55 protein-coding genes and 1 pseudogene (2 of these 56 cut by a window edge) are annotated in these 56,300 nt (G+C 69.6%); 26 read left to right on the top strand and 30 right to left on the bottom strand.

Going from position 1 to position 56,300, the window contains the following annotated elements; all coding sequences use genetic code 11:
- Window positions 1-445: the 3' portion of a sensor histidine kinase gene (locus DFR72_RS10825; RefSeq protein ID WP_170176205.1), read on the top strand. The gene continues 671 nt to the left of window position 1, outside the view; the window shows 445 of its 1,116 coding nt (coding positions 672-1,116); its start codon lies beyond the left edge, outside the window; it ends in the stop codon at window positions 443-445.
- Window positions 446-485: 40 nt separating this feature from the next.
- The gene (locus tag DFR72_RS10820) at window positions 486-1,160 is read left to right on the top strand and encodes a response regulator (RefSeq protein ID WP_090062921.1); all 675 of its coding nucleotides are present in this window, start codon (window positions 486-488) and stop codon (window positions 1,158-1,160) included.
- Window positions 1,161-1,222: 62 nt separating this feature from the next.
- On the opposite strand, the gene DFR72_RS10815 is transcribed toward DFR72_RS10820, so the two are convergent.
- Complete coding sequence (locus DFR72_RS10815; RefSeq protein ID WP_245982776.1) at window positions 1,223-1,906, bottom strand: phosphoketolase family protein; 684 nt, start codon at window positions 1,904-1,906, stop codon at window positions 1,223-1,225.
- Between DFR72_RS10815 and DFR72_RS46775 the strand changes: the two genes are divergently transcribed.
- From DFR72_RS46775 to DFR72_RS10780, 10 genes and pseudogenes are all read left to right on the top strand, one after another.
- Window positions 1,895-2,101: a hypothetical protein gene (locus tag DFR72_RS46775; RefSeq protein ID WP_245982772.1), complete on the top strand. Its 207-nt coding sequence runs from the start codon at window positions 1,895-1,897 to the stop codon at window positions 2,099-2,101. The two genes, DFR72_RS10815 and DFR72_RS46775, sit on opposite strands and share 12 nt — an antisense overlap.
- A gap of 278 nt (window positions 2,102-2,379) precedes the next feature.
- Window positions 2,380-2,700 carry a hypothetical protein gene (locus DFR72_RS47845; protein ID WP_425459884.1) on the top strand — a complete coding sequence of 107 codons (321 nt, stop codon included), beginning with the start codon at window positions 2,380-2,382 and terminating at the stop codon, window positions 2,698-2,700.
- Window positions 2,628-2,786: pseudogene (locus DFR72_RS47840) on the top strand (erythromycin esterase family protein); the annotation flags it as partial. The gene DFR72_RS47845 and the pseudogene DFR72_RS47840, both read left to right, overlap by 73 nt.
- Before the next feature lie 80 nt (window positions 2,787-2,866).
- Window positions 2,867-3,127, top strand: a complete 261-nt coding sequence (locus DFR72_RS47835; protein ID WP_369679952.1) for an erythromycin esterase family protein — start codon at window positions 2,867-2,869, stop codon at window positions 3,125-3,127.
- A 216-nt stretch (window positions 3,128-3,343) separates the two neighbouring features.
- The gene (locus tag DFR72_RS10805) at window positions 3,344-4,330 is read left to right on the top strand and encodes a 3-oxoacyl-ACP synthase III family protein (RefSeq protein WP_090062923.1); all 987 of its coding nucleotides are present in this window, start codon (window positions 3,344-3,346) and stop codon (window positions 4,328-4,330) included.
- Complete coding sequence (locus DFR72_RS10800; RefSeq protein ID WP_090062924.1) at window positions 4,327-5,076, top strand: glycosyltransferase family 2 protein; 750 nt, start codon at window positions 4,327-4,329, stop codon at window positions 5,074-5,076. Before DFR72_RS10805 ends, DFR72_RS10800 begins: the two co-directional genes overlap by 4 nt.
- Window positions 5,073-6,209 carry a cytochrome P450 gene (locus tag DFR72_RS10795; RefSeq protein ID WP_090062926.1) on the top strand — a complete coding sequence of 379 codons (1,137 nt, stop codon included), beginning with the start codon at window positions 5,073-5,075 and terminating at the stop codon, window positions 6,207-6,209. Before DFR72_RS10800 ends, DFR72_RS10795 begins: the two co-directional genes overlap by 4 nt.
- Window positions 6,202-7,704: a class I adenylate-forming enzyme family protein gene (locus DFR72_RS10790; protein ID WP_090062927.1), complete on the top strand. Its 1,503-nt coding sequence runs from the start codon at window positions 6,202-6,204 to the stop codon at window positions 7,702-7,704. Before DFR72_RS10795 ends, DFR72_RS10790 begins: the two co-directional genes overlap by 8 nt.
- A complete protein-coding gene (locus DFR72_RS10785) occupies window positions 7,704-8,585 on the top strand; it encodes an NAD-dependent epimerase/dehydratase family protein (protein ID WP_090062929.1) in 882 nt (293 codons plus the stop codon). Before DFR72_RS10790 ends, DFR72_RS10785 begins: the two co-directional genes overlap by 1 nt.
- Before the next feature lie 176 nt (window positions 8,586-8,761).
- Window positions 8,762-9,151: an HPF/RaiA family ribosome-associated protein gene (locus tag DFR72_RS10780; RefSeq protein ID WP_090063587.1), complete on the top strand. Its 390-nt coding sequence runs from the start codon at window positions 8,762-8,764 to the stop codon at window positions 9,149-9,151.
- Window positions 9,152-9,350: 199 nt separating this feature from the next.
- Here the strand turns inward: DFR72_RS10780 and DFR72_RS10775 are convergent, their stop codons facing one another.
- From DFR72_RS10775 to DFR72_RS10765, 3 genes are read right to left on the bottom strand one after another with little or no spacing between them, the layout of a single operon-like run.
- The gene (locus DFR72_RS10775) at window positions 9,351-10,466 is read right to left on the bottom strand and encodes an alkene reductase (RefSeq protein ID WP_090062931.1); all 1,116 of its coding nucleotides are present in this window, start codon (window positions 10,464-10,466) and stop codon (window positions 9,351-9,353) included.
- Window positions 10,467-10,509: 43 nt separating this feature from the next.
- Window positions 10,510-11,112, bottom strand: coding sequence for an NADPH-dependent F420 reductase (locus DFR72_RS10770; RefSeq protein WP_090062933.1), 603 nt, complete (start codon window positions 11,110-11,112; stop codon window positions 10,510-10,512).
- A 20-nt stretch (window positions 11,113-11,132) separates the two neighbouring features.
- Window positions 11,133-12,143: an alcohol dehydrogenase catalytic domain-containing protein gene (locus tag DFR72_RS10765; RefSeq protein WP_090062934.1), complete on the bottom strand. Its 1,011-nt coding sequence runs from the start codon at window positions 12,141-12,143 to the stop codon at window positions 11,133-11,135.
- A gap of 93 nt (window positions 12,144-12,236) precedes the next feature.
- On the opposite strand from DFR72_RS10765, the gene DFR72_RS10760 reads away from it, so the two are divergent.
- On the top strand, window positions 12,237-12,845 hold the full coding sequence (locus DFR72_RS10760) for a TetR/AcrR family transcriptional regulator (RefSeq protein ID WP_090062935.1): 609 nt from the start codon (window positions 12,237-12,239) through the stop codon (window positions 12,843-12,845).
- Window positions 12,846-12,918: 73 nt separating this feature from the next.
- On the opposite strand, the gene DFR72_RS10755 is transcribed toward DFR72_RS10760, so the two are convergent.
- Window positions 12,919-14,028, bottom strand: coding sequence for a Gfo/Idh/MocA family protein (locus DFR72_RS10755; RefSeq protein WP_090062936.1), 1,110 nt, complete (start codon window positions 14,026-14,028; stop codon window positions 12,919-12,921).
- Complete coding sequence (locus DFR72_RS10750; RefSeq protein ID WP_090063588.1) at window positions 13,998-14,708, bottom strand: ThuA domain-containing protein; 711 nt, start codon at window positions 14,706-14,708, stop codon at window positions 13,998-14,000. Before DFR72_RS10750 ends, DFR72_RS10755 begins: the two co-directional genes overlap by 31 nt.
- Before the next feature lie 183 nt (window positions 14,709-14,891).
- Here DFR72_RS10750 and DFR72_RS10745 point away from each other — a divergent pair, with 183 nt between their 5' ends.
- Complete coding sequence (locus DFR72_RS10745; protein WP_090062938.1) at window positions 14,892-15,194, top strand: hypothetical protein; 303 nt, start codon at window positions 14,892-14,894, stop codon at window positions 15,192-15,194.
- Between the two features lie 169 nt (window positions 15,195-15,363).
- Window positions 15,364-15,837, top strand: a complete 474-nt coding sequence (locus tag DFR72_RS10740) for a peptidase inhibitor family I36 protein (RefSeq protein WP_090062940.1) — start codon at window positions 15,364-15,366, stop codon at window positions 15,835-15,837.
- Between the two features lie 98 nt (window positions 15,838-15,935).
- On the opposite strand, the gene DFR72_RS10735 is transcribed toward DFR72_RS10740, so the two are convergent.
- The 3 genes from DFR72_RS10735 to DFR72_RS10725 form a co-directional block, all read right to left on the bottom strand.
- On the bottom strand, window positions 15,936-16,928 hold the full coding sequence (locus DFR72_RS10735; protein ID WP_090062941.1) for an ArsR/SmtB family transcription factor: 993 nt from the start codon (window positions 16,926-16,928) through the stop codon (window positions 15,936-15,938).
- Between the two features lie 133 nt (window positions 16,929-17,061).
- Complete coding sequence (locus DFR72_RS10730; protein ID WP_245982770.1) at window positions 17,062-17,469, bottom strand: PPOX class F420-dependent oxidoreductase; 408 nt, start codon at window positions 17,467-17,469, stop codon at window positions 17,062-17,064.
- Window positions 17,466-18,095: a TetR/AcrR family transcriptional regulator gene (locus DFR72_RS10725; protein ID WP_211335378.1), complete on the bottom strand. Its 630-nt coding sequence runs from the start codon at window positions 18,093-18,095 to the stop codon at window positions 17,466-17,468. Before DFR72_RS10725 ends, DFR72_RS10730 begins: the two co-directional genes overlap by 4 nt.
- Before the next feature lie 104 nt (window positions 18,096-18,199).
- Here DFR72_RS10725 and DFR72_RS10720 point away from each other — a divergent pair, with 104 nt between their 5' ends.
- On the top strand, window positions 18,200-19,375 hold the full coding sequence (locus DFR72_RS10720) for an epoxide hydrolase family protein (RefSeq protein WP_090062943.1): 1,176 nt from the start codon (window positions 18,200-18,202) through the stop codon (window positions 19,373-19,375).
- Here DFR72_RS10720 and DFR72_RS10715 read toward each other — a convergent pair.
- The 4 genes from DFR72_RS10715 to DFR72_RS10700 form a co-directional block, all read right to left on the bottom strand.
- Complete coding sequence (locus DFR72_RS10715) at window positions 19,329-20,642, bottom strand: glycosyltransferase (protein WP_090062944.1); 1,314 nt, start codon at window positions 20,640-20,642, stop codon at window positions 19,329-19,331. The genes DFR72_RS10720 and DFR72_RS10715 overlap by 47 nt on opposite strands.
- A 28-nt stretch (window positions 20,643-20,670) precedes the next feature.
- Complete coding sequence (locus DFR72_RS10710) at window positions 20,671-22,077, bottom strand: cytochrome P450 (RefSeq protein WP_090062946.1); 1,407 nt, start codon at window positions 22,075-22,077, stop codon at window positions 20,671-20,673.
- Window positions 22,074-23,315 carry an aminotransferase class I/II-fold pyridoxal phosphate-dependent enzyme gene (locus DFR72_RS10705; protein WP_090062947.1) on the bottom strand — a complete coding sequence of 414 codons (1,242 nt, stop codon included), beginning with the start codon at window positions 23,313-23,315 and terminating at the stop codon, window positions 22,074-22,076. The genes DFR72_RS10710 and DFR72_RS10705 overlap by 4 nt, the downstream gene beginning before the upstream one ends.
- 285 nt (window positions 23,316-23,600) lie before the next feature.
- Window positions 23,601-24,500 carry a DUF1963 domain-containing protein gene (locus tag DFR72_RS10700; protein ID WP_090062949.1) on the bottom strand — a complete coding sequence of 300 codons (900 nt, stop codon included), beginning with the start codon at window positions 24,498-24,500 and terminating at the stop codon, window positions 23,601-23,603.
- Between the two features lie 219 nt (window positions 24,501-24,719).
- Here DFR72_RS10700 and DFR72_RS10695 point away from each other — a divergent pair, with 219 nt between their 5' ends.
- From DFR72_RS10695 to DFR72_RS10685, 3 genes are all read left to right on the top strand, one after another.
- The gene (locus tag DFR72_RS10695) at window positions 24,720-25,634 is read left to right on the top strand and encodes a helix-turn-helix transcriptional regulator (RefSeq protein ID WP_090062950.1); all 915 of its coding nucleotides are present in this window, start codon (window positions 24,720-24,722) and stop codon (window positions 25,632-25,634) included.
- Window positions 25,631-26,380 (top strand): SDR family oxidoreductase, encoded by a 750-nt coding sequence (locus tag DFR72_RS10690; RefSeq protein ID WP_090062952.1) that lies wholly within the window; start codon window positions 25,631-25,633, stop codon window positions 26,378-26,380. Before DFR72_RS10695 ends, DFR72_RS10690 begins: the two co-directional genes overlap by 4 nt.
- A gap of 96 nt (window positions 26,381-26,476) precedes the next feature.
- Complete coding sequence (locus tag DFR72_RS10685; RefSeq protein WP_143086581.1) at window positions 26,477-27,508, top strand: hypothetical protein; 1,032 nt, start codon at window positions 26,477-26,479, stop codon at window positions 27,506-27,508.
- An 80-nt stretch (window positions 27,509-27,588) separates the two neighbouring features.
- On the opposite strand, the gene DFR72_RS10680 is transcribed toward DFR72_RS10685, so the two are convergent.
- The 4 genes from DFR72_RS10680 to DFR72_RS45440 form a co-directional block, all read right to left on the bottom strand.
- Window positions 27,589-29,340 carry an ABC transporter permease subunit gene (locus DFR72_RS10680; RefSeq protein ID WP_090062955.1) on the bottom strand — a complete coding sequence of 584 codons (1,752 nt, stop codon included), beginning with the start codon at window positions 29,338-29,340 and terminating at the stop codon, window positions 27,589-27,591.
- The gene (locus DFR72_RS10675; protein WP_090062957.1) at window positions 29,340-30,836 is read right to left on the bottom strand and encodes an ABC transporter substrate-binding protein; all 1,497 of its coding nucleotides are present in this window, start codon (window positions 30,834-30,836) and stop codon (window positions 29,340-29,342) included. The genes DFR72_RS10680 and DFR72_RS10675 overlap by 1 nt, the downstream gene beginning before the upstream one ends.
- Window positions 30,837-31,108: 272 nt before the next feature.
- Complete coding sequence (locus tag DFR72_RS10670; protein WP_090062958.1) at window positions 31,109-31,717, bottom strand: hypothetical protein; 609 nt, start codon at window positions 31,715-31,717, stop codon at window positions 31,109-31,111.
- A gap of 55 nt (window positions 31,718-31,772) precedes the next feature.
- Window positions 31,773-32,369 carry a hypothetical protein gene (locus tag DFR72_RS45440; protein ID WP_170176204.1) on the bottom strand — a complete coding sequence of 199 codons (597 nt, stop codon included), beginning with the start codon at window positions 32,367-32,369 and terminating at the stop codon, window positions 31,773-31,775.
- Between the two features lie 162 nt (window positions 32,370-32,531).
- On the opposite strand from DFR72_RS45440, the gene DFR72_RS10660 reads away from it, so the two are divergent.
- The gene (locus tag DFR72_RS10660; RefSeq protein WP_170176203.1) at window positions 32,532-33,461 is read left to right on the top strand and encodes a BTAD domain-containing putative transcriptional regulator; all 930 of its coding nucleotides are present in this window, start codon (window positions 32,532-32,534) and stop codon (window positions 33,459-33,461) included.
- 114 nt (window positions 33,462-33,575) lie between these two features.
- On the opposite strand, the gene DFR72_RS10655 is transcribed toward DFR72_RS10660, so the two are convergent.
- From DFR72_RS10655 to DFR72_RS10645, 3 genes are read right to left on the bottom strand one after another with little or no spacing between them, the layout of a single operon-like run.
- Window positions 33,576-34,226 carry a response regulator gene (locus DFR72_RS10655; RefSeq protein ID WP_090062963.1) on the bottom strand — a complete coding sequence of 217 codons (651 nt, stop codon included), beginning with the start codon at window positions 34,224-34,226 and terminating at the stop codon, window positions 33,576-33,578.
- Window positions 34,223-35,374, bottom strand: coding sequence for a sensor histidine kinase (locus tag DFR72_RS10650; RefSeq protein WP_143086582.1), 1,152 nt, complete (start codon window positions 35,372-35,374; stop codon window positions 34,223-34,225). Before DFR72_RS10650 ends, DFR72_RS10655 begins: the two co-directional genes overlap by 4 nt.
- A 22-nt stretch (window positions 35,375-35,396) precedes the next feature.
- Window positions 35,397-36,743 (bottom strand): alpha/beta fold hydrolase, encoded by a 1,347-nt coding sequence (locus DFR72_RS10645; protein WP_090062966.1) that lies wholly within the window; start codon window positions 36,741-36,743, stop codon window positions 35,397-35,399.
- Between the two features lie 225 nt (window positions 36,744-36,968).
- Between DFR72_RS10645 and DFR72_RS10640 the strand changes: the two genes are divergently transcribed.
- From DFR72_RS10640 to DFR72_RS10630, 3 genes are all read left to right on the top strand, one after another.
- Window positions 36,969-37,301 carry a TFIIB-type zinc ribbon-containing protein gene (locus DFR72_RS10640; protein WP_245982767.1) on the top strand — a complete coding sequence of 111 codons (333 nt, stop codon included), beginning with the start codon at window positions 36,969-36,971 and terminating at the stop codon, window positions 37,299-37,301.
- A 223-nt stretch (window positions 37,302-37,524) separates the two neighbouring features.
- The gene (locus tag DFR72_RS10635) at window positions 37,525-39,060 is read left to right on the top strand and encodes an MFS transporter (protein WP_090062970.1); all 1,536 of its coding nucleotides are present in this window, start codon (window positions 37,525-37,527) and stop codon (window positions 39,058-39,060) included.
- Window positions 39,061-39,102: 42 nt separating this feature from the next.
- On the top strand, window positions 39,103-39,720 hold the full coding sequence (locus DFR72_RS10630; RefSeq protein WP_090062971.1) for a TetR/AcrR family transcriptional regulator: 618 nt from the start codon (window positions 39,103-39,105) through the stop codon (window positions 39,718-39,720).
- A 125-nt stretch (window positions 39,721-39,845) separates the two neighbouring features.
- On the opposite strand, the gene DFR72_RS10625 is transcribed toward DFR72_RS10630, so the two are convergent.
- Together DFR72_RS10625 and DFR72_RS10620 are read right to left on the bottom strand one after the other, a co-directional pair.
- Complete coding sequence (locus DFR72_RS10625; protein ID WP_090062973.1) at window positions 39,846-42,407, bottom strand: ATP-binding protein; 2,562 nt, start codon at window positions 42,405-42,407, stop codon at window positions 39,846-39,848.
- 42 nt (window positions 42,408-42,449) lie between these two features.
- Entirely contained in the window at window positions 42,450-42,722 is a 273-nt protein-coding gene (locus DFR72_RS10620) for a hypothetical protein (RefSeq protein WP_090062974.1), read from the bottom strand.
- A gap of 757 nt (window positions 42,723-43,479) precedes the next feature.
- Here DFR72_RS10620 and DFR72_RS10615 point away from each other — a divergent pair.
- From DFR72_RS10615 to DFR72_RS10605, 3 genes are all read left to right on the top strand, one after another.
- Entirely contained in the window at window positions 43,480-46,383 is a 2,904-nt protein-coding gene (locus DFR72_RS10615; RefSeq protein WP_245982764.1) for an AfsR/SARP family transcriptional regulator, read from the top strand.
- Between the two features lie 143 nt (window positions 46,384-46,526).
- Window positions 46,527-47,939 (top strand): class I adenylate-forming enzyme family protein, encoded by a 1,413-nt coding sequence (locus DFR72_RS10610; protein WP_090062977.1) that lies wholly within the window; start codon window positions 46,527-46,529, stop codon window positions 47,937-47,939.
- Window positions 47,940-48,072: 133 nt separating this feature from the next.
- Window positions 48,073-48,765, top strand: coding sequence for a carboxymuconolactone decarboxylase family protein (locus DFR72_RS10605; RefSeq protein WP_245982762.1), 693 nt, complete (start codon window positions 48,073-48,075; stop codon window positions 48,763-48,765).
- Between the two features lie 157 nt (window positions 48,766-48,922).
- Here DFR72_RS10605 and DFR72_RS10600 read toward each other — a convergent pair whose 3' ends face one another.
- From DFR72_RS10600 to DFR72_RS10565, 8 genes are all read right to left on the bottom strand, one after another.
- Complete coding sequence (locus DFR72_RS10600) at window positions 48,923-49,189, bottom strand: DUF5988 family protein (RefSeq protein WP_090062981.1); 267 nt, start codon at window positions 49,187-49,189, stop codon at window positions 48,923-48,925.
- A gap of 74 nt (window positions 49,190-49,263) precedes the next feature.
- Entirely contained in the window at window positions 49,264-50,007 is a 744-nt protein-coding gene (locus DFR72_RS10595) for a thioesterase II family protein (RefSeq protein ID WP_090062983.1), read from the bottom strand.
- On the bottom strand, window positions 50,004-51,065 hold the full coding sequence (locus tag DFR72_RS10590) for an HAD-IIIC family phosphatase (RefSeq protein WP_170176202.1): 1,062 nt from the start codon (window positions 51,063-51,065) through the stop codon (window positions 50,004-50,006). The genes DFR72_RS10595 and DFR72_RS10590 overlap by 4 nt, the downstream gene beginning before the upstream one ends.
- Window positions 51,062-52,201: an acyl-CoA dehydrogenase family protein gene (locus DFR72_RS10585; RefSeq protein WP_090062985.1), complete on the bottom strand. Its 1,140-nt coding sequence runs from the start codon at window positions 52,199-52,201 to the stop codon at window positions 51,062-51,064. Before DFR72_RS10585 ends, DFR72_RS10590 begins: the two co-directional genes overlap by 4 nt.
- Before the next feature lie 11 nt (window positions 52,202-52,212).
- On the bottom strand, window positions 52,213-52,464 hold the full coding sequence (locus tag DFR72_RS10580) for an acyl carrier protein (protein WP_090062986.1): 252 nt from the start codon (window positions 52,462-52,464) through the stop codon (window positions 52,213-52,215).
- A 43-nt stretch (window positions 52,465-52,507) separates the two neighbouring features.
- Window positions 52,508-53,359: a 3-hydroxyacyl-CoA dehydrogenase family protein gene (locus tag DFR72_RS10575; RefSeq protein ID WP_090062988.1), complete on the bottom strand. Its 852-nt coding sequence runs from the start codon at window positions 53,357-53,359 to the stop codon at window positions 52,508-52,510.
- 105 nt (window positions 53,360-53,464) lie between these two features.
- Window positions 53,465-56,227 carry a type I polyketide synthase gene (locus DFR72_RS10570; RefSeq protein ID WP_090063591.1) on the bottom strand — a complete coding sequence of 921 codons (2,763 nt, stop codon included), beginning with the start codon at window positions 56,225-56,227 and terminating at the stop codon, window positions 53,465-53,467.
- 7 nt (window positions 56,228-56,234) lie between these two features.
- Window positions 56,235-56,300, bottom strand: the final stretch of a protein-coding gene (locus tag DFR72_RS10565; protein ID WP_090062990.1) for a type I polyketide synthase. 8,700 nt of this gene lie beyond the right edge of the window; only the last 66 of its 8,766 coding nucleotides appear in the window; the start codon falls outside the window, past its right edge; the stop codon is at window positions 56,235-56,237.

The raw sequence follows: 56,300 nt of genomic DNA, 5'->3' as shown, positions 1-56,300 counted from the left end.
GCTCGACGTGCTGCGGGTGGAGAACGAGAACGAGTTCCCGGACGTACAACTCGCGAGCCCAGGCCTCGACGATCTCCCAGGTTTGGTGGACCGCACGCGCGACGCCGGCCTCACCGTCGGACTCGTGGTGAGGGGAACACCGCGCGCCTTGCCTCCTGGGCAGGACCTCTGCGCCTATCGCGTCGCGCAGGAGTCCCTGACCAACGTCCTCAAGCACGCGGGTCCCGCAGCCGTGGAGGTAGTGCTCGACTACCGCGCACACGAACTGGTGTTGACCATCACCGATGACGGCGCGCCAAGACCTTCCAGCGCCAAGGCGAAATCGCATGGCATCCAAGGGATGCGTGAGCGCGCCGAACTCTACGGTGGCATCCTGGACGCCCGACACCACTCTCCCCGAGGGTTCCAGGTCGTGTTGCGCCTGCCGATTCCGGACGAGGCTTGATTTCCGAACTCAGACCGAATCCACGTGCTGGAGAGATGTGATGGCAATCCGCGTTCTGGTGGTCGACGACCAGTACCTCGTTCGCCACGCTCTCATGGCGTTGCTCAACGCCGCACCCGGCATCGAACCCGTCGGCGAGGCACCAGACGGTGAACGAGCCGTGGCGTTGGTCGCCGAGCTGGGACCCGACGTCGTTCTCATGGACATCAAGATGCCGGTCATGGACGGGCTCAGCGCCACCCGGCGCATCCTCGCGATGCGTCCGGAAACCCAGGTTGTCGTGTTGACGACCTTCGACATCCCCGAGTACGTCTACACGGCGCTGACCGATGGAGCCGCCGGGTTCATCATGAAGGACACACCTCCCGATCGGATCATCGCGGCGGTGCGCACGGTCGCGATAGGAGAGATGCTCATCTCGCCGGCCATCACCCTGCGGCTGATCCAGACCTACGCACAACGTCACCGTGTCGAGCTCCAGGCGAACACCCGGCTGCCCGAACTCACGCCACGGGAAACCGAGATCCTGCGACTGCTCGGAACCGGATCGACCAACGAGGAGATCGCGAACCGGCTCGCCATCAGCGAAGCAACGGTCAAGACACACGTGAAGCACACGATGCGGAAGCTGAACCTGACCACCCGTGCTCAGGCTGTCGTCGCGGCCTACGAGAGCGGACTGGTCGTTCCGGGCTCCGGGGCACACGGCGGCTGAGGTGATCGCCAGCATCCGCATCAAGTCCAGCGGGTGCTGCGTAGTCCTGTGTGGAGGATGCGTCACGACGGGTCCGAAGTGGACTTCCTGGCTGAGGTGCTCAGTGAGGACGTCGCGAACGCAAGACCGACCCTGTGCGTGCCGAGAATTACGTCCATGCAGGTCACCCCGCCGAGACGGTCCTGCGACCAGCCCGCGCCGCTGAAGTACGCGGTCAGCTTTTCATCGCTCATGCAGCCGCAGATGGTGGGTGAGGAGATCTTGTAGCCGTTAGGTGCAGCACCGGCAGCACAGCGCCGTCCGCGCGGGTCGAGGTACTTGTTCGCGTGCCACGAGCCCGCGGTGGGTCCCGTCCCCGCCTCGCCGTCACCGACCAAGCAGGCGACCAACAGGTCCGGCTTGTCCAGGGCCGCGCCGAACGCGGTGGCCAGCGCGTAGCCCAGCTCGCCGCCCTCGTGGATCACGCCGGGCACCTCGGGTGAGAGGTGGCTGGGGAAGCCGCCGGGCCAGGAGAACCGGCGCACCAGTTCGACCAGACCCGCTTCGTCCAGGCCCAACGCCGGGTCCAGTTCGGCGTGCGTGCCCTCCAGCCACAGGTTCGCGTACACGGCCGGCGCACCGTGGACGGGACCGGTGACGAGCAACGTGCGCTGCCCGGTCCTCCGCGCGTAGTCGCAGGCTCGGCGACAGCGGTGGACGGCCTTGGTCTGGCCGAACCGCCGATGGAGGTCCCGATGAACGGTCACCGGCCTGACGAGGAGGCACCCGACGCGCAACCGGTGACCGACCGCTTCGATGACGAGGTCGCGGCACTCTGCGCGCCGTTGATCGATCCCGACGACTTCGACCAGCTACTGGACCGCATCGGTGACGCTCGAGTGGTCATGAACAGCGAGGCCAGCCACGACACCTCGAGTTCTACCGGTGGCGCGCCGCCCTGACCCCGCGGTTGATCACCGAGAAGGCCTTCTCGTTCGTCGCTGTGGAGGGTGACTGGCCGGACTGCAACCGGGTCGACCGCGCAGTGCGCTGCTCCCCCGATGCGCCGAAGATCCACGTGCGGCGCTGCTCGCGTACGACCGGTGGCCGACGTGGATGTGGGCCAACGAGGAGGTCGTCGACTTCACCCGCTGGCTGCGCCGCCACAACTGCGCGGTGGACGAGCGGGGGCTTTCACGGGCTGGACGTGTATTCGCTGTGGGAGTCGCTGCGCGAGATCATGGTCCACCTCCGCGAGCACGACCCCACCGACGTCCCCGCCTACCACTGCTTCGAGCCCTACTGCGAGAGCGCCCGGAACTACGCGATGGCCACCCGTCTCGTCCCGGCCGACTGCGAGAACGAAGTGGTCGATCTGCTGGTGCGGCTGCGTGAACGAGCCGCTGCACCGGCTGCTGCACTACGGCATCGGTTCCAATGCGGTGGTGTGGGCGCACAACACCCACGTCGGGGACGCCCGCCACAACCATGGCGGTGTCCTGCAGGATCAACATCGGCCAGCTCGCCCGCGAACGCCACGGCGACGACCAGGTGGCGCTGATCGGCTTCGCCAGCCACCACGGCACTGTCGTCGCGGCAAGCTCGTGGGGCGCGCCAGTGCGCGAGATGTCCGTCCCGGAAGCACGGCCCGGTTCGCTCGAACACGCGCTGCACGCGAGTGCCCCTGAACGGGCTCTGACGGTGTTTCCCGCGGCGACCGCCCCGACCTGCTCACCACCGATCTCCCCCACCGCGCCATCGGCGTCGTGTACGACCCCGAGCACGATCACGTGCGCAACTACGTGCCCACCAGGCTCGGCGGACGCTACGACGCCTTCCTGTGGCTGGACGAGACCCGCGCCCTGCATCCGCTGCACACCCAGCAGACCGACACGTTGGAACCAGAGACTTTCCCCACCGGTAGCCGAGCACGGACTCGGCTGTGTCAGCGCCACCACGGTTGCCGCACACCGAGCAACCGGTTGTAGAACCACGCCAGGCACAGCGCATAGGGGGCACCCATGCTGTCGGCACACCGCATGGTTTGCCCCGGCGTCACCGAGTCGGGACGCGAAGCCAGCGCTCAAGCGGATTGACCACAACCCGTCCCGCACCTCCGCCATCACACCTGCCTCGTCATCCGAGTAGTTCTACCGACGTCGCTCCGAGCTACCGCATATAACGTGCACACAGGAGGTGCGGGAGTGAGTACACGGTTGGCCGGTGTGGCCGTGCATCTGCCCGAGACGCGGCTGAGCACAGACGAGGTGGAGCGGCGTTTGGGACCGTTCACCCCGCCGCCTGGGCTCATAGGCCGGTTGACCGGTATTCGGTCACGGCACGTGATGCGCGATGACGAGCAGGCATCTGACCTGGCGGTGGCGGCAGCACGCAAGCTGTTGGCGGACACCGGATCCGAGCCGGCGGACATCGACCTGCTGCTGTTCGCTTCCGCCAGTCAGGACATGGTGGAGCCGGCGACCGCCCACATCGTCGCGGCGAAGCTCGAGCTGCGCTGCCCCGTGATGGACGTCAAGAACGCGTGCAACAGCGTGCTCAACGCGATCGAGGTCGCCGACGCCTTGATCGCGTCGGGTCGTTACCGCACCGTTCTGGTCGCAAGCGGTGAGTCACCGTCGCGGGCTGTGCGCTGGGACGTGGCGAACGCAGCGCAGTTCCGACGTGCCTTCCCCGGGTACACGCTGTCCGACGCGGGCGCGGCCGTGCTGCTCACCGCCGGTGATGCCGGCGTGCTGGGCAGTGCGTTCACCGCGGATTCGACGTGGTGGGACGTCGGCACACTTCCCGGCGGCGGATCTCGGCATCCGCGCGATCCGGAGTTCACCTACTTCGACATGGACGGTCCGCGGCTCAAGGACGCGTTCCTGCACCTGGGCCGCGACGTCCTCGACGACGCCCTCCGCGGGCTCGATCTGACGTGGGACGACTTCGCGGTGGCATGCGTGCACCAGGTGTCGTTGCCCTACCTGGAGATCTTCGCCGAGCGCGCGGGCGTGCCGCGCGACAAGCTGGTGGTGACGCTGCCCGAGCACGGCAACGTGGCATCCGCGAGCCTGCCCCTGCAACTCGTCACCGCGCAGCGCATGGGCCGTTGCGGTCCCGGCGATCTCGTCGCGCTGGTGGGCCTGGCCGGTGGAGTGAGCCTCGGTCTCGTGGTGGTGCGGCTGTGAGCCTGTGGGTGGTCGTGCCGGCTTACAACGAGGAACGCTCCATCGTCGCGACGCTGAGATCTCTTGCGGCGCAGGAAGACCAGGACTTCACGCTGGTCGTGGTGGACAACGGCTCGACCGATTCCACGGTGGACCTGGTGCAGCGGTTCCACAGGGAGAATCCGTTGCTGCGGCTGGAAGTCGTGCACGAGCCGCAGAAGGGCACCGGCGCGGCGGCGGACACCGGGATGCGCCACGCCGTTGCCCAAGGGGCGCGATGGCTGGCACGCACGGATGCCGACTGCCTGCCGGCACCGGACTGGACGGTTCGGATCAAGGCCGCGCTGGGCAGCGGACTTCGACTGGTGTCAGGACAGCTCCTGCCGCGCGAGGACGAAGGGGTTCGGGCTGTCACGCGGTGGGTGCTCATCGTCGCCGTCGAGGTCGCTTCGGCGTTCGGCAAGGTGAGGTCAGGCAACCGGGATCCCCGCTACCTGGGGCCGTACGTGATGACGCCCGGCTGCAACATGGCGATCACGGCCGAGTTGTACGTGCTCGCCGGTGGATTCCCGCGGTCGAAGATCGAAGACCTGCACGAGGACCGCGCCCTCGTCAACGCGGTTCGCCTGCACACCAAGGCGTACGGGCGGCGGCGGGACGTCGTCGTCCACGGCTCGTCGCGGCGGGCGCGGGCGTGGGGGTTGCGCAGAACGCTCGCCTGGTACGCCGACCACCGCTATCGACCAGACGTCGTGGACATCCGATGAACTGGGAGTCGAGGCTCCACCTGGCCGCGCACCCGGTCGCCTACCCCTTGGTCCGCGCGGTCGGCCGCATCGGACCGGTGGTCCGCGTACCGCGGGTGGGGGTCGTGGTCAGCGACGCTGCTCTCGCGAAGGAAGTGCTCAACGACCCGGCGCATTTCACCAAGACCGGCCCTGGGTCACCTGCGGACCTGTGGACGCCTGTGGTGGGCCCGACCGTGTTGCTGAACATGGAAGGCGCGGCGCACGGCGACCTTCGGCGCAAGCTGTCCGGGTTGTTCACCCCGCGCAGCGTGTCCGATCTGTGCGGGGCGGTCCTCGACGCACCGGTGGAAGAGTTGCGGAATGCTCTGAGAGCCGGCCGTCCGGTCGACCTGGTGGCCGTCGTGCGGCGGCTGGTGGGCGCGGTGATCTGCGAACTGGTCGGACTGGAAGTCTCCGAGGCGGTGGCGGCACACGTGGCAGGAACCGCGATCACGTCGACGATCCGGCTGGGCCGCCGGTCGCTGACGCCGGCGCAGGTGCTGCGGTGCCGGCAGTCGCTGGGTGTGCTCACCCGGCCGGCAGCGCGGGCGTGGGCCGACGGCGACCCGGCGACCGTGCCAGGCCGGATGCGGCAGCTCGGACTGACCGAGGAGGAGGCACTCGGCGCGGTAGCGGCGTTCGTGCTCACGGGGACCGAGACATTGGTGTCGTACGTCCCGCGGCTGGTGGCGTTGCTGCACGACTTCGGCTGGCTGGACCGGCTGGCCGCTGACAGGAACCGGGTCGACGACGCGATCGCCGAGGCGCTGCGGGTGACCGTGCCTTCGCCGGTGATGCTGCGCAGCGTGGCCGCGGACTCCCGGATCGGCCGGGTGCGGGTGCGGTCCGGCGACCGAGTGGTGATCGCGACGATCTCGGCGGCCAACGCGTTGGGCCCCTTCGATCCAGAGCGCCGGCACCCGCCGCAGATCAGGCAGCTGTGGTTCGGCGCGGGACCGCACTTCTGCCTGGGCATGCCACTGGCTCAAGCCGAGATCCGTGCTGTGCTCGGCGCCGTGCTCGACGCGGCCCCTTTGTCCGTTGTGGACCGAAGCGCCGCCCGGCGGGTGCTGATCCCCTGTTACTCGAGACTGGTGGTGCGCCGTGGCTGACGACCTTGTGATCGGTGTGTTGCAGGCGGCCAGGCGCCACAGCCGGAGCCCCGCGCTGACCGACGGACGTGGGAGGACGACGACCTACGCCGAGCTGGCCGGCCGAGTACTCGGCACAGCGCACCGGTTGCGCTCGAGGGGCTTCTCGCCTGGAAGCCGGATGCTGTTCTCGGTGCGACCAGGGCCCGACGCGATCGTCCTGGCTCTCGGAACGGTCGCGGCCGGCGGCACGGTGGTGTTCGTCGACCCCGGCGGCGGGCAGGAGCTCTTCACGAGGCGCACTGAACTGGCAGGACCGGGGTGGGTGGCGGCCGAGTCCCTGCTGTACGCGGCGAGCGCACCCGGCCCGGTGCGCGCCTTGGCTCGTCGCAGGGGCGTGCTCCTACCGGACTACACCTCCTTACCGGTGCGGTACATCAGGTCCGGGCCATGGCTGCCCGGTGTGCCACTGCGCGCGGTGTCCACCCGGACGCTCGCGAAACCAGTTGCCGACGCTCCACTGCCCGACCCCCGACCAGACCAGGACGCCGTGGTCGTGTTCACCTCGGGCACCACGGCAGAGCCGAAAGCCGTTGTGCACACCAGGGGTTCACTCGCGGCCGCGCTGAACGTGCTGGCGACGCGATGCGAACTGGGTCCGGACGCCCGAGTGCACACCGACCAGATGATGCTGGGACTACCCGCGCTCATCGCGGGTGGACACTGGTCCATGCCGCCTTACGGGTTCGCGCCTGCCGCCGAGCCCGCCGCGCTCGCGGCCGGCCTGGAGGGCGCCACCCACACCTTCCTGGTGCCTTCCGACCTGGCCGCGATCCTCGACAGCGGAGTTGCGTTGCCACGGTCGCTGCGCCAGGTGTTGCTGGGTTCCGCACCGGTCCTGCCACCTCTGCTGCGACGTGCCCGAGCCGCGCTGCCAGGGGTCGAACTGCTCGCCGTGTACGGCATGACCGAGATCCTGCCAGTGGCGATCGCGACCGCCGAGGAGAAGCTCGCGCACGACGGCGACCTCCTCGGCCGGCCGCTTCCGGGCGTGCGAGCGCGCGTCGCCGAGGACGGGGAGCTCATGGTGTCCGGACCCAACCTGTGCCGCGGTTATCTGGGATCGCCACCGATGGCAGAGCACGCCACCGGTGACCTGGCTCGTCTGGAGGGCGACTTGATCGTGCTCACCGGCCGGAAGAAGGACATGATCCTCCGCAAGGGGACCAACGTGTACCCCGGCTTGTACGAACCGGCCATCACCCGCCTGCCGGGAGTCGCGGCCGCCGTCATGATCGGCGTGCCGGACGAGATCGGCGACGAGCGGATCGTGCTGGCACTCGTGCCCGCCCCTGACGCCGGCCCCGGACTGGCCGCGCGGGTCCAGGCCTCGCTGCCAGACCTGATCGACGTCTACGCGCTGCCCGACGAGGTCGTGGTCCTGCCGGAACTGCCGCTGTCGGGCCGCACCAGGAAGATCGACCGATCCGCCCTCCGCGCGAGCCTGGCTCGCTGATGCGGCTCGCGGTGACGGGGGCGACCGGCTTCGTGGGTGGGGCGGTGTGCCGTGCCGCCGAAGCACGGGGTTGGCAGGTGCACGGCTACGGGTCACGTTCCTGGGACATCACGGCGGGGCCGCTGATCGATCCGCCAGTCGTCGACGCCGTGGTGCATTGCGCCGCTGCCGTGACCGACTGGGGTTCTCCCGCGGAGATCCGGCGGGTGAACGTCTCCGGTACGCGAAGCGTCCTGGAGACCTTCCCCGATGCACGGTTCGTGCACATGTCGTCGGCGAGCGTGTACGACCCGTTCAAGCCGACCATCTCGGCGATCGAGTCCACCGCCCCGGTGAGTCGCTACCTCACCGCTTATGGTGCGACGAAGGCCGAGGCGGAGGGACTGGTGCTGGCACGCCCGAACAGCGTCGTCCTCCGCCCCCACGCCGTCTACGGCCCAGGCGACCCGACTCTGCTTCCACGGGTCCTGAGCGCGATCCGCGGCCGGACCTTGTTCCTCGCGGGCGACGGGCAGGCGCTGCAGTCGCTCACGTCGATCGACAACCTCGCACAAGCCAGCCTGCTGGCCTGCACCGGCCACCCCGGCGTCTACAACGTGGCGGACTCTTCGCCGGTCGTGCTGGAAAGCGCAGTCCGGGACCTGATGCGGGAACGTGGCCTGGACGTCCGGATCCGCTACCTCCCCCTGGGACTCGCCTGGTCTCTGGCAGCGGTGGTCGAGCCTGCCTGGCGGCTGGCGGGTCGAGCCAAGCCTCCCCGCCTGACGAGGTACGCCATCAGCCACCTGGCCAGCGAGCGCACTCTTGACATCACAGCCGCCCGAACGCGCCTCGGTTACAAGCCCGCACCGACGTCTTTCGCCGGCGCGGCAGCGTGGTGAGCAGAAGACGTCCGGCAACGCTCCCACGCAACGCCGGCAACTCGATGTCCTTGGCCGCAGAGGACCGGCCGAGCAGAACCAGCGCATGTGCGGAGTTCTGGCACGCCGCCGCGTTTGAACCGACCGCTCCCGTGGTACCGACCAGAATCATTTCCATCCCGTTCCGGAGGGTGCTCATGCAGGTCCAGGTCAACACCGACCACAACATCCACGGTGGCGAACGACTCGCCACCTTTGTGACCACCGACCTGGAGACCAGCCTGTCCCGGTTCAGCGGATGGTTGACCCGCGTGGAAGTGCACCTCAGTGAGGACGGGGGCAGCAAGCCTGAAGACAAGAAGTGCGTCATCGAAGCGCGGCCGGGAGGCAAACAGCCGGTCGCTGTGACCCACCACGCGACCACCGTGGACGACGCGTACGCCGGGGCGGCGCACAAGTTGGGAAGGGTGCTGGATTCCCGGTACTCCCGCGCTCACGACCACAAGGGCAGTGACAGCATCCGTCACATGCCCCCTCCGGAAGACCCGGAGCTGGTCGGCGTGATCGAGGACGAGCCTCGGGGCTGATCAAAGCGACATGGCGCTGTAGGCCTCCTCGCCAAATCCTGGTTGGGTTCGCCCGGCCGAAGCCGCTCGTGCGGAACCGATGTCCGCGCGAGTGGCTCGCCTTCGAATGCGAACAGCTGGGCCGGTGATGAGCCGGATCTGCCCCCACAACGTGTCCGGCTCCCATCTCAGCCCACCAAGGTGTCCTTTGTCCCCGCGCTCAGGAGCGGTCGGCGGGGGTGAAGGCGGGGTAGTCCGTGTAGCCCTCGGCGTGACCGCCGTAGTGGGTGGCGCGGTCGCTCTCGGCCAGCGGGTGGCCATGGGCGAACCGTTCGACCAGGTCGGGGTTGGCGATGAACGGGGCACCGAAGGAGACGGCGTCGGCGATCTCGTGGTCCAGGACCTCGTTGGCCAGGGTCTGGGTGAAGCCGAGGTTGGCGATGATGTCGCCCCGGTAGTGGGAGCGGAAGCGGGCGAACTGGCGGATGCGTTCCTCTGTCGTGCCGGGTGAGCCCACGAGGTGGAGGTAGGCGAGGTCGTTGTCGTTGAGCCTGGTGAGCAGCCGGTCGTAGTCGGCGAGTGTGTCCTCGTCCCCGGTGAACGCGGTTCCGCTGGTCCAGTGTGGAGAGAGCTTCACGCCGATGCGGTCGCTGCCCCACACGTCGCTCACGGCGTCCAGGACGTCCAGCAGGAACCGTGCTCGCTTCTCGCTGCTGCCGCCGTAGGCGTCGGTGCGCTGGTTGAGGCGGGGGTTGAGGAACTGGGGAATCAGGTGCTGGCCCTGGGCGTGGATCTCCAGGCCGTCGAACCCGGCGCGGCGGGCGTTCTCGGCGGCCTGGCGGTAGTCGCTGACGGTGGCGGCGATCTCGGCGGCGGTGAACGCTCGCGGGGTGACGGTGTCCTTCGGTCCGGCCGGGGTGAAGGACTGCTCTCCGGGGTTGATCGCGGACGGGCCCGCGGGCAGGCGGCCGCCGAGGTGGTCGGGGTGGGACATCGCGCCGAGGTGACCGAGCTGGGAGATGATCCGCCCGCCCGCTCGGTGAACGGCGTCGGTCACCTTCTTCCAGCCCGTGGTCTGTTCCTCGGTGTAGATGCCGGGGACGTCGATGAAGCCGATCGCGTCGGTGTTGACCCAGGTGCCCTCGGTGATGATCACGCCGGCACCCGCGCGCTGCGCGTAGTAGGTGGCGTGCAGGTCGGTGGGGGCCAGGCCGGCGTTGCGGGCTCGGGCTCTGGTCATCGGGGCCATGATCACGCGGTTGGGCAGGTCGAGCGCGCCGAGGCGGACCGGCCTCAGCAGGGGCTGGGCGGTGGAGGTGCGCAGCTGGCTGGTCATCAGGATCTTCCTTGTCGGGAACGACGGTGGGCGTGGGCCCTGTTCAGTCCTGCTTGAGGACGTGGAGGCCCGAGAGCGGGCCGCCGAGCTGCATGAGGCGTCCGCCCTCGCGCAGCGGGCCGAGGTCGACGGGAGCGAACCCGAAACTCGTGGTCAGCTCGATGACGGTGGTCTTGGCATCGGCGTCGTCACCGGCCAGGAACAGCACCTGGCGTCCGGCGTCATGACGCGGATCGGCGGCGATGTACTGGCCGTGGAGGCTGTTGAACGCCTTCACCACGCGGGCACCCGGCAGCAGTGAGGCGACGTGCTCGCTGCCGGTCAGCGGGCCGAGGTCGGCTATCTCGGCCCGCGGGGGCGGGGAGAGGAACTGGTTGGTGGTGTCGATGACGATGCGGCCGCCGAACGGCGGCAGGCCGGCCACCGCGTCCGGCACCCGGGGCCAGCCCACCGCGAGCACGACGAGCTCCGCCGAGGCCGCTTCCTCGCGCGTACCGGCGGTGACGTGTGGCCCTAGTCGTTCCGCGACGGCGGTCAGCGAGGCGGGGCCGCGGCTGTTGCTCAGCACGACCTGGTGGCCCTGGCCCGCCGCGTGCCGGGCGATGGCCTGGGCGACGTTCCCGGCGCCGATGGATCCGATCTTCATGGTGATGTCCTTCGTCGGGTTCAGGAGGCGGGACCGGTGAGCAGGACGGTGCCGCTCTTGCCGGGGCGGCGGACGTGGTCGACGGCCTCTGCGAAGTCGGCCAGGTCGTAGCGGCCGGCGACCTCGAACAGTTCCGGGGCGGTCTCGGCCAGGTCGATGGCGAAGGCGACGTCCTCGGCACGCTCCGCGGGGGTGCGGGTCAGCAGCCATCGGCCCACCGACACGCCTCGCACCGTCAGTTCTCGCGGGGCCGGCGCCAGCGACTCCAGCACGGTGCCCCCGGAACCGAGGGCGCCGTAGGAGATCAACGTGCCGCCGTCGGCCAGCAGCGCGGTCAGGTCGCCGGTGAGTGATCCACCCACCGCGTAGAGGACGACCTGCGCCCCGCTGCCGCCGACCGCGTCCCGCACCTGGGTGCGCCAGTCCGCGTCGCTGGTCGAGATCGCCGGCAGTGCTGGAAAGCGTTGCCGCAACTCCCGCGCCCCCGCGGCGCTGCGGACCAGGTTGACCAGCGGGAAGCCGTGCCGCAGCGCCGCGGCGCTGACGAGCTTGCCGATCGACGAACCGGCGGCCGTCTGGACGACCGGTCCCGGCTGTCCTTTCCCAGCGTCCTCGACCGCCCGCAGCAACGTCAGCAGCGTGATCGGGTTGACCAGCAGCACTGCCGCTGTCTCCGCACTGACCGCATGGGGCACGGGCACGACCAGTTCGGCAGGCACCGTGACGAGCTCGCTCCAGGCGCCCGGTACCGGGAAGAACGCCACGCGCTGACCGGACACCAGTCCCGGCACGCCCTCACCGAGCGCCTCGACGACTCCCGTCCCCTCCAGACCGGGTACCTGCGGCGTGGCGAACCGCTGCTGCGGCAGACCCGGAAAGCCCTCCACGCCGGCCAGGTCACCCGGGTGGACCGGCCGGGCCAGCACCCGCACCAGCACCTGCCCGGCGGTGGGTGCCGCCGGTGCCGGCCGCTCCTGCAGGCGCAGCACCTGTGCGGCGGGTCCCTGCTGTTCGTAGGTGATGGTGCGCATGGGCCCTCCCTCAGCAATGATGACGCTCATCATCGTAAGCCCCTGTTATGATGAGGTCCATCATTGAAACAGTCAAGAGCTGGGGAGCCGGCCATGCCGCGGATCACCAAGGAAGACAAAGTCCGCAACCGGCAGAACATCGTCGAGGCCGCAGGCCGGATGTTCCGCTCACAGGGCATCGACGCGGTCGGCATCGCGGAGCTCATGAAGGAAGCGGGCCTGACCCACGGCGGCTTCTACAACCACTTCGCGTCCAAGAACGACCTGGCCGTGGAGGTGTGCGGTACCTCGTTCGCCGCGTCACACGGGGCACTGGCACAGGAGATCGAGGACGGTCATGACGAGGCCGGCTCCCCGCTGGAGCGGGTCGTCGCCCGATATCTCTCCGCCGCCCACCGGGATGCCGAGGACGGCGGCTGTCCCTCCAGCGCCCTGGTCACCGATGCCGGGCGGCAGAGCGAAGCGGTGCAGCGCGCGTACGCCGAGGGCCTCGAGGGCTACTTCGCCGGCTTCACCGCCGAGTTCCTGCGCGAAGCCGAGGCGAAGGGGCAGACGCCCGACCCGGACCAGGCCCGCCGCAGGGCCATCCGCCTTCTCGGCGAACTGGTCGGGACGATGGTGCTCGCCCGCGCGGTGCGCCACGTCCAGCCATCGTTGTCCGACGAGATCCTGCGAGCCGGCCGCGACCACGCCCTCGACTGAAGTGACGTGACAGCGCCATCGCCGCCGACGTTCTCCCCCGGAACGCAGCGGACGCCCATCGACGACAGCTTCGTCAACGGCTGAGGGACCACTCGTCCACGGCTGTGAGCGGCACCGGCAGTGGCCGCTCCACCGTGGTCGTCAGCTCGATCCGCCGCCCCTCGTCCGCCGCTCGGAGCAGGGCGGTCATCGTCTCGAGCACGTGCAGCGCGAGGCCACCGCCGGCTCGCGGGGCCCGCCGCTGCCCGCCCGCGGTGACGAGGTCGATGAGGCCGATTCCCCGCCCTGCGCCCGCGTAGCCCGCGCTGGGCGGAAGGGTTCGCCATCCGGTGCCGCCGAGCGGGAAGAGACGGGTCTCGCCGTCGAAGTGGTTCGGGTCCGGAACCGCGAGCGTGCCGATTTCACCGTGCACCTCGATCGGCGCGGCGGTGGTGGCCACCCCGTCGAAACTGGTCGTGATGGTGGAAAGCGCACCGTTGGCGTGTTCGAACACGCCGGAGACGTGGCTGTCGACCTCGACCGGGATCCGGTGGCCCATCCGCGCGCCGGAACCGATGACGCGCTCGGCGCGCAGGCGGCTGGCTGCGCCCAGCACCGTGCGCACCGGGCCGAGCAGGTGGATCAGCGCGGTGATGTAGTACGGCCCCATGTCCAGCAGTGGACCGCCGCCCGCGGTGTAGTAGAAGTCGGGGTTGGGGTGCCAGCGTTCGTGCCCCGGCGTGACCATCACGGCCGATGCGGAGAGCGGGCGTCCGATGAGCCCGTTGTCGATCGCCGCCCGCGCGGTCTGCGTGCCCGTCCCGAGAACGGTGTCCGGCGCGCACCCGACGAGGACACCGGACGCGGCGGCCCGGTCGATGATCGCCCGGCCGTCCGGCAACGTGACGGCGAGCGGTTTCTCGCCGTAGACGTTCTTGCCCGCGTCGATCGCGCGGAACGCGATCTCGGCATGGGCCGCGGGAACGGTCAGGTTGAGCACCGTGTCGACGTCCGCACCGCCGAGCAGGCGCTCGACGCTGACCGCCTCGGTGCCCGGGAGCTCTGCGGCGACAGCGGCCGAGCGGGTGGGGTCGAGGTCGGCGACCGCGGTGACGCGCACCCCGGGGTGGCTGCCGAGCGTGTCCAGATATGCGCGGGAGATGAACCCGAGACCTACGATGCCGACGCGGTGCGGGTCGCCCACAACATCCCCCTCGTGATGACGGCGCGGACGCTGGGATGCTCCAGCACGTCCAGGCTGTGCCCCGGCGTCGTCACCACGATCCTCCCGGCACCCCACCGGCGGGTCCAGATCGCCGGGCAGGTGACCGGCCGGTGCCACGGGTGCCACGGCTGGGTCGGGTGGGTCGTGGTGGCCAGCACGTCGACCAGATCGTCGTGCAGCACCCAGTACTGCTCGGTGACAAGCTCGAAGTCCTCGATGCCCGCGGTGATCGGATGCTCCCGGCCGAGCGCGGTGATGTTCACCGTGTGCGGCAGGTAGTTGTCCTCCTGCTCGCCCTGGCGCTCGCACGGCTCCTTGCCGGGGTGCGTGACGAACTGGCCGCCCACCAAGTGCAGGTAGTCCGACGACGCGCGGAACGAGTCCGCGATGCCACCGTGCCAGCCGGTGAAACCGGTGCCGGCCTCGACCGCCGCGCGCAGCCCCGCCAGCTGCTCGGTGGTGATCTGCGACATCGACACGCACTGCACGACCAGGTCGGTGCGCGCCATCTCGGCGGCGTCGGCGTACACCTCGGTCGACTCCTCGACCCGCACGGCATAACCGCCGTCTTCCAGGAACGGGATGAACAACTCGGTGGCCTTCACCGGCTGGTGGCCTTCCCACCCGCCGCGGACCACCAGAACCTTCGGCTGCGCCACACCCACCCCCTGGGAACCGCTCACCGCACGTCCGGTCTCGGAACAGCTCGATCGGCACTCCGGACTGCACATTGCCGCGCACGCCACCGCTGGTCAAGATCGGACCCGCGCTCACCGCACAGCTCATCGCCGTGGCACTCCTCTGACTACGCCCAACAGCCCAACCGGTGCAATCCTGATGTGATGGCTGAACCGGAGCACACGTCAGACGGGCATTTCGTGGTGATCGACGGACGGCGGTGGCGGGCCACTGATCCCGAGATCCCGCCCGAGCCGGCGGCACGGCTGCGCAGCCTGTTGATGGCAGCTCGCCGGGACATCAGCGCCGCCCGCCGCGCTGAAGACGCCGAGGCGGAGCGTGACGCTCGCGCACGAGTCCACCTCGCGAAGATCGCCCTGGGCGAGCGCGGCACCCCGTGGTGGGAACAGACCGCGAGCCAACGCCGACAGCGTTGGCAGGACGGCCTGGACCAGCGCGACGCCTGAGTGCGTGAGTTCCGCAGGACCATGACGCCCTCGAGTTACGAGAAGTCTCCATGTCGGCGCAGTTAGTCCCTGTGGAGTGGAAGGGCTTCGACCACGTTCGAAGGACCCTCCCCGCGCGTGGCGGTCTCGGCATACTCCGCCGTCCCGCACATCGATCTCAGGGGGCAAGATGAGAAAGACATTGTGTGTGCTGCTGGTTGTTCTCGGAGCCATGGCAGGCCTGGCGAGCACCGCCACCGCCGGCACCGGCCCTGCCGACACCGCCACGGCGCGGTCCGCCACGACGGGCTGGGTGCAGACGCCCGATTCCGGTGTCACGCCGCAGGCTCTGACCTGTTCCTCGGGCAATCTCTGCGTCTGGCCCGTCACCGATGGCAGCCGCAACCGCTGCAGTTGGCTGAACAGGGACAACGACTGGTGGAACACGCCCGTCGTGTGCAGCTGGTCGTCCAGTCAGACGGTGAAGGCCATCTACAACAGGGGCACCAGCTCCAGTTTCAGCGGTGTCTGCCTGTACGCCAACGCGAACTACAGCCACGCGCTGTACTACGTACCCCAGGGCCAGCAGTTCGTGCCCGGCCCTCAGTACGTCGTCAGGTCACACCGCTGGGTGAGTTCCAACAACGAGTGCTGGAACTCCTAGCCGATGTCGTGGAGGGCTGCTCCGCCGCACCGACAGAGTGCGCTCAACGGCGGGGTGGCCCTCCGGCAGGTCGAGGAGGCGAACGCTGACCGCCGCGCTCAGGGACCGGCGGCGAGCACCCTCAGCCCCAGAGGCGTGATCAGATGGCGGGCGAAGTTCTCCTCGCGCTCCGTGGCGATGAGACCGGCCTCGCGCAGGACGCCGGTGTGGTGGCTCACCGTGGCCGGGGCGACGCCCACCAGCTTCGCGAGCCTGGTGGTGGTGCTCCCGCCGACCACCGCCCGCAGGATCGACGCCCTGGTGGAGCCCAGCAACGCAGTCAGGTGGTCGCCGCCGGCTCGCCCGGCCGCCAGGAGCCGTGACTCGGTGCGAATGGGGAACGCCAGCGCGGGTGGCAGCTGGGGATCCGCCAGGGCCACCGGGTGGTACAGGACGAAGTAGCACGGGATCAGCACCAGGCCCCTGCCGTTCAGGTGCAGGTCCCGGTCGACGGGGTAGTCGACGAACAGCACGGGCGGGTCCCACCGCGTGCCGGGCCCCAGCGCGGCCAGCAACCCCTCCGGGCCGTCGTGCAGGTACCGCTGGATCCAGGGCGCCACGTCGGAGCACAGCCCTTCCTCGATCGTCGGCAGGTGCGGCGCGATCACGGACCTGAAGTACACGCGCAAGGCGTCACGCAACTGCTGAAGGGCTGGGGATCTCCCCCTGGCGAGGTCGTCCAGCCAGCTCGCCTCCGGCCCCGACGCGGGGCGAATCAGATCGATCTCCGCGCGCAGGCGGTCCGGCTCCGTCGACAGGACCGCGTCAACGCACTGGTCGATGCCGCACAGCTCTTCCGGTGGGGTGAGCAGATCCGGGAAGTAGGCCGCGTGCGGCGCCACCGTCACCACGGTGTGCAGCGCCGTTCGCAGCCCCGGATCGTGTGCGGCGAGTTCGCGCACACTGCGGCGCCACGCACCGAACGACAGGTCGCCGTCCCTGTGCTGCAGGACCTGCGCGCTGCTGACGATCTCCCACATCAGGTCGGGTTTCAGCCTCAACCGCGTGCGCCCGAAGTCCCGATCGGTGAAGTGGATGCGCAACTGCGGCATGTCCGCCCCCCGGAGCTGCCGTGACCTCCACCTGAGAAGTCATCGGCACCCCGGCGGAGATACAGCTCCGGCTCGAAGTCACACCGGCTGCGGTGAAGTCCGTCCTGCACGCACGCCAGGCCCGCGCTGCCGGTCAGGGCGTGTGCACCCGGTCGACCTCGATGGTGAGCAGGACCCGCTGCTGCGGACCGCCGCCGAAACCGGGGTAGGGCCGGCCGATGTACTTCTGGGACAGCTCGTCGATGTGCTCACGGGCGCCCTCGGTCGTCATGGCCACGACGCTGCCGCGCAGAGCCCAGTACCGCGAAGGCGCCGCCGGGTCGGCGATGCCGATGGCGATGCGGGGATCGCGCTGGAGGTTGCGGGTCTTCTGGTGGGTGTCCACGGTGTTGATGAGCACGTGTTCACCGTCGGTGCCCGCCCAGGTCTGGGAGATCTGCGGCGACCCGTCGGGCATGAGCGTGGTCACGAAGCAGATGGACTTGGCGTTGAGGACCGCGATCAGGTCGTCGGGCAGCGCTGTCATGTTCTCGGCCTTCACGTCTGGTCGTTGTAGAAGCGGTCGATGACCGCCTCGTCCGGCTGGTCGCCGGACAGGTCGGCGTGCCGCACTCCCGCCAGCGCGATCCGCAGAGCGCGCCGCCACAGCCCTGGGGTGTGAGCGCGGGAGGCGTCCATGACGCTGCCCACCATCACGTGCACCGCGGCGAAGTCGGCGGGGGTCGCCCCTGCCGGCAGCTGACCCGCGCGGACGGCCCGGTCGACGAGGTCGGCCACCAGTGGGGTCATCCGCTCGTGCGCGCGCTGCACCAGGGCGGTGGCCTGGTTGCGGCTGCGCAGCAGCTCCCCCAGCCCCCGGCTCTGCGCCTCGATCTCCAGTTGCCGCTCGAGGAACCAGGTGAGCCCCGCCCAGGCGTCGTCGTGGCGCGAAGCCTGCTCCGCCAAGTCGATCACCGTGTCGATGTGCTCGCTGAACAGGGCGTCCAGCAGGTCCTGCCGTTGCGGGAACCGCCGGTAGATCGTGCCCATCCCGGTGCCGGCGGCCCGCGCGATGTCCTCGTACGAGACGTCCAGCCCTTGCGAGGCCATGAGGTCGTAGGCCGTGCGCAACAACAACTGGCGATTGCGCTCGGCGTCACGACGCAGAGGAGGAGGCGCTTCGGTCACAGGCCGAGAGTAGACAAGTGGAAGAGAAATTCCAAGTTGAAGATTTCTTCCACTTATGGGCTACGCTCGCACCGTTCCCCTTCCGACGACCCCAGGAGCCACGAGTGACATCCCCTTCCGCCGACGACGTGGTCGAGCCGTTCACGATCGCCGTCCCCGACGCCGAACTGCTGGACCTGCGCAGCCGCCTGGCCGCCACCCGGTGGCCGGACCGCGAGACGGTTCCGGACGGGAGCCAGGGTCCGCAGCTGGACCGCGTCCGCGCTCTCTGCGACCACTGGGCCACCGGCTACGACTGGCGGCGCACCGAGAAGGTCATCAACGACCTCGGCTCGTCCCGCACCGTCATCGACGGGATCGACGTCCACTTCCTGCACGTCCGGTCGGCCGAGCCGGACGCCGTCCCGCTGCTGCTGTGCCACGGCTGGCCCGGCTCGGTCCTGGAGTTCCGGCACCTGGTCGGCCCGCTGACCGATCCGGTGGCACACGGCGGCGACGCCCGCGACGCGTTCCACGTGGTGATCCCCTCCATGCCGGGCTTCGGGTTCTCCGGCAAGCCCACGACGACCGGCTGGAACACCTCCCGCGTCGCCGACGCGTGGATCACCCTCATGCGGCGCCTGGGCCACGACACCTGGTTCGCCCAGGGCGGTGACTGGGGTTCGGCCGTCGTCGAGCAGATCGCCCGCAAGGCACCCGAGCGGTGCCTGGGCGTGCACTTCAACCTGCCACTGGTGTTCCCCACCGAGCAGGAGCTGAGCGCCGCGACCGCGGAGGAGCAACGGATGATCGCGCGCGCTCAGCGCTACCAGGACGAACTCAGCGCGTACGCGCGGGAACAGGCCACCCGGCCGCAGACGATCGGCTACTCGCTCGCGGACTCCCCCGCCGGACTCGCCGCCTGGATCTACACGCTCTTCCAGGACGTCACCGACAGCGGCGGCAACCCCGAAGAGGTCATCGACCGCGACGAGATCCTCGACGACGTCATGCTCTACTGGCTCCCCAACGCCGCGGCGTCCTCCGCCCGCCTGTACTGGGAGGAAAGCCGGGCCGGCACCGCGCCGGGGACCGCGGGGCGACCGAATCCCGTCCCCGCCGGGTTCAGCGTCTTCCCCGGCGAGGCCGTGCAGGCATCCCGGCGCTGGGTCGAGCGGCGCTACGAGACGGTGGTGCACTACGACCAGCTCGAGCGAGGAGGCCACTTCGCCGCCCTGGAGCAGCCCGACGTCCTCACCGGCCAGATCCGGACGACCTTCCGAGGGCTTCGGGTGTCGTGACCTCAGGCTGGATGCCCAGCTCCGCGGCCCAGCGCTCGACGACGTCCGCGGCAGTCGTCCGCACGGTGTTCGCCGAGACCCGTGCGCCGAGTTCCTTCGCCTGGGCAGTACGTTCCAGCGCCGCGTCCAGGGCGGCGCCGAGCCGGTCCGCCGTGATCTTGTGGAACGGCAGGCGCACGCCGGCACCCAGCTTCTCGATGCGCCACGCCCAGTAGGCCTGGTCGGCGAGCACTCCGGCGATGACGGACGGCAGTCCTGCGCGCAGGACGGACGCGGTCGTGCCAGACCCGCCGTGATGGACGGCGGCCCGGCACCTCGGCAGCACCGCGTCGAAGTCGACGTTGTTCGCGAGGTGCAGGTGGTCCGGCAGCTCGGCGCCGTCGGCACCGAAATCGCTCCATCCGGCGCAGATCAGCCCCCGTACGCCCCGCTCTCGCGTCAACCGGGCGATGTCGTGCAACATGGCCGAAGGGTCGGCCACCGGCGTTGAGCCGAAGCCGAAGAAGATCGGTGCGCTGCCGGCGTCCAGCCAGGCGTCCAGGCCGGGCGGCACGTCTTCGCCGAGGCGGGCCCGCAGGTCGGCGGAGAGTGCCTGCCACCCGACGATCTCGTGCCGCTCGTGCCATTCCTCCGGCCTCGACGCGACGTCCCCGCTGTACATCGCCACCGACGGGATCAGCTCCACGCGCGGGCGGCGCTTGAACCTCGCGATGCCGAGCACGTCGCACATCTCGTCGACGTTCGGTTTGTTCTCCTGCCAGAAGCCGATGTCCAGCAGGCGCCAGCTGGCCAGGTTCAGCCAGCGCAGTCGCAGGTCGCGGACAGGTGAGAGGAAGCTCGCGTGGTTTCCCGCATCGAGGACCGGATAGAGGGAGGACGTGCGGTGCGGGACACCGAGCGCCTTCGCGAGGCACTCGCCGCGGTATGCGGTCATGATCGTCGAGATCACCAGGTCGGCGCCTTCGGCCGCGGTGATGCACGCGTCGATGATCGACCGGTTCGCCTCGCGTTCCTCCAAGCCCAACGCCTTGAGGAACGTGAGGACCTTCCCGCGTGCCATGTTGTTCCGCGCTGTGTCGGAGCCCAGGAACGCGCTCATGTCCGGCTTCATCGGGACGACGTCGATGCCGGCACGTGCGGCCCACGCCGCGAGGTTCTCGTTCACCGTCATCACCACCGAGTGCCCCCGGCGCCGCAGTTCGTCGCCGAGCGCCACCATCGGCTGGATGTCTCCTCGCGAACCGTGCGCGAGTATCGCCACTCTCATCGAAACCTCCTTCGCAGTGCCGGACGCGTCAGGTGCTGCGGTCGAGGTGGACGGGGAGACCGTCGACCGGGAACGGGGCGTTCGACCAGTCCCACCGCATCCGGTAGCCCTCCGGCAGCCGCCACCGGTGGCGCAGCAACAACTCGTGCAGGATCGTCTTGACCTCCAGGAAGCCCAGCACCATCCCGATGCATTTGTGCGCACCACCGCCGAAGGGCAGCCACGCGAACCGGTGTGCCCGGTCCTCCCTGCGCGGTTCGGCGAACCGGTCCGGGTCGAACGCGTCGGGGTCGCGCCAGTACGCCGGGTCGTAGTGGTTGGCGGCGGGCATGACGACCGTGGTCGTGCCGGCCGGCAGGTGGTAGCCCGTGAGGTCGACGTCGCGGATCGTCCTGCGCACGTAGGTGGGCAGGGGCGCGACCAGGCGCAGCGACTCCTTCACCACCAGGTCGAGCGTGGTCAGCCGGTCGAGCCCGTCGATGTCCGGTGCGGGCCCCAGGGCGACGGACTCGGCACGGGCCCGTTCCTGCCACTCCGGCCGGCGGGCCAGGTGGTACATCGCCGCCGTCACCGTGGTGGCCGAGGTGTCGAGCGCGGCCAGCATCAGGAAGATCATGTGGTCGACGACCTCGGTGTCGGTGAACCGCTGGCCGTCCTCGTCGCGTGCGGAGGCAAGCACCGAGAACAGATCGCTGCCGTCGCTGTGCCGTTTGGCGGGCAGGCCGGCCGTGAAGTGTTCCTCGAGCATCCTCCTGCCGCGCAGTCCCGCCTGCCACTTCCCACCCGGCACGGGAAACCGTGCCAGTGCGGTGGTGCCGTCGACCGCGGCCTTGAACGCCCGCAGCACCGGCTCGTTCGTGCCGGGGGCGCTCGCCATGAACACCTGCGACCCGATGTCCATGGTGAGCCGGGCCATCAACGGGTGGACGGCGAACCGGGCCGGCAGGTCGGCGAGTCCCGCGCGGGCGACCTGGCCGGCGACCTCCGCGTAGGCGGCGAGCCGGGGCCGGGTGAAGGCCTGCTGCATGATCCGCCGGTGCTGCAGGTGTTCGTCGTCGAGCAACAGCAGGCCACGCCGGAAGAACGGGTCGAAGAACAGGTTCCACCCGGACTGCGAGAACGCCTTGTCCTTGTTGGTGAGCACGGCCTGGGTGGCGTCGGCGCCCCCTACCATCGCCATCTTGATGCCGAACGCCTTCATCCACGACACCGGTCCGTACCGCGTCACCCTGGCGCGTTCGAACTGCGGGCCGTACCGCATCCACTCGAGCCCGTGGCCGACCACGGGAAGGCCGGGGTCACCGGGAACGGCCCGCAGCCCCGAGCCCGGCGGCGGTGCGGCCAGGTGCTCGGGCTGCGCGGTTCCGCCGCGCAGCACCCGCGACTCCAGCCAGCGCGGCACCGGCACCGTGCTGATCGACAAGCGGCGCGTCAAGAGATCACCCGCAACGCACGACCCACCTTCTCGAACGCCTCCAGCGTGCGTTCCAGGTGCTCGGGTGCGTGGGCGCTGTTGAAACTGGTGCGGATGAGGCTGCGTCCGTCGGGCACGGCCGGAGGGACGGCCGGCGTGGCGAAGACCTTCTCGTCCCACAACCCGCGCCAGAACTGGAAAGCGGTGCTCTCGTCCCCGACGAGCACGGGGATGATCGGGCTGTTGGAGCCGAGCAGGTCGAAGCCCAGACCCAGGAGGTTCTGGCGCATGAAGTCGACCTTGGACCACATCTGCTCGCGGTGCTCGGGCTCGGAACGGATGATGCGCAACGCCGCGAGACTGGCGGCGATGTTCGGAGCGGGCAGAGCGGTGCTGAAGATGAGCAGCCGCGCGGTGTGCTTGACGTAGTCGATGACGTCGGCCGTGCCGGCCAGGAACCCGCCGACCGACGCGAACGCCTTCGAGAACGTGCCCGCCACGACGTCGACGTCGTCAGTCAGGTCGAAGTGGACGTGCGACCCTTCGCCGCGCGGCCCGAGCACGCCGGTCGCGTGCGCGTCGTCGCACACCACCCGCGCGCCGTACCGCTGGGCGACCTCCACGACCTCGGGGATCGCGCCGATGTGGCCGGACATCGAGAAGACGCCTTCGGTGTAGACGACGCGTCCGCCCGGCAGGCCTTCGTCCTCTTTGAGGAGCCGCTCGAGATCAGCGGCGTCGTTGTGCTCGAAGCGTCGCGGGCGGTTCGCCTTCAGCCGCGAACCGTCGATCAGACTCGCGTGGTTCTCGCGGTCGAAGTACAGGACGTTGCGCTGTCCGCCCAGCGTCGAAACGGCCGAGGCGGTCGAAAGGAAGCCGGCGCTGAACACCAGTGCGGACTCCTTTCCGAGGAAGTCCGCCAGTTCGGCCTCAAGGGTCTCGTGGAGCTCGAGAGTGCCGGTCAGGAACCGCGATCCCGAACAGGACATGCCGAAGTCGTCCACGGCGGCACGCGCGGCCTGACGCACCCGTTCGTCCTGGGTCAGACCCAGGTAGTCGTTGGAACCGGTGAGGACGTACTGCTCGCCGTCCACGACCACGGTGCCGCCGCTGTGCCGGGCCATGGCCTTGAAGAACGGGTACATGCCCATGGCACGTGCCTGGGCTGCGCGGCGCGGGGCCCGCAGACCGGCGAAAGCGTCCACAACGGGTTCACGAACGAGGCTCGAGGTGCCTCCGATGATGCCAGTTTCGCCCATGGCCGAACACTCCTGGTTCGTTGCTCCGCTGGAAGTCCCGCACGGCTAACGAAACCGAAGCTATTACACGAAACGCCACCTTCCTCCCATTGCCCAGTAATCACACAGCTTGCAAGCGCCTCTTATCGGCCGCATGGGCCGGAATAGTCAAGGGGTCTATTTCAGGCGGTCGCGGGACTGCTTGGTCCATTGCCTGAAGTGCTGACCGATGGGGACTCGGCCGGCCACCAGACCGGGCCCCGGAGGCACTTCGCGTGGCTCCTGGACCCGGCCGGCCGTCCGGTCCTACTCGGTGAACATCGTGTAGGAGCGCATCTGGTCGAAGCGCTTCTCAGCCAGGTCTTCGGCGCGGAGCAGGAAGCACCCGTAGTAGACGTCGCTCTGCGTGGGGAACTGGGCGAGCGGCAGCCATTCCCGCACCAGCCGGTGCTGTTCTTCGCGCTGCAGGCGTCGCCGCTCATCGGCCGACAGGTCCGTGCCCGCTGCCCGCCGGTTCTGGACGCTGTCGAAGGACATCTGCGAGTGCGGGTCGTCCGAACTGCCGACGTTGCGGCAGTACCCGCCGATCTGGAGCGTGCTGCGGTAGCGGTCGCCCTCCTCCGGCCAGAGCTCGCCGACGACCCCGCACAGCTGGTCGATGTGCTTCAGCTCGTCGACCAGCTGTTTGACGTCTTCCGCCGCGAACTGGCTGTCGCGGTCCTCGATCCAGTCCGACAGCTCCGGCCGCACCCGCGCCGTGATCCGTTGTTCGGGGATGAGGAACGGGATTTCCTCGCAGAAGAACGTCCTGGAGTCGTGGTCGGGCGGCGGTGCCGCCACCTCCGTCTCCGTGCCCGCGGGAACGTACAGGACCCGTGAGTTGGCGGGAGAGGGATGTTCGTCCATGTCCTCCTCGTGGTGCAGGAAGAACAACAGCGATCCGTCGGCCGGCAGACCGAGCCCTTCGGCCCGTGGCAAGGCCGCGCAGTCGACGGAACCGATGAACGGCAGCGGGTACCCGCCACCCGGCCATTCCTCGCCCACCGGTAAGCGGGGAAGACCACCCATCTGTCCGACGGGTTCCTCCCCGTCCTCGCCCGGCCACGCCCACACCGCGAACCGGAGGTGCTCGGCGAACCTGCCGACCTCGTCCTCGGGAATGCCTCGATCGATTGCCGCGCTGCGGAACTGTTCGTAGCGATCCATGGCGCAACATGATCGCAGAAGGGTGAAAGCGCTTCCACAGCCCCGGTCCAGATGAGACGGACCACCAGCCCGACGAGGCCGGGCACGAAGAGTCCATTGTGGATCTGCCGGCCTTGTCTCAGGATCCGACCCCACCTCAAGCCTGGCGCGATCCTTCAAGACACGAGCGCGCGACCTGGCTTAGCGTTCTCCCGTGGCAATCGGAACTGAAGGAGAACGGTGGACGAGTTCGCGAGCGCGGTCCTGGTCGCCGCGGTGCGGCACGCACTCACCGCGGAAGGAATCGCGGTCCCGGCTCTCGCACCGGCCGGCGCGCTCGTGCCGCTCGCCGCGAAGCGCCGGCTGCTGACGGAGGTCACGCGGACGCACGGCCTGCTCCCGCTGCTGCGCGTCGGGCAGTACCTCCCACAGCTACCGCCCGATCCGGCCATCTCGGCCCTCACGGCCGCCGGCACGCCCTCCGACCTGTTCGACCGGTGGAGCCGGCTCGAGCGCTTCGTCCACTCCCGTCATCGCGTGGTCGTCCGTGCGGCGGGTGCTGATCAGCTCGTCGCCGAGCACGTCGGACGGTCCGGAACCCGGCCGGAGCCAGCCGAGGACGTGCTCGTGCTCGGGGTGCTGGCGGCGCTGATGACGGCGATCGGCACCCGCGGGGTCGTCGTCACGCTCGAACCGCACCACCAGGTGGTCTACGACGACGGCGTTCTCACGCCTCCTGAGGCCGGTCGCGGCACCGCGCTCTGGCGTTTCGCCTGGTCCGGACGTTCACCAGAGGCGCCTGCGCAGGTCGCCGGCACCGATGTGGCCTCGCGCGCACGCCACGTCCTCACGGGCGATCTCGCCCGCGGCTGGACGTTGCGCGAACTGGCGGCACGGTTCGGCATGTCGGCACGCACCCTCCAGCGCACCCTGCAGCCCGCCGGCGGGTTCACCGCTCTGCTCGCCACCGCCCGTGCCGACGCCGCCGCAGACCTGCTCATGAACACCACGCACCCACTCGGCATCGTCGGCTTCGCCTGCGGCTACGCCGACCAGCCCCACCTCACCCGCGAGTTCAAACGCCGCACCGCCATGACACCCGCCGCCTACCGGTCCGCGTTCACCCGCCAGCCGGCGAAGGAGACAAGAGCATGAACCTCACCGGAACCACGGCTCTCGTCACGGGCGCGACACGCGGCATCGGCCGCGAGCTCACCCGCCAACTGGTCGCGGGCGGCGCGCGGGTGGTGGCGGTCGGGCGCGACCGCGACCACCTCACGTCACTGGCTGCCGAACACGGCGACCTCGTCCACGCCTGGCCCGTCGACCTGGCCGACCCGGCGGCGGTCGACACCTTCGTCCGCGACGTCGCCGAACGGCATCCCGACATCTCCGTGGTGATCAACAACGCCGGCGTGCAGACGCTCACCGACTTCTTCGCCGACGACCCCACGGCGCTGCGGCCGGTTCTCCGCCGCGAGATCGCCGTCAACCTCGACGCCGTCGTCGCGCTCGCCACCGGGCTGCTCCCCCACCTGCGCCGGCACCCTTCCGCGGCGATCGTCACGATCACGAGCGGCCTCGCGCTGGCACCGAAACGCTCGGCGCCGGTCTACTGCGCCACGAAAGCAGCGGTGCGCACCTTCAGCCGTGCGCTGCGCTACCAGTGCCAGGACTCCGCACCCCACGTCCGGGTGATCGACGCGGTGATGCCGCTGGTCGACACCGACATGACCCTCGGGCGCGGCAGCGGCAAGATCAGTGCCGCTGACGCCGCCGCAGCGGTGATCGCCGGCATCCGCCGCGACTCCGACGAGATCCACATCGGCAAGGTCCGCCTGCTTCGAACGCTCATGCGGCTCTCACCCCGGCTCGCCTACCGCGTCCTGCGCAACAGCTGACGACACGTGACGCGGCTGGAAGGTGAACGGCAGAAGGCACGGTAACAACGCACTGGCCTGCCGCGATGGCCTGGAATGAAGCGTGTGTTCGAAGTCGTGGGAAGAGTGTTCCTGCTCGCGCCTGGCGCCGCGCTCGCTGTGCTCTTCCTCATGGAGGACACCGTCGCCGCGGTCAGCGGCCCGGCTCTGCTGGCCGACGTGGCATGCGCGTTGCTGGCGGTCCTGAGCTGTGCCGGGTTCGTGCTCGGCTCGATCTGGACGCGCGTCACCCCCTACGCCGCGGCCGCTTCGCTGTCGCTCGCGTCCGCGGTGGGGCTGCAGGCGTTCTCGTCATTGGACCTGGAGCTGCCGGTGGTCGCTATCGCGGGCGCCGCTCTCGTGTTCGGCGGCATTCTGCTCTGGAGGAGCTTCCCGCAGTGGCGGCTCGTCATCCCGAAGGCGAGCAAGGGCACCGCCGCGGTCGCGGTGCTCGCCGTCGGTCCCGTCTTCGCGTTCTGGCAGAGCACGTCCTACCTGCCGTCGCAGAACGCGGTCAGCGTGACCTCCCAGCTCAACGCCGCCCTCGTGACCGCCGTCGACAACTCCAGGCACTGGCGCGTCACCGTCACGATGAAGAACTCCTCCCAGGTCCGCGCGGAGATCCTCCAGACCGCGCTCTACCTCTGCGAGAGCGACAGCGAACTCCCCGAACCCGAAGCACGCGACTGCCCGAGGGTCGTTCCGATCGGTCGTGGCTGGGTGGATCCCGGTGCGCAGTTCGAGCACTCCCGCTCGGTGCCGTACACGAAACCCCTGCTGCGCCTGCACTTCCGCGCTCACTACGCCCGCGGCGACCGGCTGCGCACCCCGCTCGCCGAACGTCGTGTCGCCACCGAGGCAGAACGCGGCGACTGTCACCGCGCCTGGGTCACGGACGTCAAGGAACAGTCGCGTTTGCGCGCGCTGGTGCTGCAGCCTCGGTACGTCCTCGACCGGGAGACCCAGGAAGGCGGTCTGAACCACACCATCGTGTCCCGCAAGAACCTCGTGTGCGGGGCGGCGCGCGACGACGACGTCTACGAGTACTACACCGTCACCGAACAGAACGAGCGGTGGGCAGGCTGGGCGACGGCTCCGGAGAAACCCTGACCGGACGGCATTCCCCCATCATCTTCGACATCGCCGGCCTGGGCGGGGCTCCGGGCGTGACGAGCCGACGGGCTCTCGGTTCAGACCGGCTGTCTGCGCTGGGAACGAAGTAAGTGCTTCCAGGAAGCCAGAGCGGACAACGACATCGCGAGGACGGCGACGAGCAGCAGCATCACCGCAGGGCTCAGCGCCGCCAAGGGCGCCCGTTCGACGTAGGGCAGCGACTCCGCGAGCACCAGGCCCCACTCCGGGGCGGGCGGCTGGGCTCCGAGGCCGAGGAACCCCAGTGAGGCCAACGCCAGTGCGATGCCGGGCAGCCGGAGGACGGCGTTGCGGGCGACGGGACCGGCGACGGCCGGGAGCACGTGGCGGAGCTCGATGCGGGACGGTGACGCGCCGAGCGCGCGGTGGGCGTTCACGTAGGTGGCCGCACGCGTTTGTTCCACCAGTGCGGCGGCGTGCGCGGCGAGGGCGGGCCACGAGACCAGGGCGACGGCCAGCGAGGCGCCGAACGTGCCGGGGCCCAGCACCGCGGCGACGAGGATGCCGGCGATCACGGGCGGCACCGCGTTCGCCGCCTCCGCGGTGCCGCGGGCGATGTTCGGCAGGAAGCCGACGGCCAGGGCGACCACGTACGAACAGGCGCAGACCGCGGCGGCGACGCCGATCGTCGACGGTGCGCCGTGCGCGATCCGTGCCAGGACGTCACGACCGAGGCCGTCCGTGCCCAGCGGATGTGCCCAGGTCGGCGACGCCAGCCGGGCCGCGGCGTTGATCCGCAGAGGGTCCCGCAGCAGACCCCATCCGATCACCGACGCCATCAGCGCGGTGGCCCCCAGCGCAATGGCGACGTGCAGTCTGTTCGGCACCCACCGCGAATGCGGGGGCAACGACAGCGCGGCGTCCCGCAGCGCGGGACCCAGCATCCGCCGGCGGATTGCGGCGACGACCGAGCCGGTCAGCAGGCCGAGCAGCAGAAGCGCGAGCACGCATCCCTGCAGCATCGGCACGTCCTGCGCTCGGGCCGCTCCCAACGCCGCGCGTCCGATGCCGGGTACCGCGAAGACCGCTTCCACCGCCACGGCGCCACCGGTCAGGCCGACCACCGCCAAGCCCGCTTGAGGCAGCAACGGCGGCAGGGCACGGCGGAGGGCTCCTCGGACGAGAACCGAGCGGGTACAGCCCCACGACCTCCAGACCGCCACCCACGGTTCCTGGAAGACCGCCGGAAGCGCGTCGTTGAGCAGCGTGCCCAGCACGGCGCCCCCGGGAATGCCGAGTGCGAGCGCAGGCAGCACGAGGTGGAGCGGACCGTCCCAGCCGTACGGTGGGAACCAGCCCAGCCACACCGACAGTGACACCAGCAGCACCGCGGCGAGCAGGAACTCCGGCAGCGCGGCCAGTGCGGCGCCCGCACCTCCGGTCGTGGCGGTCGCGTCGCCACGAGCGCCTCGCACCAGGGTCGGCAGGCACAGGGCCGAGGCCACCACGAGGACGACGACCAGTGCCGCGCTCATCAGCGTCACGGAGACTCCGAGACCGGACAGGACGCTCGGCAGCACCTCGGCGCCGTTGATCCACGACCGGCCCAGGTCGCCTCGCAGCAGTCCGGACACCCAGCGCGTGAGCACGGTGACAGGACCGGCGTCGAGGCCGAGCTGCCGGCGGACCGCGTCCAGGGCCTCCCGGGTCGGCTCCTGCTCGGCCGACAACGCCCGCAGGACCGACAACGCCGGATCACGCCCGGACAGCCAGGGCAGGAGGCCGACCACGGCGGTGATCAGCGCGAGCGCGGCGAACCGGGAAGCCAGGACGCGCAACGACTCCGTCATCACTTCACGTGCGTGGCGGAGGTGATGAGCGCGCGTTCGCGCGGGTCCTTCACCGAGTCGGCGACCGACGTGGCGTCGCCCTGGATCACCCGCTCGTGCAGCATCGGGATGGCGGCGTCGGTCCGCAGCACGGCCGCCTCGGCCTCGAGGATCGCCGCACGACGCTGGTCGCCGGCTTCGGCGGCCTCGGCCCTGCGCACGGCCTGGTCGACGTTCTCGTCGCACAGCCGCGCGATGTTGAACGAGCCGCCGCAGGTGAAGTCCGACTTCAGGTAGGCGACGGGGTCACCGGAGTCGAGCACGGTCGCCCTGGACAGGATGAACGCGTCGAACTCGCCGGCCAGCATGTCCTGCTCGATGTGGGCGTACTCGCGCACGACCTGGTCCACCTTGAAGCCGGCGTCCTGGAGTTGCTGCTGCACAAGGGAAGCGACCTCGGGCAGCTCGGCACGGTCGGTGAAGGTCGCCAACGTGATCGTGGCGCCGTTCGCCCGGCCGGCGGCGACGGCGCCGGTCAGCTCCTTCCTGGCCTCGACCGTCCACGGCAGCGCCGGGCCGAGCAGTCCCTTGGCGACGTCGGCGCGGTTCTCGTAGACGGTGCTGACGACCTGGCCGCGGTTGATCGTCTCCCGGACCGCGGCGCGCAGCGCGTGATCGGCGAACGGCCCGGACTTGGTGTTGAGGTACAGCGTGTTGGTGCGAGGCATCGGCACCTCGCTGATGGTCTGCGCGTCGAGCAGCGCGGCCTGGGACACCGGAACCGCTTCGGCGATGTGCGCCTCGCCGCTGCGGATCGCCGCCGCGCGCGCGGTGCCGTCCGGCACGAACGACACGTCGATGCCCGCGGCCTTCGCCTTGTCACCCCAGTAGCCGTCGTAACGGTCGAGGGTGGCGCTGGTGGTGCCGTTGACCTGCACGAGCCGGAACGGCCCGCTGCCGGTGCCCACCGGGGTGGCCTTGCCGTCCGCCGCGTACGCGCTCTCCGCCAGGATGGACAGTTGAGGTGACGACAAACGCTGCGGCAGCAAGGGATCGGGCGTGCCGGTGGTGACGACCAGTTTCTCACCCTGCACGGCCGCGGTCAGCGCGACGCCGTCGAGGATGCGCGGCTTCGGCACCGCCTTCGACGACCTGGTGAGGGTGTTCGCGGCGACCGCGGCCGTCAGCACGCTGCCGTCGTGAAAGCTCACCCCCGGCCGGACGGTGAACTCCCAGGCGGTGTCCGAGGTGCGCCGCCACTCGGTGGCGAGCCCTGGGCGGGCGTCGCCGTTGCCGTCCAGCGTCACCAGCGTCTCCGCGGTGGACCAGCGGGACAGCTTGAACGCGTCGTCGCTGAACGGCGACAGGCCGGAACGCGGCGGCTGCATCATGGCCAGCTTGATCCGGCTCTCTCCGGACGACCCGGCTGTCTGCCCGGCCCCGGCGGCGAAGCACCCGGCGAGGAGGACCGAGACGGCGGACAGTCCGACGGCGGCCAGCGGCGCGCGGAGGTGCATGTGAGCTTCCTGTCGTCATGAGAGCGTTGACACGGCGACGTTAGCTCATGACAATCATTTGCATCTAGCGCACGAGTTGCACGTCACGTGACGGCGCCTGCTGCCGATCAGGTCGGTGGCGACGAGTTCGGTCACACCGTCGTCCCACAACGACGTCAGGCGGAGTTCTCCGCAACAATGAGAAAGACGGCTCGCCGGTGATCTACGGCTCAAGGCCACCGCCACCGGCGGGGCGGTGGCGGTGGCGACGGGGAACCGTGCCATGCAGTGGATCAGACGCAGTTGAGCAGGTCGCTGGTGTTGCCCTGGATGTCAACGTCCCAGATGTAGCCGGCGGTGTAGGCCCACTGCACGCCGTTCTGACCGGCGACCTGAATGCTCAGCACCATCCGGTTGCCGACGTTGTCGGTGGTCCTGCACATCCCGATCACCTGCCGATCGAACCACGCGGTGCCGATCCTGGGTGTGCTCAAGCCGGGGCCTGAGTACATGGCGGCGTCACGCCGCGGGTAGAACCTGTCGTTGAAGTCGCAGGACAGCAGGAGGGTCATGTCGCCGCTGAAGTCGGCCTGCCAGATGTAGCCGGCGGTGTTGGACCACTGCACGCCGTTGCGCCCGGATTTGTTGATGGCCAGCGCCATCACGGCGCCGTTGCTGTCGCGCGCCGTGCAGAGGGCGGCCACCTCGTTGCCCACCCACGCCGTCCCGGATCGGGGAGTGCTGAGGCCGGGAGCCGAGTACAGGCCGGTGTCCCGGATCGGGAACACGGTCCTGCCGATCCCCAGCACACCCGGCTCGGGTGCCGCCGCGGCCTGCGCCGGGACGCCGGTGAGTGCCGCCGCCAGTGCGGTCACCGCGGTCGCGGTCTTCCAGATCCTCATGCGGCCCCCAAGGCTTCGTGGTCGGACGTCGTGATGTCGTCGCGGGTCAACTGGTTCAGCAGTCGGACACCGCGTTGGTCGACCCCACGATGTCGATGTCCGCGACGTAGCCCGTCGTGTTGGCCCACTGGACGCCCGTGCGGCCGGACTCGCCGACGCTCAGCACCATGCGCCGGCCGTTGCTGTCGAGCGTCTTGCAGACCGCGAACAACCGCCCCTGTGCCCAGACCGTGCCGGTCCGCGGCGTGCTCAGACCGGGAGCGGAGTACAGGCCGGTGTCGATCCTCGCCTGGAACGGGGCGAACGCCGTGCAGGTGAGCAGGCTCGTCGGAACCCCGGAGAGGTCGTACGGCCAGAGGAAGCCGGCGGTGTTGGCCCATTGCACACCGTTGCGTCCCGGGCGGTTGGCGCCGAGGACCATCAACTGGCCGTTGCTGTCCTGCTGACGGCAGTACGCGGTCGTGTCGTCTCCGGCCCAGGCCGTGCCGACGCGAGGTGTGCTGAGGCCGGGGGCCGCGTACAGGGTGGTGTCCCGCACCACGGTCACCCGCGTTCCCAGTGCCCCGAACTCGCTCGCCGATGCCGGCAGTCCGGTTCCGGCGATGACGGCCGCGGCCATCACGAGCGCCGCTGTGATCTTCCAGGTCTTCAAGCGAACTCCTTCTGTGGTCGGTTCCGCGGACTGACGCTACCCACGGGAGGTTGGCCGGAACGTTGGCGCGAGGTTGGTCGTCCGTACCGCGCGGAACAGTTGCTTCGGGGCGTTCCTGGGGCAGGATGGGCAATCGGAGTTGCCGGTCTGGGGGGATCGAAGGTGACGGAGTACGACGCTGCGGCACTCAGGGCCGCGCTGCGCGAGCAGCGGAAGAACAGTGGACTGACCCAGAGCGAGCTGGCGCGGCTCAGCGGGGTGTCAGTGCGGACCATTCGCCACATCGAACTGGGCCACGTCGTGCAGCCCCGGCACGAGTCAGTGCGCCGGCTGTTCGCCGTGCTGGGTCCACCCGCGACGAGAACGCTCGCCATCGACTTGCTGGGCCCGCTGGTCGTGCGCAGGGGCGGCGTTCTGCTGATCAGATCACCGCAGCAACGCGCTCTGGTCGGCCTGCTCGCGTTGCAGCCCACAGGGATCGTGTCCCACGCGGAGATCGTGGACGTTCTGTGGGGACACGCGCCGCCCGTGACCCACCGAGAGCTGTTGTACGCGATCGTGTCGCGGCTGCGGCGGCACCTGGGAGACACCGCGATCGAGACACTGAGCTCCGGCTACCGGCTGAACGTCGATCTGGACCAGGTCGACGTGTGCAGGTTCGCCGAGCAGTCCGCCAGGGCCCGCAACGGCGGTGACCTCCGAGCCTTCGTCGACGCGCTCGGCCTGTGGCGCGGCCCGGTGCTCGCGGACCTGCCCGAGGCGTTGCGCCAGCACTCGCGAGCGCTTTCTCTGCAACAGCAGCGAATTGCGACCACCGTGGCGTTCGCGGACCGGGCATTCGCCGACTGCGGGGCCGGTGTCCTGCCGTGGCTCGCCGACCTGGCCGAAAGCGAGCCTTGGCACGAGGAACTGCACGCGCGGCTGATCCTCGTCCTGGCGAGCAACGGCAGGCAGGCCGACGCGATCTTCGCCTACCAGCGGATCCGCGACCGGCTCGACCGCGATCTGGGGCTGCTCCCCGGACCTGCGCTGAAACGCGCACACGAGTCGGTGCTGCGGCAGGAGGCTCCGCTGCTGCGGCCGAAGCGCTGATCGAGGCCGACCCCCACGGCACGGCGTCGCGCTCGCGGTGATCTGCTCGCAGGTCCGGCCGGGCTTCGGCTGCACCACTCACATCGGGCACCGTGGAGGTGGTGGGACCGCCTATCAGGTGGTGCTCACGATGGCGTGCTCGTAGGCGTAGATCACCAGGTGCACGCGGGTGCGCAGGCCGAGTTTGGCGAGCGCACGCGCCACGTGGGTCTTGACCGTGCCCTCACCGACGGTCAGGGCACGGGCGATCTCGGCGTTGCTGAGCCCGCGCGCCACGTGCTTCAGCACCTCCAGTTCGCGTGGGGTGAGCAGGGTCAGCCCGGTCGGTGCGGGCCGGGGCGCGGTCTGCGCGAATCGTCGGATGGCACGGCGGGTGACCTGCGGGTCGATCAGGCCCTGCCCCTTCGACGCCGCGCGCACCGCCTCGACGAGCAGCGCCGGTTCGCTGTCCTTGAGCACGAAGCCCGCCGCGCCCGCCTGAAGCGCGCCGAACAGGTACTCGTCGACGTCGAACGTGGTCAGCGCGACCACGGCGGGCGCGGGGGTGACCGACTCGGTGATCCGGCGGATGGCCGCCACCCCGTCCATCCGCGGCATCCGCAGGTCGAGCACCACCACGTCCAGGCACAGCGACCGGGCCTTGTCGACGGCTTCGGCGCCGTCCACGGCCTCGTCGACCACTTCGATGTCCGGTTCGGCGTCGAGGACCAGGCGCAGTGCCCACCGCGCGGGCTCCTGGTCGTCGGCGATCAGCGTGCGGATCACCGCTCCTCCCCCAGCGGAAGCCGGGCTTCGACGAGCCAGCCGCTGGGCCGGTTCGGCTCGATCCGCAGGGTTCCGCCCAGCAGCCGGGTCCGTTCCCGGATGCCGCGCAGGCCGGAGCCGTCGGCCGTCGGTCCGGGCGTGGTGGAACCGTTGTCCGTCACGGTGATCACGACGGCGTCCGGCGTGTGCTGGAGGTGCAGGTCCACCCTGGTCGCGTCGGAGTGGCGCAGGGCGTTGGTGAGCGCCTCCTGCGCCAGTCGATAACCGGCGTGCTCGACCAGTGGCGGCAGGCCGTCCGGCGGCGGGCCGTCCCTGGTGAGGGTCACGGTGCGGTCCGGGCCGGTCACGTGGTTCACGAGGGCGTCCAGGTCGGTCAGCGTGGTGCCGTGCGTGGGCAGTGCGGCCAGGACGTCGCGGACCTCGGTGAGCGCGGTGGCCGAGATCTCGGCGATCGAGGCCAGCGCCCGGTCTGCGGTGGGCGGCAGGGAGCGGGCGACGTGCCGGACGGCGTTGGCCTGCATCCGGATCACGGTGAGGTGGTGGCCGACCGCGTCGTGCACCTCGCGGGCGATGCGGGCGTGCTCCTCGGCGATCACGCTGCGGGTCTCCTCCCGGTAGAGGCGTTCAGCGTGGTCGGCGCGGTCGCGGTGCCCGCGCAGGGCGTGACCGGCGGCGACCGGCGCGACGCCGAGGAGGAGCAGGTCCGTCCAGGACGCTGCCGTCGGTGAGCGCACTCCGGCCACGGACAGGACGAGGAACCACCCCACGGCCAGAACGAACACCGCAGGCCGGAGACGGTGGTACGCGGCGGAACCGAACGCGGCCATGGCGACCAGGCGCCCGGACCAGTCCGGCACGGCGATGACGATCACGATCACGGCGCATGCGAAGGCCGTGACCAAGGGAAAACGACGGCGCAGCAGCAAAGGGACCGCCACCGAGACCGATGCGGCGAGCATGACGGCCGGACTCGTGGAGCGGTGTTCGACCAGTCCGAGCACCGACACGACGACCACGGCAGCACCGGCGAGCAACGCGTCGCCTCCGATGGTGTCGCGAAGCCGCTCCGGGAACGCCCGCGTGCGCCTCGGGAACGAGCACGGTCCCGCCGGGCGGCCGGTGGAACCGGACACCCGGCGGTCAGCCATCACCCAGTTGTACACGGCCAGCTCAGACGGGCGTGCCGCACCGCGCGTCCGGCGCGGGCAGCTCCCCGGCCAGCAAGTAGCGGTGCACGTGATCGCGGACGCAGGCGTTGCCGTTGAGGTAAAGCCCGTGGTTGCCCTCCACGGGCAGGTACGCGCCTCCGAGCTGAGCGGCGACCCGGCGGCCGTGCTCGGCGGGGGTCAACGGATCGTGCTCGCCGTTCGCCACCAGCACGTTCGGCATCGCGGACAGCGTGGCCGGCGGGTTGAGCCCTTCCCCGGGCACACCCGAGCAGTGCCCGGAAACCCGCCACGGTGCGGCGGCCCAGCCCAGGCGGGGCGCGGCCGTCCGCAACCGGTCCTCCACCTGCTCCACGGCCCGGAAATCGCGCGGGAACGGGAAGTCGGCGCAGAACGCCGTCCGCGCGAGACCGAGGTCGGACGGACCGGGTCGCGGGGTGATCGCCGTCGTGTCGCCGGCCTGCAGCTGCGCGAGTCCGGTGGTCAACGCGGGCCAGCCCCTGTCGTTGCCGATCCGCGCCGCGGCCCACCGGAGGACCGCGGACACCTCCAGGCCGGGCGTGGACAGGACGCGGTCCCACACGGCGATCACGTCCCTGCCGTGCAGTGCGCAACCGGCGTCGGCCGCGCACCACCGCGCCATCCGGTGGAGGTTGCCCTCCGCCGCGACGGCACCGGCCCGAGCCCACTCAGCCGGATCGCGCCGGGTGTGGTCCAGCACGCTGTCCAGGTACATCCGCCCGACCCGATGGCCGAACAGCTCCGCGTACATCTGCCCGTACACCGTGCCGTAGGAGTTGCCGAAGTAGTTGAGCCGGCGCTCGCCCAGCGCACGCCGGACGGCGTCCATGTCGTGCGCGACCTGACGAGCGTTGAGACGCCCCCGGTACGCGCTCATCGCCTCGGCGCAGTCCGACGCGAACCGGCCGTTGGCGGCGGCGTACTCGCTGTGGGCGGACTCGGTCACCGGTGAGGGCAGCGGAACAGGATTCGCGCTCGGACAGGCGACGCCCATGCCACGCGGGTCGAACACCACGACGTCGAACCGCGCCGCGAGGTCGGCGAACTGGTCGCGGTAGCCCGGAAACGCGAAGTTGGCGATGGCCGCCCCCGGGCCACCGGGGTTGAGCAGGAGGACACCGGCCTTCTGCTCCCGAGCCGGGATCTTCAGCAGCGGCAAGGTGATCCGGGTGCCGCCGGCCGGACGGGTCCAGTCGGCGGGAACCAGGACTTCGCCGCACCGCAGCCCGTCATGGCACTCCCGCCACGTCACGCCCTCGGCAGCGGTGGCAGGCGCTGCGCCTCCTGCGAGCACACCGACCGCGGCCACGAGTGTCATCAGCGCTTTCATGCACCGATTCGACCAGCCCGAGCAGGCCGGCGCGTCTGCCTTTCGACAGACATTCCGCTGACCGAGACGCCCGGACCCGGACTCACTGCGCAAGAGCCGGCTCGTCATGTGCGACGGATGGGCGCGCGATTACCGGACAGTTACCACCACGGGCGGACGAATGGGGTCCCCGTGGGTGAGTCGTCCTATCCTCGCCCCATGATCTGCCCGAAATGTCAACACGCCATGCACACCTTCGACCGGGACGGCATTCACCTCGAGCAGTGCGAGAACTGCCGGGGCATCTACCTCGACAACGGTGAGTTGGAGCAGATCCTGCTGTCCTACCGCGCCCACCTGCAGTCTGCCGAGTTCCGTCAGGCTTCCTCTTCCGCGGCGGCCCCGCCGCCCTACCAGCCTGCACCGATGTCGGCACCGCACCACCAGGCGCCGCCGTCCCACAAGAAGAAGGACGACTTCTGGGGCGACGACGACGACTTCTTCGGCGAGAGCAGGGACTCTCGCGGAAAGAAGAAGAAAAAGGACAAGTGGGGATTCCTCGACGACATCTTCGGCTGAGTTCCGTCCTGTGGGGTTCTGATGTCCGACGGGTTCTAGACCGGGATGAACGCGTTCTGCTTGCACTTCAAGAAAGACCAGCGAATCCTCGGCGCGACCGCGTGCCTTGGACCTAGACAACTCCGGAGTTGCAGATGTGCCGAGCCGAGCGACGCAAAGGATCGCACGGGCACCACGTGTGTGTTCGAACTTCTTGCCGCCATCGTGTCGCGACAGTCGTCGCATGAACAGCCGGGCGGCGGGCTACGCGACGATCTTCGTGTCGTGCCTCGCGCAGCTGATCGTCACGGTGGACATGACCGTGCTGTACCTGGCGGTGCCCGAGCTGACCGTTCAGCTCGGCGCTTCCAGCGTGTCGATGCTGTGGATCGTCGACATCTACGGGTTCACGATGGCAGGCCTTCTGGTCACCATGGGCAACCTGGGCGACCGGGTGGGGCGGCGGAGGATGCTGGTGTGCGGTGTCATCGCGTTCGCGGTGGCCTCCGTGCTGACGGCGTATGCGCCGACCGCCGAACTGCTGATCGCCGCGCGGGCTTTGCTGGGCGTGGCAGGAGCGGCGATCTTGCCCGCGACGACGTCCTTGTTGCGTGTCGTCTTCACGACGCAACGGGCTCGCACGGCCGCGGTGGGTGCCAGCGCGGGCGTTTCCGCGGCGGGTTTCGCGGTCGGACCCATCCTCGGCGGGGTTCTGCTGAACCAGTTCTGGTGGGGTTCGGTGTTCCTGGTGAACGTCCCGATCGCCCTGTTGATCCTCGCCGCGGCCAAGTTCATACCGGAGTCCCGCGCGCCGCAACGACTGCCGCTGGACCTCGCCAGCGTGCTGCTGTCCGTGGTCGGCGTGGTCGCGGTGGTCTACACGGTCAAGTCCGTCTTCCACATGGGTCTGTGGCACCCGGACGTGCTGGGCGCGCTGGTCCTGGGGATCATCGCGTTGGGACTGTTCGCGCGGCGCCAGCTGCGGCTGCCCGTTCCGCTGATCGACCTGCGGCTGTTCCGCAGCCGGGAGTTCACCGCGTCCGTGGGATCGAACCTGATCGCGGTGTTCACCTTGTCCGCGTTCGGTTTCATCATCAGCCAGTACTTCCAGCTGGTCCTCGAATGGACGCCGCTGAAGGCGGGATTCGCCTACGTGCCGGGAGCGCTGGCAGCCGTGGTGGCGGGCGGCCTGCTCGCCGCGACCGCGATCAACAGACTCGGCCGCGGGAACGCGGTGGCACTGGGGCTGGTCCTCATCGCGATCGGTTTCGGCATGCTCGGCACCGTCCAGGTGCATTCGCCGTACGGCTTGGTCGTCGTCGCGCAGATCGCGGTCGGTGCGGGCGCGGGGCTCACCCTGACGGTCACCGGTGACACGATCCTCGGCACTGTCCCCCGGGATCGCGCCGGCGCCGCCGCCGCGATCTCGGTGACCGCGTACGAGCTGGGCGGTTCGCTCGGAATCGCCATCGTGGGCAGCGTTCTCTCCGGGATCTACCGAGCGCAGCTCGCCGTACCCCAGGGTGTTCCGCGGGAGGTCGCCGAGCGGGTCCACGAGTCGTTCAGCGCGGCCGTCGCCACCGGTCTGCCGGAGCCGGCCGCCACCGCCGTCCAGACGGCCGCCAACGAGGCGTACCTCAGCGGCATCCGGACGAGCATGATCTTCAGCGCCGCCATCACGGTCCTCCTCGCCCTCGTCGTTTCGAGGTACCTGCGCGGAGTCCCCAAGGTCATCGAGCAGGAGCCGGTGCGCGAACCGGACTCCGCACTCGGCACCTGAGCAGTTCTTCGAGAATCGACAGCAACGGCCACGAAGGAAACCATGCCGAAGGTAGTGATCCCAGGAGAGCGGCGGAAGGCCGTCGGCGACGCCGTGGTTCGGATCATGATCCGAACGGGCGTCGAAGGCGCCTCCCTGCGCAACCTCGCGGGTGAGACCGGACTCTCCGTCGGAGCCATCCGGCACTACTTCGAGAGCCACGAAGAGCTGGTGGCCTTCAGCATGCGCGAGCTCGGCCGGCGCATCAGGCAGCGAGTGGCCACCCGCCTCGGCCGGCTGCCCGCCGACGGTCTCAGCAGCACCGCTCTGGTCGCGGAGCTGCTGGCCGAGCTCCTTCCACTCGACCGGGCGCGCAGGGAGGACATGGGCGCCTGGCTGGCCTTCGCCGGTGCCGCGCGGACGCAGCCTGCGCTCCACGCGGTCGCGGATGAGCACCATGAGCTCACCTGCTGCTTGATCACCAGGATCCTCGAGCAGGCCATCGGCCAGGGCGCAGTGCCCGCGGGGGCGGATCTCGGCATCGAGTGCCTCCGGTTGAGCGCACTGCTCGACGGACTCACCATGCAGGCGGTCCTGCACCCGCAGCGCACGACGCCGGACCTCCTGACGGACGTTCTGCGGCGGAACGTGCAGTCGCTGGCTGAGCGGACCAGCGCTTGAACCAGCCGGCCCCCGCGAACAAAAAGCCGTTGACCACCTGCTCCAGGTGGTCAACGGCGAGGACAGAGCTGAACGCCGGGTCGCGCTGGGGTGGGACGCGGCCCGGCGTTCAGCGTTTCGGCGGGTCATCCAGCCCGGCGACCGGTGAGGTCGAGCCCCAGCCGGTCGAACCACGCCCGCGCCCGTTCGTGCTTCGACGCCCGCTCGGCACGGGGGATCTGCTCGGTGACGACGTCGCGCACGAGCAGGTGCCGGAACCCGTACTCGATCTCGCCGGTCTCGCTGTTGCGGCCCTGACGGCGCAAGAAATCCCGCTGTTCCAGCAACTCCAGCGCCTTGGCGACCTCGAAGGCGTCGCGCTGACCCGTCGCGGCCACCGAGCTGGGTGAGACGAGATCACCGGTGAGTGCGGCGTCCTGCAGAACCGCCTTCACCTCGATCGGCAGCGAGTCGAGCTGGGTGGTCAGCACCCCGCGCACCGAGGACGGCACCGGCAGCGAGATCTCGTTCTGCAGCAAAGGCGTGCACAGGTCCGCGACCATGCCGGCGTACTCGGTGGCGAACAGCGGGTTGCCGCTGGCGCACGACACGAGCACCTGCCACAGTTCGGACGGCAACTCCCGTGCCTGCAGCAGCGAGTCCAGCAGTCGACGAGTTCCGTTGTGGGACAACGGCTCCAGGCTGATCGTGGTGGCGTTGCGCTTGCCGCCGAACCACGAAGGCCGACGCTGCAGCAGCTCCGGTCGCGCGGTCGCGATCACCAGCAACGGCACGGAACCGGCGTTCTCACTCAGCTCCTCCACGAAGTCGAGCACCACGTCGTTCGCCCAGTGCACGTCCTCCAGCAGCACGATCAGCGGTTCGGATTCCGCGACCTCCTCCAGGAACCGCCGCCACGCCGGGAAGTCCGGCCGCACCTCGGTGCCGGGATCATCCAGCCAGGCCAGGCTCGCGTGCAGCCGGTCGGCGAGTTCACCGGCACCGACCAGCCTCACGAGGTCGGCGTGCAGGGTCGGGAAGGAGGAGAACCCGCTCACGACGTCGGCCAACGGCCCGTAGCCGTGGTCGTCGCCGAAAGCCGTCGCGGTGCCGCGGAAAGCTGTCGTGCTCGACGTGGCGAGCTCGTTGACGAGCCGCGTCTTGCCCATGCCCGCCTCGCCGAGCACGGTCACGAAGTGCGGGCGGCGACGCGTGCGGACCTCGTCGAGAAGCCCTTGCAGCACCAGCAACTCGCGCTCGCGTTCCACGAACGGCACGGCGGCCTGCGGGCGGCGGGTCGCACCACGCGGTGACACGCACGAGATCGCCTGCCAGCCTCCCGCCGGGGCGCTGTCGTCCTCCCAGATCACGGAATCGGCGGCGTCACGGGTCGAGTCGCACGCACGCACCGCACCCAGTGGTGCCATCGCCATCAGTTGACGGCACTGGTCGAGCAGGACACCGCTGGCGGTGGGCACGCCCGACGAAGGCAGGCGCACGAGAGCGTTGCCGGTCGCCACCCCGATCTGCACCTCGGCGACGGCGTGCAGCCGGTCGCGGATGGCGACGGAGGCACGCACGGCGCGATCCGCGTCGTCCTCGGCGGTCCTGGGCGCACCGAACAGGGCCAGGAACACGGATCCGACGCTGCCGCCGACGACACCACCCAGCCGGGACACTTCGGCGGAGACGACGGAGGCGACTTCCTGGTGCACCGCGTCGACGTCCTCCGGGTCACCGTCACCGGCCGCGAGACCGAGCTGGGCGGACACCATCACGACGCTCACGAGCTTCCGCTCCGCGGTCGCCAGGTCCGGCGCGTCCACGACGACCGCCGGAGCGACGGGCTCCACGGCGGTGGGCCGCGTGATCGCGACCGGCGCACGCACCGGAGCGGGGTCCTGACCGACGGCGAGCAGGTGCCTGCGTTGCACCGACGACGGAAGATCCAGCGTGGGCATGTGGTCGAGGATCGCGCGCTCGAGCTCCTGCAGCTCGCGACCTGGTTCGAGTCCGAGCTCCGCCACCAGCGCCGCCCGCGTGCGGCGGTAGACGCTCAGCGCGTCCACCTGCCGGCCGCACCGGTACAGCGCGAGCATCAGCTGGCCTCCCAGCCGTTCGCGGTACGGCTCCAGCTCGATCAGCGACTCGAGCTCTCCGATGATCTCGCCGTGCCTGCCGCAGGCGAGCTCCGCCTCGAAGCAGTCCTCCTGCACCGCCAGCTTCCAGTCCTTGATGGCGGTCAGCTCCGGCCAGTTGATCCCGGTCTCGGCGAGGTCCGCGAGCACCGGTCCGCGCCACAGGCCCAGTGCGCCGCGGAGCACCTTCGCGGCCGCGGGCCAGTTGCCCGCGGCGAGCTCACCCCTCCCCTGTTCGGCCAGCTGCTGGAAGCGCGACAGGTCGAGGGAGTTCTGGTCCACGCGCAGCAGGTACCCCGGCGCGTGGGTCAGCAGCATCGGCGCTCCGTCGGGGCCACCGCCGTGCGACGCGAGAACGCCCCGCAGCCCCGAGACGGCGTTCTGGAGCATCTTGCGCGCCGTGGGCGGGACGTCCCGCGGCCACAACGCGTGCAGCAACTTGCTCGTCGCCACCACCCGGTTGGCCTGCAACAGCAGGAATCCCAGAGCCGCACGCTGTTTGACGCCGCCCAGAGGCACGGGTAAGTCGCCGTCGAGAACTTCCAGTGAGCCCAGCAGGTGGAATCGCATGGTTCTGGCCTCCATCATGGTTGTCCGGACGCGGAGGACAGGTCAGCCCCAGGGGGTGTCGCCGCACCCCGAAGCGTCTCCGTCGAACGAGTGGCCAGAAGCCGGGATGGACCGTCCCCACGGGGTGTCGGTGGATGTGACCGATCCCCAGGGCGTGTCTCCGTCGGAGGCGATGTGAGTCCACCGGGCGGCGCACCCGGCGCCATCACCCCGCCGGGCGTCGTCGGCCTGCGCGCTGCCGGCGAGGAAGGTCATCGCCAGTACCGCCGGGACGGCGGAGAGAACCAGGGCGACTGCGGTCGCTTTGCGGAACATGTCGGTCTCCTATTAGCTGATCGGGTCTCGGCCCGAGTTGTGGTGCAGCACCTCCTGGCGGCGCTTGAGAACGAAGTTAGAAGTGCCGCCCATCGTCGTTCTATCGTGCGTGCCCATCGCGTATCAATTGGCCGTGATGAGGGTGGTCAGCAAGCCGATGAGACACTCGAATAACTGACCCACCAGTCAATGCGCTGCCGATACACACCGTCGGCCTCAATCCGGAGAATGCGTTGCAGCACATGCAACGACCGGAAACGTTTACGATTCGAGCGAGCACCTCGTGCCGCGCGATCCAGCGACGATGAGACGCTCAGGCCACCTGGCGCTACGCCGCACAATTACCACGAAGCCGACCTCGGTGGTGACGAGTTTTGGATAGGTGCACACAAGTTAATATGAGGTGACATGTAGAAGATGATCATGTCCAAGTGAGATGCACGCCGAGAGCGGGCGCATTCTGGTGGATCGCGTATTGATACACAAGAAGATCTTGACAGCTTTCGCGTACCTGGTTAACTTCGTACAGGTCACATGCTGGATGCGAGGATCACTCACAGCAGGTTCACCCCCTGGAGGACCCTCGCGGGAATATCTGCGCGACATCGACTGTCCTGATCAGAAGAAGGCCAAGCGACCGACGTATTGTAGATAAAGGCACGAGGGGTCGCCGACCATGAGCCTCGCCTCTGACGAGGGACTGATCTTCAAGCTACTGGGCACGATCGAGGTAGTCGGCTCAATAGAGCAGATATCGATGCCACCGCGACGTCAGAGGACCGTCCTGAGCGCATTGCTGCTCGAAGCCAATCGCGTCGTCGGCATGGACCAGCTGATCGACGCCGTGTGGGAGCACACCCCGCCGTCGACCGCGCGAGCACAGATCCAGATCTGCGTGTCCGCGCTCCGGCGGGAGTTCAAGAGTGCCGGTGTCGACGCCCAGATCGAGACCCGCCAACCGGGCTACCTGCTGCGAGTCGCCGCAGACAAGATCGACGTCTTCCTGTTCGAACGCCGCGTCGCCATCTCCGACCTCGCCGTGCGCCAGGGCCGCCCGGAAGAGGCTGCGACGGTTCTGCGCTCGGCATTGGCCCTGTGGCGCGGACCGGCACTCAGCGGGGCCGGTGCCACGTTGCAGAACAAAGCACTGCGACTCGACGAGAAACGCCTGTCCGCGCTGGAGAACTGCGTCGAAATCGAATTGTCGCTCGGCCGCCACCACGCCCTCGTCGACGAATTGCAGAGCATGGTGACCGAGAACCCGCTGAGAGAACGCCCGCGGGGGCACTTGATGCTCGCGCTCTACCGCTCCGGGCGGCAGTCCGAAGCTCTCGAGGTCTACCGGGCGGGCCGGGACCTGTTCATCGAACGCCTCGGCCTCGAACCGAGCGACCACCTGCGCAGGCTCGAGACGGCGATCCTCACCGACGACAAGGTGCTGCGACTCGACCAGGACGGACCGGCTCTGGCCGCCGCGCACAACGTCGTGTCACCGCACCAGCTCCCGGCCACCACCTCGGACTTCATCGGCCGCCAGGACGTGGTGGCGCGTGCCGAGAACGTGCTGTCCGGCGACCACATGACGATGCACGTGGTGAACATCGCCGGCAAGGCGGGCATCGGCAAGAGCGCTCTCGCCGTCCACGTGGCCCACCGCGTCGCCGCCGACACCTACCCTGACGGTCAGCTCTACTGCGACCTGCGCGGCACCCAGGCCCAACCGGCCACGCCGGCCGAAGTCCTCGGCCGCTTCCTCTCCGCTCTGGGCGCCGCGGGATCGGCATTGCCCGATGGCGTCGACGAACGAGCGGACATGTACCGCAGCATGCTCGCGAACCGGCGCGTGCTGGTCGTCCTGGACGACGCGGGCAGCGAGTCGCAGGTGCACCAGCTGCTTCCGGGCTCGCCGACGTGCGGCGTCATAGTCACGAGCAGGGCCCGCCTGACCGGTCTCGCCGGATCTCATTTGGTCGAGGTCGACTTCATGAACTCCGACGACGCGCGGGAACTGCTGGGGCGCATCATCGGCACGCAACGCCTCGAAAGCGAACCGGTCGCCGCAGAAGCGTTGACAGAGGTCGTGGGAGGGCTCCCACTGGCGCTGCGGATCATCGGCGCGCGCCTCGCCGCCCGCCCGCACTGGTCCCTCGCCTCGATGGTCGGCCGTCTCGCGGACGAACGCCATCGCCTCGACGAACTCGCGCACGGCGACATGGTCGTGCGCGCCAGCCTGTCGCTCACCTACGACGGCCTCGGACCTGACGCGCGCCGGGTGATGCGGCTGATGTCGTTGCTCGAAACCGAAAGCCTGCCCGTCTGGACGGCCACGGCTCTCACCGACGACCCCCGCCACGGTTTCGACCTCGTCGAGCGCCTCGTCGACGCACAGCTGCTGGACGTGGTGGGCAACGACGTCACAGGCCTGCCGCGGTACCGCTTCCACGACCTGATTCGCCTGTACGCCAAAGAGCAGCTCGCCGCACACGAGGCCCCGGCCACGCAACTGGCGTCCGTGGAACGGGTCGCCGGAGGCTGGCTCTCGATGGCCGAACAAGCACACCAACGCCTTTACGGCGGCGACTTCACCCTGCTGCACGGCCAAGGGAGGCGCTGGCAGCCCCACGCGCCGTACGTCGACCAGGTGCTGCAGGATCCGATGGGCTGGCTGGAAAGCGAGCGCGCGAACCTCTGCGCAGCCGTTCTGCAGGCCGCGGACGCGGGCCTGGACGAGCTCTGCTGGGACCTGGCGATGACGCTCGTGACGTTGTTCGAGACCCGCAGTTGCTTCGACGACTGGCAGCACACCCACGAACGCGCCCTGGACGCCGTGCGCGAGGCCGGCAACACGCGCGGCACCGCGGCCCTGCTGTGCTCGCTCGGTTCACTGCACCACAGCCAGCGGCGCATGGACGCCTCCCGCGCCGCTCTGGAGCCCGCGCTGGAACTGTTCACCGAGCTCGGCGACACCCACGGGCTGGCGTTGACGCGCCGCAACCTCGGGCTGCTGGAGTACAACGAAGGACGCCCCGAGGTCTCGCGGCAGATCTTCGAGGAGTCGCTGGCCGGCTTCAAGCGGGTGGGCGACGTCATCGGCCAGGCCCACGTCGTGTCGCACCTCGCGCAGCTGTCGCTCGACCGCGGTGAACACGAACTGGCGTTCAGCCAGCTGGGCGACGCCCTCGGCATGTGCCGGGAGGTCTCCAGTCCGCGAGTCGAAGCCCAGGTGCTGTACCGGCTCGGCGGGGCGATGCTCGCACAGGGGCGGTACGAGCGGGCGCAGCAGCTCATCACGTCGGTGCTCACGATGGTGCAGCGCTCGGGTGACACCGTGGGCGAGAGCTACGCGCTGCACTCACTCGGCCTGATCCACGGCCGCATGCGCATGTTCGCGGAGGCCGGGCGGCTGTTGCGGCGCGCGATTCGGCTGTGCGAGGAGAACCTCGACCGGTTCGGGGCCGCGCGGATCCAGCTCGACCTCGCCCAGCTGGTGTCCCAGCGCGGGGACACGTTCTACGCGATCGCCATCGTGGAGCAGGCGACGACGACGTTCCACGAACTGCGGCTCACGCTGTGGGAGAGCAAGGCGCTGGCCGTGCTGCAGAAGATCACGGCGGAGAACTCGCTGTCGGCCGCGGGCGCGTCGAACGGTGGCACGGCGTAGATCCGCGGAGTCGCCCAATTCTCCGCAAAACAGCGGCCGAGGAAAGCACCGATCAGTTCTGCGGTTACCGCGCAGTGGGCGGGAGGTGGAGTTTCATGCAATATCCTCTTTTGCAATAGTCGTTTGGGAGGAGTTTGATCCGAATGTCGGCAAAATTGTTCGCCCCGGACGTCACTCTCACTTTCGAAGAGCTCGAACAGCGCGCTCTTTCCGCGGCAGACGTGCTGCGCGGCCGAGGACTCGGCCTGGGCGACCGCGTGTTGCTGAAGGTCGACAATTCCGTTTCCTATCTCAGCACGCTTTTGGCGCTGATGCACGTGGGCGCCTCGGTGGTGCTCGTCGACCACCAGCAGAAGTCCGACGACACCGCACAGGCCTGCACTCGGTCATCGGTGAAGATGGTCATCGTCGACGACGACGCCCCCATTTCGGATCACCAGGAGATCGTCCACTGCTACGAGCTCGCGGTCGGCGCCTGTGGCCGTGCACCGGCCGACGCGACGCTGGACTTCTCGGCGTGGTGCGAGCTGCCGGACAGCATCATCATGTGGTCGTCCGGCTCGACCGGCGAACCCAAGGGAGTCGTGAAGAACGGCGCCCGGTTCCTGAAGAACCTGCGGCGGAACGCGGACCTCGTCGGACACCGTTCCGACGACGTCCTGCTCCCCCTGCTGCCGTTCAACCACCAGTACGGCATCTCGATGATCCTCATCGCCTGGCTCGTGCGGTGCTCACTGGTCATCGCCCCGTACCGCCGGCTCGACCGCGCGCTGCGGCTCGCCGGAATGGTGGGCGCGACCGTGGTCGACGCGACACCGGCGACCTACAAGAGCATCCTGAACATCGTGGACAGGCGCGGTGCGTTCGCCGACACCTTCAGCGAAGTCCGCATGCTGTGCAGCGGTGCCGCGCCACTCGACCCGGCCCTGTCCCGGCAGGCGTTCGAGGTGTACGGCCTGCCGTTGCTGGACTCCTACGGCAGCACCGAGATGGGCAACGTCGCGTTCGCGACGCCGGACAACCCGGTCGGCACGGGACGGCCGGTCGACGGCATCTCGGTGCGGATCCGCGGAGAGGACGGCGGGGAACTCCCCGCAGGCCAGATCGGTGAGATCGAGGTGCTCGACCCCGACCTGATGGAGGGGTACCTCGGGCCGGAGGGCACGGTGACGCCGGTAGCGCGAGGGTGGTACGCCACCAACGACTTCGGCTACCTCGACCCCGATGGGAACCTGTTCGTGGCCGGCCGCAAGACGGCCGTGCACCGCAACGGCTACACGTTGCACCCCGAGATCATCGAACACACGCTGGCCGCGCACGGCTGCGTCGCGATGATCGTGGCGTTGCCGTGCGACCGGCGTGGCTCGACGCTCGTGTTCTACGTGGAGGACGAGCAGCAGCGCGATCCGGCCCACTGGCGCGAGCTGATCAACACCGTCCTGCCGAAGTACGAACAGCCGAACCGGGTGAGCGTGCTCGAGCGGTTCCCGTTGAACCGGAACGGAAAGCCGAACCGCAAAGAGCTGGAGCAGCTCGCACTCGCGAAATCCACGTAGCACAGGGCACTGATGCCCCCCCCCCCCGAGCCCAGCGGTACCGAACGACGCCGCTGGGTTTCGGCGTTGTCCGGACAGTCTCTGATCGACCGGCATCGTGAACCGGGCAAAACCCGGGCAAATTCTCACAAGCGTGCGGTATCGGCAGTCACGTCTCATGGGTGTTTCATCAGACCGTGAGCCGAACCGGCAACTTTCGGACCGCCTGGTCGAAGTTGCGTGCAGACCCCTGCCCACGGAACTCGGAGAATCAAGCATGATCAGTTACCACACGCGGAACGCCGGCGACATCGCCGAATCGGCAGAAGAACAGTTCGAGGTTCTCCGCGACGCGTGCGGGTTCGTACCCGCGGATGTCGCCCTGATGGCGGACTCGCCGGCGCTGGTCAACACGTTCTTCTCCGCCTGCGGTCATTTCCGCGACGAGGGGACTTTCGCTCCGGACGAGCAGCAGGTCCTGTTGCTGTCCAACGCGGTCGCGAACCGCAGCGAGTGGGCGGTCGCATTCCACACGATGGAGGCTCTCGCAGAGGGTGTCGAGCCGTCCGCGGTCGAGGCGATCCGCCAGGGCATGCTGCCGAAGAATCGGCGAATGGCTGCGTTGTCCTCGTTCACCCAGTCAGTGATCGAGCTGCGCGGACAGGTGGACGAGGCGGAGGTGGCGGCCTTCCAGGCGGCGGGCTTCACCAGCGCGCAGGTGCTGGAAGTGATCACAGCGGTGGCGATTTCGGCGATGTCGAACTACGTCACCAACATCGCTCGCCCTCCACTGGAGGACGCGGCGGTGCCTCACTCCTGGAACGCCAGGGAGCTGACAGGTTTCTAGGGCGTGTCCCGCAAGTCCGTTCGATGAGAGTCGCGGTCGAGACTTACGGGACACGCCCTAGGGTCCCGCACATCGCTGATCAGGGCGACCGTGCACTGAGCCGCCGATGCCGCAGGTGGTGAGGCCTGCGGCATCGGCGGCGACGTGGCGCTCCGTCTCACTCGGCGACGCGTGTGCGTCCGATCCAGCGGAACACCACCTCGGCGCGCCCGTCGAGCGTGGCGCCGTCCCGTTCGAAGTGCTCGTGCCCGCCGTAGTGCGGGATCTTGACCTTCTTCTCCTCGCGGCGCACCCGCTGTGCTCGCGTCGCCTGCGGCAGGTCGGCGGGGCCGCCGTGCAGCACCGCGTCGACGAGGTGGCCGGAACTGCCGTCAGCGACGACAGCCGTGGTGCTCACGCTGTTGGTCTGCACACCCTCGGTCATGCTGGGTCCCTTCGCTACGGGTCGTGAACTTCGCCTGCGACGTCCTCACTGCTCCGGTGACGAGGGCCGGCCGCTCAGGCGGCCATCCTCCTGCGGACGACTTCCAGGATCTCCGGCACTCGATCGTCGAGGTAGAAATGGCCACCGGGGTAGGTGAACAGCGCCGAGTCCGCGGACAGCTCCTGCCACGCGGCCAGTTCGGCGTGCTCGGCGCGGGGGTCTTCGATCCCGCCGAGCACCGTCAGGGGAATCGGCAACGGCGGTCCGGGGACGTGCTGGTAGGTCTCGTTCACCGTCAGGTCCGCGCGCAGCAGCGGCAGGAACATCTCCAGCAGCGAGCGCTCCTTCAGCAGGACGTCCGGGAGGCCGCCGAGCGCCCGCAGCTCCTTGACGAGGTCGTCGGTGGGCAGCGCGCGCAGTTCCCTGCGGGTGTTGGGCAGTTGCGGCGCCGGTCGGCCCGACACGAACAGGTGCCGGGGTGGCGGCCCGCCCTGCTCGACGATGCGCCGGGCGACCAGGTAGGCGACCAGTGCGCCGACGCTGTGCCCGAACAGGGCGTAGTCGCCGGTGAACTCGGTGCCCAGCCCGCTGAGCACGTCGTCGGCCAGTGCGCCGGGATCCTGGTGCGGGGTTTCCCGCCCGCGGGCGGCGCGACCGGGGAGCTGCACCGGACAGATCGCCAGGTCGTCCTGCCCGGCGGCACGCCAGCCGGCGTACACCGCCGCGCTGGCACCCGCGTGCGGGAAGCAGAACAACCGTGTCCCGGTTCCGGTGATGCCGTAGGGAAGCCAATGCCGGGTGATGCTCGCCGTGGTCATTCGACGTTCACCTCAAGGTACGCGGGAGGCGGCTGGATCTGGTCGAGGCTCGACTCCAGCACCAGGCGGTTGTCGTCACGGGCGATCTCGCCGAAGCCCGCGAACGCGTAGGTCACGTACATCACCCGGTTCCGCCCGGTCTCGACGAAGTCCGCGCGCAACCTGGCACCGTCCGCCTTCGCCAGCCGCATCACGTGGTTGAGCAGCACCGTGCCGACACCGCGGGCCATCACGCGGCACGACATCAGCATCATCCGGAGGTGCCACGCGGGTTGCCCGCGCTCCACGAGCGCGAGACCGATCTTGCCGTAGCTGCCGTACTTGTCGGTCAGCGACGCGACCAGCAGCAGGTGGTCGGGCGAGGTGCGCAGCGCGTCGAGCTCGTCGTAGGAGTACGTGCGACCGGTCGAGTTCAGCTGGTTGGTGCGGACGGTCAGCTCCTCCGCGCGCTGCAGGTCCTCCTGCCTGGCCCGGTTGATCGTGAAGACCATGTCCAATGTGGACAGGAACGCCTCGTTGGTGCCCTCGTAGTCGAGCTCGGCCTGGTCACGCACCACAGCCGCGCGGTAGAGGTCGCGGCGCACGCGGGACTCGTCGGTGACGAACCTCGGCTGGAACTCCTCCGAGGCCAGTTCCTCGGCGATCCGCGCGGTGTCGACCGTCTTCACCGCGGGCAGCGCGTGCGTGACCTCTTCCAGCTCGAACGGCTGGTCGTCGACGAACGCGACGGCGTCCAGCCCGATGTTGAGCTCCTTGGCGATCCGCTCGACCGACTGGGACTTGGGGTTCCAGTTGATCTGCGGGTACAGGAAGTACTCGTCGAGGCCTTCCGCCTTCAACCGCGCCATGGCGGCGTCGTGGTCGTTGCGGCTGGCCACCGAGTGCAGAACACCCAGAGCGTCGAGGCGTTTGATCTCCTCCACGACCTCGGGACGCACGCGCACCGCGCCGTCCTCGAGCAGGGTGCCGTCCCACAGCGTGTTGTCCAGGTCCCACACCACACATTTGATGCGGCCGCGCTTCGGCTTGGCCGGAGCGGCGATGTCCGTCTGCGTCACTGCGCCACCTCTCGATATGCCTCGGCCGCGATCGTCAGCTCCTGCACCTGGGTGCTGCCTTCGATGACCTCGGTGACCTTGCTGTCGCGGTACAACCGCGCGACCGGGTAGTCGGGGCTGAACCCGTTGGCACCGTGGATCTGGACGGCGTCGCCCGCGGCCTGCACGGCCGCCCTGGAGGCGTGGTACTTGGCCACCCACGTGGCCATGATCGTCGCCGGGTCGCCCGCGTCGTTGAGCGCGCCCGCCCTCTCGCACAACAGCCGTCCCGCGTCGCGGGCGGTCACCATGCCGCTCATCATCTGCCGCACGTGCGGCAGGTCGCGCAACTGAACGCCGCCGGCGGACCGGGCCGTCGTGTACGCAGCGCACGCCTCGATCGCGGCCTGGATGATGCCGACGGCACCGCACGCCACGCTGTAGCGGCCCAGGCCCAGCGCGTTGGTCATGACCGTTCCCGCGGCCCAGCCCTGCGGGCCGAGCAGTGCGGACGGCTCCAGGCGCACGTCGGTGAACTCGATCTGGGCGAGCATGCTCGCCGTGGTGCCCGACACGTGCGGCAGCGGAGTGACCCGGACGCCCGGCTGATCCGCCTCGACCAGGAAGGTGGACATGCCACCGCCGGTCGACGCGAACACCATGAAGAGGTCCGCGACCTGCCCGCCGGTGATCCACTTCTTCGTGCCGTTGAGGATCCAGCCGTCCTGGTCCCGCACCGCCGTGGTGCCCTCCGCGGTGGCGTCGCTGCCACTGCGGTCGGGTTCGGTCAGGCAGAACGCGCCGAGCTTCTCACCACGGGCGAGCGCCTGCAGCCACTTCTCCTGCTGGGCCTGGTCTCCCCAGCGGTGCACCGACGCGCTGATCATCGTGTGCACGGTCAGGAGGCTGCGCAGGGAGGAACAGCCCCGGCCGACCTCCTCGTGCACCCGGCCGAGCGTGACCATGTCCATGGCAGCGCCGCCGAACTCAGAGGGCAGGAAAGGTGCCCACAGCCCCAGTTCGGCCACCCGCGACAGGACTTCCCGCGGGATCCGCTCCGCCCTCTCGAAGGTGTTGGCGTGCGGCGCGATCTCCAGATCGACGAACCGCCGGACCTCGGCGAGGCCGGCCGGTCCGCTCCGCGTCTCCGCTTTCATCACCGCTCCGCTCAGCCCACGGCGGCGGACGTCTGCCGCGCCACCAGGTCGGCCATCAGCGCGACGGACCGGAAGTTGCCCAGGTGGAGCTCCTCGTTCGGGATGCGGGTACCGAACGCCTTCTCGATGAACATGACCAGCTCCATCGCGAACAGGGAGTTCACGAAACCGAGCGCGAAGATGTCCTCCTCGTCGGAGAACGTCACGTCCGGGAACTTGGTCGTGATGAAGGTGCGGATCTGAGTGCGGGCGTCGTTCGACATGACTGGACCTTTCTCGACTGGAACGCGGGAACAGGGGGCGAGATCAGCCCATGCTCTGGTAGACGTAGAAGCCCTCGCCGCTCTTGCGCCCGTGCAGACCGGCGTCGGTCATCTTCTTGAGCAGCGGGCAGGGGCGGTACTTGCTGTCGTTGAACTGCTCGTAGAGCACCTCGACGCTGTACAGGATGGTGTCGACCCCGATGAGGTCGGCCGTTTCCAGCGGTCCCATCGGGTGGCCGAAGCAGCTGCGGAACACCTCGTCGACGGTCTTCGCGTCGGCGACGCCCTCGTGGACCAGGAAAGCCGCTTCGTTGACCGTCAACATGAGCACGCGGTTGGACACGAAACCCGGGGAGTCGTTGACCGGGATGGCCTTCTTGCCCATCGAGTCCAGCAGCGCGCGCACGGTGTCCTTGGTCTGCTCGCTGGTGTGGTAGCCGGGGATGAACTCGCACGCGGCCTTCATCGGCACCGGGTTCATGAAGTGCACGCCCATCACCTTGTCCGGGCGCGAGGTCAGGGCGGCGAGCTTGGTGATCGGGATCGCCGACGTGTTCGCCACGAACACGGTGTCCGCCTTGCAGACGACGTCGAGCTGCGCGTACAGCGCGCTCTTGAGCCCCCAGTCCTCGGTGATGTTCTCGATCACCACCTCGGTCTCGGCGAGCAGTTCGAGCGAGGTGCCGGCGGTGATCGACGCCAGCACCGCCTCGGCGTCGACCGGCGGGCCGCCGAGCATCCGGCTCATCCGGCACTCCAGTTCGATCCGGGCGAGCGCCTCGTCCAGCGCGTCCGGGTTGTTGTCCACCAGGACCACGCTGTGTCCCTTCTGGGCCAGGTCCTGTGCGACGCCGATGCCCATCACTCCGGCTCCGACAACTCCAACGTTCGTCATCGCTGCTCCTCGACTGCACTGCTGCTCATGGGGAAAGAAATCGGGTCGGTCGCACCACCCACGCGCTCGCGTCGGCGCGGGGGCGGTGTCGCCGGTCTGACTGGCCTACTCGGCGGACGCTCGGGCGCCCCTCGGAACCGTGGTTCCTGACCCGGAGGCCGTGGGCTCGAGCCAGTAGCGGTCGCGCTGGAAGGCGTATCCGGGCAGGGTCGTCTTCCTGGCCCCGCGACCGTCCTGGTAGGACTGCCAGTCGACGTCCACACCGGACAGCCAGAGCCTGCCGAGCGCGTCGGCCGCCGATTCGGTGTCCTGCCTGGGATCTGCCTCACCGGGCAGGGTGGGCACGAGGTGCGCCCAGGACTTCTGGGGGAAGTCCGGGTGCCCCCGGAACATCGACCCCATCGACTGTCCCGCACCGAGTTCGACGAACGCGGTGTCCGGCCGTTCCAAGGCCAGGTGGGCGATCATGGTGGCGAACTGCACCGGGCGGCACATGTGCTCGGCCCAGTAGCCGGGGTCCTTCAGCTGCCTCTCGGTGATCGGCAGCCCGGTGACGTTGGACAGGTACGGGGTCTCGGGGGCGCGGGGCTCGAGGTTCAGCCTGGCCCACGCGGTGAGTTCCGCCGCCGCCGGCCGCAGGGAACGCGAGTGGAACGCGTGCGTGGTCCGCAGCGGCCTCGCGGGCACCCCTTCGGCGGCGAGCTTCTCGGTGAGCTGGACGACGCCCTCGGGAGAACCCGAGACCACGATCATGCGGGGACCGTTGACCGCGGCGACGTCGACGGAGAAGACCGCGAGGTCACCCACCAACGCGGTGAGCTCGCTCTCCGACAGCGGCACGGCGGCCATCGCCCCGGCCGGCAGCGCCGAGATCAGCTTGGCCCTCGTGGCGACCAGGGCGGTGGCCTCCTGGAGGGTCAGGCTGCCCCCGAGCGCCGCCGCGGCGAACTCGCCGACGCTGTACCCCGCGAGCACCGAGGGCTGCACGCCCCAGGCCGTCATCAGCCTGCCCAGCGCGTAGTCGACGGCGAAGACGCCGGGCTGGACGACGGCGGTGTCCGCGGACCCGCCGGGTTCGGCGTCCGCCGCTCGGCCGAGCAGGGCGGCCAGGCCTCCGCCACCCGCTTTCCTGGCACCGACCAGGCCGGCGACCGGGTCGAAGCCGAGGTGCCCGTGGAACAGCTCCGCGCACTCGTCGATCGCCGCGCGGAACACCGGTTCGGAGGAGTACAGCCCGCCGGCCATGCCGTCGTACTGCTCCCCCACCCCGGCCAGCAGGAATCCCGCTCGCCGTGTGCTCACACCGGTTTCGGTGAGCACACGGGTCGGCGAGGTCAGCGCCTGCGCCGCGTCGGCGCTCGACGAGACCACGGCCATCCGCCGGTGCTCGAACGCCCTGCGGCCGACCTGCAACGTGTAGGCGGCGTCGGCCAGGTTCGTCCACTGCTCGGCGTCTGCGGCCAGCTTCGCCGTCGCGGCGTCGGCCGCTTCGGCCGTGCGGGCCGACCAGACCAGCAGCTGGTGCGGACGCGCGGGCGGTCGCACGTCGTCCTCGACCGGGGCTTCCTCGATGACGACGTGGACGTCCGCGCCGCCGTAACCGTGCGCGTTGACGCCGGCGAGCCGTGGGCGTTCGCCTCGTGGCCACTCGGTCAGCTCCGTCACCACCGCGAGCTTGTCCGCGGCGGCGGCCAGCTGCGGGTTGGGCGCGGAGAAGTTCACGGCGGGCGGCATCTTCTCGTGGTGCAGCGCGAGAGCCGCCTTGATCAGGCGGGCGATCCCACCGGCCTGGTTGATGTGGCCGAGGTTGCCGTCGGTCGAGCCGAGGGTGACCCGCTCGACGCCGTCCACGCCGAAGACCTCCTGCAGCGCCATGACCTCCACGGCGTCACCGAAGGGCGTGCCCATCGCGGTCACCTCGACGTGGTCGATCTCGGCGGGCTCGACTCCCGCGACGGCCAGCGCCTCGGCCATCACGGCGGTCTGCCCCGGCACACCGGGCACGCCGAACCCCTGGCGGCCCTTCCTGCCCTCGTGCAGCGCGGCCCAGCCGCGGATGACCGCGTAGATCCGGTCCCCGTCGGCCTGCGCGTCCTCGAGCCTGCGCAGCACGACCACGCCGACGCCGTCACCGGGGATCTTGCCGTTGGCACCGGCGTCGAGGACGCGGCTGACGCCGTCCGGGGAGAACTCGCCGCCGCGGTGGTAGAGGTAGCCGGGGTACTGCGGGACGATCACCGAGACCGCTCCCGCGACGACCAGGTCCGACTCACCGGAGAGCAGGCTGCCGCAGCCGGCGGTGACCGCGGCGAGCGCGGTCGAGCTGCAGCTCTGGACGCTCACCGACGGCCCGGTGAGGTCGAGCGCGTAGGAGACCCGCGACGGGAGCAGGTCCTTCTCGTTCTGCAGGACGAGGTGGTCGGGCCCGTAGCCGAGCACCGCGTCGTCGTTCTGCAGCAGGTTGGACAGCAGGTACGTGCTCGGCGCACCGCCGGCGAACACCCCGACCAGGCCGTCGAAGCGGCCGGGGTCGACGCCCGCGTCCTCGAGCGCGTGCCAGGAGCACTCGAGGAACAGGCGGTGCTGCGGGTCGGCCAGTTCGGCCTCGGGCCTGCTGAAGCCGAAGAAGTCGGCGTCGAACCGGTCCACATCGGACAGCACGCCCGACGCGGCGACGAAGGCGGGATCGTCCACCAGCTGCTGCGGCACGCCGGCCGCCAGCAGCTCGTCCGGGCTCATCCTCGTGATCCCGTCCCGCCCCGCGCACAGGTCGGCCCAGAACCTGCCGACGTCAGCAGCGCCGGGAAAGTTCCCGGCCATGCCCACGATCGCGATGTCGTTGCTGTTGTCGCGTTCCTGCGAGGTCATCTCTTCCTCACCTTCGGGTTCCGGTCTGGCGCCGGCGCAGGTTTCCGGCGCGCGCCCGGCGGCGTTCACCGCG

The sequence above is a fragment of the Lentzea flaviverrucosa genome, assembly GCF_003350445.1.
Classification (GTDB): Bacteria; Actinomycetota; Actinomycetes; order Mycobacteriales; family Pseudonocardiaceae; genus Lentzea; species Lentzea californiensis.
This window is presented reverse-complemented; position numbering and strand designations above follow the sequence as displayed.

Coding starts and splice junctions, on each gene's coding strand:
- DFR72_RS10820 (WP_090062921.1), top strand. CDS start 486: ATGGCAATCCGCGTTCTGGTGGTCGACGACCAGTACCTCGTTCGCCAC.
- DFR72_RS46775 (WP_245982772.1), top strand. CDS start 1,895: ATGAACGGTCACCGGCCTGACGAGGAGGCACCCGACGCGCAACCGGTG.
- DFR72_RS47845 (WP_425459884.1), top strand. CDS start 2,380: ATGGTCCACCTCCGCGAGCACGACCCCACCGACGTCCCCGCCTACCAC.
- DFR72_RS10795 (WP_090062926.1), top strand. CDS start 5,073: ATGAACTGGGAGTCGAGGCTCCACCTGGCCGCGCACCCGGTCGCCTAC.
- DFR72_RS10785 (WP_090062929.1), top strand. CDS start 7,704: ATGCGGCTCGCGGTGACGGGGGCGACCGGCTTCGTGGGTGGGGCGGTG.
- DFR72_RS10780 (WP_090063587.1), top strand. CDS start 8,762: ATGCAGGTCCAGGTCAACACCGACCACAACATCCACGGTGGCGAACGA.
- DFR72_RS10775 (WP_090062931.1), bottom strand. CDS start 10,466: ATGACCAGCCAGCTGCGCACCTCCACCGCCCAGCCCCTGCTGAGGCCG.
- DFR72_RS10770 (WP_090062933.1), bottom strand. CDS start 11,112: ATGAAGATCGGATCCATCGGCGCCGGGAACGTCGCCCAGGCCATCGCC.
- DFR72_RS10765 (WP_090062934.1), bottom strand. CDS start 12,143: ATGCGCACCATCACCTACGAACAGCAGGGACCCGCCGCACAGGTGCTG.
- DFR72_RS10760 (WP_090062935.1), top strand. CDS start 12,237: ATGCCGCGGATCACCAAGGAAGACAAAGTCCGCAACCGGCAGAACATC.
- DFR72_RS10745 (WP_090062938.1), top strand. CDS start 14,892: ATGGCTGAACCGGAGCACACGTCAGACGGGCATTTCGTGGTGATCGAC.
- DFR72_RS10740 (WP_090062940.1), top strand. CDS start 15,364: ATGAGAAAGACATTGTGTGTGCTGCTGGTTGTTCTCGGAGCCATGGCA.
- DFR72_RS10735 (WP_090062941.1), bottom strand. CDS start 16,928: ATGCCGCAGTTGCGCATCCACTTCACCGATCGGGACTTCGGGCGCACG.
- DFR72_RS10715 (WP_090062944.1), bottom strand. CDS start 20,642: ATGAGAGTGGCGATACTCGCGCACGGTTCGCGAGGAGACATCCAGCCG.
- DFR72_RS10705 (WP_090062947.1), bottom strand. CDS start 23,315: ATGGGCGAAACTGGCATCATCGGAGGCACCTCGAGCCTCGTTCGTGAA.
- DFR72_RS10700 (WP_090062949.1), bottom strand. CDS start 24,500: ATGGATCGCTACGAACAGTTCCGCAGCGCGGCAATCGATCGAGGCATT.
- DFR72_RS10690 (WP_090062952.1), top strand. CDS start 25,631: ATGAACCTCACCGGAACCACGGCTCTCGTCACGGGCGCGACACGCGGC.
- DFR72_RS10680 (WP_090062955.1), bottom strand. CDS start 29,340: ATGACGGAGTCGTTGCGCGTCCTGGCTTCCCGGTTCGCCGCGCTCGCG.
- DFR72_RS10675 (WP_090062957.1), bottom strand. CDS start 30,836: ATGCACCTCCGCGCGCCGCTGGCCGCCGTCGGACTGTCCGCCGTCTCG.
- DFR72_RS10670 (WP_090062958.1), bottom strand. CDS start 31,717: ATGAGGATCTGGAAGACCGCGACCGCGGTGACCGCACTGGCGGCGGCA.
- DFR72_RS10650 (WP_143086582.1), bottom strand. CDS start 35,374: ATGGCTGACCGCCGGGTGTCCGGTTCCACCGGCCGCCCGGCGGGACCG.
- DFR72_RS10645 (WP_090062966.1), bottom strand. CDS start 36,743: ATGAAAGCGCTGATGACACTCGTGGCCGCGGTCGGTGTGCTCGCAGGA.
- DFR72_RS10640 (WP_245982767.1), top strand. CDS start 36,969: ATGCACACCTTCGACCGGGACGGCATTCACCTCGAGCAGTGCGAGAAC.
- DFR72_RS10635 (WP_090062970.1), top strand. CDS start 37,525: ATGAACAGCCGGGCGGCGGGCTACGCGACGATCTTCGTGTCGTGCCTC.
- DFR72_RS10630 (WP_090062971.1), top strand. CDS start 39,103: ATGCCGAAGGTAGTGATCCCAGGAGAGCGGCGGAAGGCCGTCGGCGAC.
- DFR72_RS10625 (WP_090062973.1), bottom strand. CDS start 42,407: ATGCGATTCCACCTGCTGGGCTCACTGGAAGTTCTCGACGGCGACTTA.
- DFR72_RS10620 (WP_090062974.1), bottom strand. CDS start 42,722: ATGTTCCGCAAAGCGACCGCAGTCGCCCTGGTTCTCTCCGCCGTCCCG.
- DFR72_RS10615 (WP_245982764.1), top strand. CDS start 43,480: ATGCCACCGCGACGTCAGAGGACCGTCCTGAGCGCATTGCTGCTCGAA.
- DFR72_RS10610 (WP_090062977.1), top strand. CDS start 46,527: ATGTCGGCAAAATTGTTCGCCCCGGACGTCACTCTCACTTTCGAAGAG.
- DFR72_RS10600 (WP_090062981.1), bottom strand. CDS start 49,189: ATGACCGAGGGTGTGCAGACCAACAGCGTGAGCACCACGGCTGTCGTC.
- DFR72_RS10595 (WP_090062983.1), bottom strand. CDS start 50,007: ATGACCACGGCGAGCATCACCCGGCATTGGCTTCCCTACGGCATCACC.
- DFR72_RS10585 (WP_090062985.1), bottom strand. CDS start 52,201: ATGAAAGCGGAGACGCGGAGCGGACCGGCCGGCCTCGCCGAGGTCCGG.
- DFR72_RS10580 (WP_090062986.1), bottom strand. CDS start 52,464: ATGTCGAACGACGCCCGCACTCAGATCCGCACCTTCATCACGACCAAG.
- DFR72_RS10575 (WP_090062988.1), bottom strand. CDS start 53,359: ATGACGAACGTTGGAGTTGTCGGAGCCGGAGTGATGGGCATCGGCGTC.
- DFR72_RS10570 (WP_090063591.1), bottom strand. CDS start 56,227: ATGACCTCGCAGGAACGCGACAACAGCAACGACATCGCGATCGTGGGC.